General features: G+C 59.9%; 54 protein-coding genes and 1 other RNA gene (2 of these 55 only partly in view). 32 read left to right on the top strand and 23 right to left on the bottom strand.

Annotation, left to right across the window (positions count from 1 at the left end):
* The 3 genes from KVG88_RS16020 to rhtB all read left to right on the top strand — a co-directional run.
* Window positions 1-1,174, top strand: the 3' portion of a protein-coding gene (locus KVG88_RS16020) for an ATP-binding cassette domain-containing protein (RefSeq protein WP_217871998.1). The gene continues 737 nt to the left of window position 1, outside the view; the window shows 1,174 of its 1,911 coding nt (coding positions 738-1,911); its start codon lies beyond the left edge, outside the window; it ends in the stop codon at window positions 1,172-1,174.
* Entirely contained in the window at window positions 1,174-1,755 is a 582-nt protein-coding gene (locus KVG88_RS16015) for a mechanosensitive ion channel family protein (RefSeq protein ID WP_150701878.1), read from the top strand. Before KVG88_RS16020 ends, KVG88_RS16015 begins: the two co-directional genes overlap by 1 nt.
* A 197-nt stretch (window positions 1,756-1,952) precedes the next feature.
* Window positions 1,953-2,585: a homoserine/homoserine lactone efflux protein gene (gene rhtB, locus KVG88_RS16010; RefSeq protein ID WP_150701877.1), complete on the top strand. Its 633-nt coding sequence runs from the start codon at window positions 1,953-1,955 to the stop codon at window positions 2,583-2,585.
* Window positions 2,586-2,642: 57 nt separating this feature from the next.
* On the opposite strand, the gene KVG88_RS16005 is transcribed toward rhtB, so the two are convergent.
* Genes KVG88_RS16005 through KVG88_RS15990 form a run of 4 tightly spaced genes read right to left on the bottom strand, consistent with a single transcriptional unit; the run spans window position 2,643 to window position 5,799 of the window.
* Window positions 2,643-3,386, bottom strand: a complete 744-nt coding sequence (locus tag KVG88_RS16005; protein ID WP_217871997.1) for a penicillin-binding protein activator LpoB — start codon at window positions 3,384-3,386, stop codon at window positions 2,643-2,645.
* Between the two features lie 3 nt (window positions 3,387-3,389).
* Window positions 3,390-3,977, bottom strand: a complete 588-nt coding sequence (gene lpoB, locus KVG88_RS16000) for a penicillin-binding protein activator LpoB (protein ID WP_150701875.1) — start codon at window positions 3,975-3,977, stop codon at window positions 3,390-3,392.
* A 37-nt stretch (window positions 3,978-4,014) separates the two neighbouring features.
* Window positions 4,015-4,386: a YcfL family putative periplasmic lipoprotein gene (locus tag KVG88_RS15995; RefSeq protein WP_217871996.1), complete on the bottom strand. Its 372-nt coding sequence runs from the start codon at window positions 4,384-4,386 to the stop codon at window positions 4,015-4,017.
* A 15-nt stretch (window positions 4,387-4,401) separates the two neighbouring features.
* Complete coding sequence (locus tag KVG88_RS15990) at window positions 4,402-5,799, bottom strand: COG3014 family protein (protein ID WP_217871995.1); 1,398 nt, start codon at window positions 5,797-5,799, stop codon at window positions 4,402-4,404.
* 302 nt (window positions 5,800-6,101) lie between these two features.
* Between KVG88_RS15990 and KVG88_RS15985 the strand changes: the two genes are divergently transcribed.
* Together KVG88_RS15985 and KVG88_RS15980 are read left to right on the top strand one after the other, a co-directional pair.
* The gene (locus KVG88_RS15985) at window positions 6,102-8,000 is read left to right on the top strand and encodes an FTR1 family protein (protein ID WP_217871994.1); all 1,899 of its coding nucleotides are present in this window, start codon (window positions 6,102-6,104) and stop codon (window positions 7,998-8,000) included.
* Window positions 8,001-8,109: 109 nt separating this feature from the next.
* Window positions 8,110-8,565, top strand: coding sequence for a YaiI/YqxD family protein (locus KVG88_RS15980; RefSeq protein WP_217871993.1), 456 nt, complete (start codon window positions 8,110-8,112; stop codon window positions 8,563-8,565).
* An 88-nt stretch (window positions 8,566-8,653) separates the two neighbouring features.
* Here KVG88_RS15980 and elbB read toward each other — a convergent pair whose 3' ends face one another.
* Window positions 8,654-9,322 carry an isoprenoid biosynthesis glyoxalase ElbB gene (gene elbB / locus KVG88_RS15975; RefSeq protein WP_150701870.1) on the bottom strand — a complete coding sequence of 223 codons (669 nt, stop codon included), beginning with the start codon at window positions 9,320-9,322 and terminating at the stop codon, window positions 8,654-8,656.
* A 115-nt stretch (window positions 9,323-9,437) separates the two neighbouring features.
* Between elbB and KVG88_RS15970 the strand changes: the two genes are divergently transcribed.
* Window positions 9,438-10,670 (top strand): sterol desaturase family protein, encoded by a 1,233-nt coding sequence (locus tag KVG88_RS15970; RefSeq protein ID WP_150701869.1) that lies wholly within the window; start codon window positions 9,438-9,440, stop codon window positions 10,668-10,670.
* On the opposite strand, the gene KVG88_RS15965 is transcribed toward KVG88_RS15970, so the two are convergent.
* Entirely contained in the window at window positions 10,654-11,283 is a 630-nt protein-coding gene (locus KVG88_RS15965; protein WP_217871992.1) for a DedA family protein, read from the bottom strand. The genes KVG88_RS15970 and KVG88_RS15965 overlap by 17 nt on opposite strands.
* A gap of 205 nt (window positions 11,284-11,488) precedes the next feature.
* On the opposite strand from KVG88_RS15965, the gene hemB reads away from it, so the two are divergent.
* Complete coding sequence (gene hemB / locus KVG88_RS15960; RefSeq protein ID WP_217871991.1) at window positions 11,489-12,502, top strand: porphobilinogen synthase; 1,014 nt, start codon at window positions 11,489-11,491, stop codon at window positions 12,500-12,502.
* 18 nt (window positions 12,503-12,520) lie between these two features.
* Window positions 12,521-14,743 (top strand): polyphosphate kinase 1, encoded by a 2,223-nt coding sequence (gene ppk1, locus KVG88_RS15955; protein ID WP_150701866.1) that lies wholly within the window; start codon window positions 12,521-12,523, stop codon window positions 14,741-14,743.
* 160 nt (window positions 14,744-14,903) lie between these two features.
* Here ppk1 and ppx read toward each other — a convergent pair whose 3' ends face one another.
* From ppx to KVG88_RS15930, 5 genes are all read right to left on the bottom strand, one after another.
* A complete protein-coding gene (ppx, locus tag KVG88_RS15950) occupies window positions 14,904-16,406 on the bottom strand; it encodes an exopolyphosphatase (protein ID WP_150701865.1) in 1,503 nt (500 codons plus the stop codon).
* A gap of 208 nt (window positions 16,407-16,614) precedes the next feature.
* Entirely contained in the window at window positions 16,615-17,352 is a 738-nt protein-coding gene (locus KVG88_RS15945; RefSeq protein ID WP_150701864.1) for an amino acid ABC transporter ATP-binding protein, read from the bottom strand.
* Complete coding sequence (locus tag KVG88_RS15940) at window positions 17,339-17,989, bottom strand: amino acid ABC transporter permease (RefSeq protein WP_150701863.1); 651 nt, start codon at window positions 17,987-17,989, stop codon at window positions 17,339-17,341. Before KVG88_RS15940 ends, KVG88_RS15945 begins: the two co-directional genes overlap by 14 nt.
* Window positions 17,986-18,654 carry an amino acid ABC transporter permease gene (locus KVG88_RS15935; protein WP_130903829.1) on the bottom strand — a complete coding sequence of 223 codons (669 nt, stop codon included), beginning with the start codon at window positions 18,652-18,654 and terminating at the stop codon, window positions 17,986-17,988. The genes KVG88_RS15940 and KVG88_RS15935 overlap by 4 nt, the downstream gene beginning before the upstream one ends.
* A gap of 22 nt (window positions 18,655-18,676) precedes the next feature.
* Entirely contained in the window at window positions 18,677-19,462 is a 786-nt protein-coding gene (locus KVG88_RS15930; RefSeq protein WP_217871990.1) for a transporter substrate-binding domain-containing protein, read from the bottom strand.
* 256 nt (window positions 19,463-19,718) lie between these two features.
* On the opposite strand from KVG88_RS15930, the gene KVG88_RS15925 reads away from it, so the two are divergent.
* The 6 genes from KVG88_RS15925 (at window position 19,719) to KVG88_RS15900 (ending at window position 25,915) form a co-directional block, all read left to right on the top strand.
* Window positions 19,719-20,426: a FadR/GntR family transcriptional regulator gene (locus KVG88_RS15925; protein WP_150701859.1), complete on the top strand. Its 708-nt coding sequence runs from the start codon at window positions 19,719-19,721 to the stop codon at window positions 20,424-20,426.
* A gap of 121 nt (window positions 20,427-20,547) precedes the next feature.
* A complete protein-coding gene (gene trxA / locus KVG88_RS15920) occupies window positions 20,548-20,877 on the top strand; it encodes a thioredoxin TrxA (RefSeq protein WP_003206727.1) in 330 nt (109 codons plus the stop codon).
* Between the two features lie 248 nt (window positions 20,878-21,125).
* Window positions 21,126-22,385 (top strand): transcription termination factor Rho, encoded by a 1,260-nt coding sequence (rho, locus tag KVG88_RS15915; RefSeq protein WP_003206716.1) that lies wholly within the window; start codon window positions 21,126-21,128, stop codon window positions 22,383-22,385.
* Window positions 22,386-22,525: 140 nt separating this feature from the next.
* On the top strand, window positions 22,526-23,992 hold the full coding sequence (ubiD, locus tag KVG88_RS15910) for a 4-hydroxy-3-polyprenylbenzoate decarboxylase (protein WP_150701858.1): 1,467 nt from the start codon (window positions 22,526-22,528) through the stop codon (window positions 23,990-23,992).
* Window positions 23,992-24,960, top strand: coding sequence for a CDP-6-deoxy-delta-3,4-glucoseen reductase (locus KVG88_RS15905; RefSeq protein ID WP_217871989.1), 969 nt, complete (start codon window positions 23,992-23,994; stop codon window positions 24,958-24,960). Before ubiD ends, KVG88_RS15905 begins: the two co-directional genes overlap by 1 nt.
* A gap of 286 nt (window positions 24,961-25,246) precedes the next feature.
* Entirely contained in the window at window positions 25,247-25,915 is a 669-nt protein-coding gene (locus KVG88_RS15900; protein ID WP_150701856.1) for a gamma-glutamylcyclotransferase, read from the top strand.
* Here KVG88_RS15900 and glpT read toward each other — a convergent pair.
* Complete coding sequence (glpT, locus tag KVG88_RS15895; protein ID WP_150701855.1) at window positions 25,891-27,240, bottom strand: glycerol-3-phosphate transporter; 1,350 nt, start codon at window positions 27,238-27,240, stop codon at window positions 25,891-25,893. The genes KVG88_RS15900 and glpT overlap by 25 nt on opposite strands.
* Before the next feature lie 329 nt (window positions 27,241-27,569).
* Here glpT and KVG88_RS15890 point away from each other — a divergent pair, with 329 nt between their 5' ends.
* Window positions 27,570-28,184: an energy transducer TonB gene (locus KVG88_RS15890; protein ID WP_150701854.1), complete on the top strand. Its 615-nt coding sequence runs from the start codon at window positions 27,570-27,572 to the stop codon at window positions 28,182-28,184.
* A gap of 47 nt (window positions 28,185-28,231) precedes the next feature.
* Here KVG88_RS15890 and KVG88_RS15885 read toward each other — a convergent pair whose 3' ends face one another.
* Complete coding sequence (locus KVG88_RS15885; protein ID WP_046053779.1) at window positions 28,232-29,209, bottom strand: NADPH:quinone oxidoreductase family protein; 978 nt, start codon at window positions 29,207-29,209, stop codon at window positions 28,232-28,234.
* A gap of 150 nt (window positions 29,210-29,359) precedes the next feature.
* On the opposite strand from KVG88_RS15885, the gene KVG88_RS15880 reads away from it, so the two are divergent.
* Window positions 29,360-29,767 (top strand): flagellar basal body-associated protein FliL, encoded by a 408-nt coding sequence (locus KVG88_RS15880; protein ID WP_150701853.1) that lies wholly within the window; start codon window positions 29,360-29,362, stop codon window positions 29,765-29,767.
* A gap of 106 nt (window positions 29,768-29,873) precedes the next feature.
* Here KVG88_RS15880 and KVG88_RS15875 read toward each other — a convergent pair whose 3' ends face one another.
* Window positions 29,874-30,323: an EVE domain-containing protein gene (locus KVG88_RS15875; protein WP_150701852.1), complete on the bottom strand. Its 450-nt coding sequence runs from the start codon at window positions 30,321-30,323 to the stop codon at window positions 29,874-29,876.
* A 197-nt stretch (window positions 30,324-30,520) separates the two neighbouring features.
* Between KVG88_RS15875 and KVG88_RS15870 the strand changes: the two genes are divergently transcribed.
* Window positions 30,521-30,676, top strand: a complete 156-nt coding sequence (locus tag KVG88_RS15870) for a hypothetical protein (protein WP_008048702.1) — start codon at window positions 30,521-30,523, stop codon at window positions 30,674-30,676.
* Between the two features lie 35 nt (window positions 30,677-30,711).
* Here KVG88_RS15870 and KVG88_RS15865 read toward each other — a convergent pair whose 3' ends face one another.
* The 4 genes from KVG88_RS15865 to KVG88_RS15850 form a co-directional block, all read right to left on the bottom strand.
* Complete coding sequence (locus KVG88_RS15865) at window positions 30,712-31,317, bottom strand: 5-formyltetrahydrofolate cyclo-ligase (RefSeq protein ID WP_217871988.1); 606 nt, start codon at window positions 31,315-31,317, stop codon at window positions 30,712-30,714.
* An 87-nt stretch (window positions 31,318-31,404) separates the two neighbouring features.
* Window positions 31,405-31,583: non-coding RNA, 6S RNA (ssrS, locus tag KVG88_RS15860), on the bottom strand.
* Between the two features lie 30 nt (window positions 31,584-31,613).
* Entirely contained in the window at window positions 31,614-31,931 is a 318-nt protein-coding gene (locus tag KVG88_RS15855) for a cell division protein ZapA (protein WP_008055229.1), read from the bottom strand.
* Complete coding sequence (locus tag KVG88_RS15850; protein ID WP_007982902.1) at window positions 31,928-32,137, bottom strand: TIGR02449 family protein; 210 nt, start codon at window positions 32,135-32,137, stop codon at window positions 31,928-31,930. Before KVG88_RS15850 ends, KVG88_RS15855 begins: the two co-directional genes overlap by 4 nt.
* Window positions 32,138-32,257: 120 nt before the next feature.
* Here KVG88_RS15850 and KVG88_RS15845 point away from each other — a divergent pair, with 120 nt between their 5' ends.
* The 10 genes from KVG88_RS15845 (at window position 32,258) to gcvP (ending at window position 44,781) form a co-directional block, all read left to right on the top strand.
* Window positions 32,258-32,815, top strand: a complete 558-nt coding sequence (locus KVG88_RS15845; RefSeq protein ID WP_150701850.1) for a YecA/YgfB family protein — start codon at window positions 32,258-32,260, stop codon at window positions 32,813-32,815.
* A gap of 27 nt (window positions 32,816-32,842) precedes the next feature.
* The gene (gene pepP, locus KVG88_RS15840) at window positions 32,843-34,177 is read left to right on the top strand and encodes a Xaa-Pro aminopeptidase (RefSeq protein ID WP_217871987.1); all 1,335 of its coding nucleotides are present in this window, start codon (window positions 32,843-32,845) and stop codon (window positions 34,175-34,177) included.
* Entirely contained in the window at window positions 34,174-35,361 is a 1,188-nt protein-coding gene (ubiH, locus tag KVG88_RS15835; protein ID WP_217871986.1) for a 2-octaprenyl-6-methoxyphenyl hydroxylase, read from the top strand. Before pepP ends, ubiH begins: the two co-directional genes overlap by 4 nt.
* Complete coding sequence (locus KVG88_RS15830) at window positions 35,354-35,839, top strand: DUF4442 domain-containing protein (RefSeq protein WP_150701847.1); 486 nt, start codon at window positions 35,354-35,356, stop codon at window positions 35,837-35,839. Before ubiH ends, KVG88_RS15830 begins: the two co-directional genes overlap by 8 nt.
* A 9-nt stretch (window positions 35,840-35,848) precedes the next feature.
* A complete protein-coding gene (locus KVG88_RS15825) occupies window positions 35,849-37,066 on the top strand; it encodes a 2-octaprenyl-3-methyl-6-methoxy-1,4-benzoquinol hydroxylase (protein ID WP_217872135.1) in 1,218 nt (405 codons plus the stop codon).
* Between the two features lie 210 nt (window positions 37,067-37,276).
* Entirely contained in the window at window positions 37,277-38,281 is a 1,005-nt protein-coding gene (locus KVG88_RS15820; RefSeq protein WP_150701845.1) for an extracellular solute-binding protein, read from the top strand.
* Between the two features lie 127 nt (window positions 38,282-38,408).
* Window positions 38,409-40,025 (top strand): ABC transporter permease, encoded by a 1,617-nt coding sequence (locus KVG88_RS15815; protein WP_217871985.1) that lies wholly within the window; start codon window positions 38,409-38,411, stop codon window positions 40,023-40,025.
* Window positions 40,026-40,181: 156 nt separating this feature from the next.
* Window positions 40,182-41,264, top strand: coding sequence for a glycine cleavage system aminomethyltransferase GcvT (gene gcvT / locus KVG88_RS15810; RefSeq protein ID WP_150701843.1), 1,083 nt, complete (start codon window positions 40,182-40,184; stop codon window positions 41,262-41,264).
* Window positions 41,265-41,312: 48 nt separating this feature from the next.
* Window positions 41,313-41,696, top strand: coding sequence for a glycine cleavage system protein GcvH (gene gcvH / locus KVG88_RS15805; protein ID WP_217871984.1), 384 nt, complete (start codon window positions 41,313-41,315; stop codon window positions 41,694-41,696).
* A gap of 211 nt (window positions 41,697-41,907) precedes the next feature.
* Window positions 41,908-44,781: an aminomethyl-transferring glycine dehydrogenase gene (gene gcvP / locus KVG88_RS15800; RefSeq protein ID WP_217871983.1), complete on the top strand. Its 2,874-nt coding sequence runs from the start codon at window positions 41,908-41,910 to the stop codon at window positions 44,779-44,781.
* Window positions 44,782-44,920: 139 nt separating this feature from the next.
* Here gcvP and KVG88_RS15795 read toward each other — a convergent pair whose 3' ends face one another.
* From KVG88_RS15795 to KVG88_RS15785, 3 genes are all read right to left on the bottom strand, one after another.
* Entirely contained in the window at window positions 44,921-45,241 is a 321-nt protein-coding gene (locus tag KVG88_RS15795; protein WP_150701840.1) for a DUF2388 domain-containing protein, read from the bottom strand.
* Window positions 45,242-45,316: 75 nt separating this feature from the next.
* Window positions 45,317-47,101 (bottom strand): type IV pilus assembly ATPase TfpB, encoded by a 1,785-nt coding sequence (tfpB, locus tag KVG88_RS15790; protein WP_217871982.1) that lies wholly within the window; start codon window positions 47,099-47,101, stop codon window positions 45,317-45,319.
* A gap of 90 nt (window positions 47,102-47,191) precedes the next feature.
* Complete coding sequence (locus KVG88_RS15785; protein ID WP_217871981.1) at window positions 47,192-47,530, bottom strand: ACT-like domain-containing protein; 339 nt, start codon at window positions 47,528-47,530, stop codon at window positions 47,192-47,194.
* A gap of 126 nt (window positions 47,531-47,656) precedes the next feature.
* Here KVG88_RS15785 and KVG88_RS15780 point away from each other — a divergent pair, with 126 nt between their 5' ends.
* Window positions 47,657-48,121 (top strand): Lrp/AsnC family transcriptional regulator, encoded by a 465-nt coding sequence (locus KVG88_RS15780; protein ID WP_217871980.1) that lies wholly within the window; start codon window positions 47,657-47,659, stop codon window positions 48,119-48,121.
* A 123-nt stretch (window positions 48,122-48,244) separates the two neighbouring features.
* Here KVG88_RS15780 and KVG88_RS15775 read toward each other — a convergent pair whose 3' ends face one another.
* A complete protein-coding gene (locus KVG88_RS15775; protein ID WP_150701836.1) occupies window positions 48,245-49,615 on the bottom strand; it encodes a CYTH domain-containing protein in 1,371 nt (456 codons plus the stop codon).
* Window positions 49,616-49,771: 156 nt separating this feature from the next.
* Between KVG88_RS15775 and argE the strand changes: the two genes are divergently transcribed.
* Together argE and argA are read left to right on the top strand one after the other, a co-directional pair.
* Window positions 49,772-50,941: an acetylornithine deacetylase gene (gene argE / locus KVG88_RS15770; RefSeq protein ID WP_217871979.1), complete on the top strand. Its 1,170-nt coding sequence runs from the start codon at window positions 49,772-49,774 to the stop codon at window positions 50,939-50,941.
* 244 nt (window positions 50,942-51,185) lie between these two features.
* Window positions 51,186-52,484 (top strand): amino-acid N-acetyltransferase, encoded by a 1,299-nt coding sequence (gene argA, locus KVG88_RS15765; protein WP_217871978.1) that lies wholly within the window; start codon window positions 51,186-51,188, stop codon window positions 52,482-52,484.
* Between the two features lie 102 nt (window positions 52,485-52,586).
* Here argA and tauA read toward each other — a convergent pair whose 3' ends face one another.
* Complete coding sequence (gene tauA / locus KVG88_RS15760; protein ID WP_150701833.1) at window positions 52,587-53,576, bottom strand: taurine ABC transporter substrate-binding protein; 990 nt, start codon at window positions 53,574-53,576, stop codon at window positions 52,587-52,589.
* 362 nt (window positions 53,577-53,938) lie between these two features.
* Here tauA and KVG88_RS15755 point away from each other — a divergent pair, with 362 nt between their 5' ends.
* Both KVG88_RS15755 and KVG88_RS15750 read left to right on the top strand, forming a co-directional pair.
* Window positions 53,939-55,282: an OprD family outer membrane porin gene (locus tag KVG88_RS15755; RefSeq protein ID WP_217871977.1), complete on the top strand. Its 1,344-nt coding sequence runs from the start codon at window positions 53,939-53,941 to the stop codon at window positions 55,280-55,282.
* A gap of 422 nt (window positions 55,283-55,704) precedes the next feature.
* Window positions 55,705-56,245, top strand: the beginning of a protein-coding gene (locus KVG88_RS15750) for an OprD family porin (protein WP_217871976.1). 800 nt of this gene lie beyond the right edge of the window; 541 of the gene's 1,341 nt are visible here — the first part of the coding sequence; its start codon is at window positions 55,705-55,707; the stop codon falls past the right edge of the window.

Here is a 56,245-nt window from a genome sequence, read left to right as displayed (position 1 = left end):
GCAGGCCTACGAGAAGCAACAGGTGCAACGTGCGCACATGGAAAGCTACATCGCCCGCTTTAAGGCGCAGGCTACCAAGGCCCGTCAGGCCCAGAGCCGGATCAAGGCACTGGAGCGGATGGAAGAGCTGACCGCCGCCCACGTCGATTCTCCGTTCGATTTTGTTTTCCGTGAATCGCAGAAAATCTCCAGCCCGCTGATCGATCTGTCCGATGCCCGCCTGGGTTACGGCGACAAAGCCGTGCTCGAGAAGGTCAAGCTGCAACTGACCCCGGGCGCACGGATTGGCTTGCTCGGCCCGAACGGTGCCGGTAAATCGACCCTGATCAAGAACCTCGCCGGTGAGCTTTCGCCATTGGCCGGTCGCTTGACCCGTGGCGAGAACACCGTGGTTGGCTACTTCGCCCAGCATCAACTCGACTCGCTGGATTCCAAGGCCAGCCCGTTGCTGCACTTGCAGCGTCTGGCGCCGACCGAGCGCGAGCAGACCCTGCGCGACTTCCTCGGTGGTTTCGACTTCCGCGGCGCGCGGATCGACGAGCCGGTGCTGAATTTCTCCGGTGGCGAGAAAGCGCGTCTGGCCTTGGCGTTGATCGCCTGGGATCGTCCGAACCTGTTGCTGCTCGACGAACCGACCAACCACCTGGACCTGGAAATGCGCCTGGCGTTGACCATGGCCCTGCAGGAATTCAGTGGTGCGGTGTTGGTGGTCTCCCACGACCGTCATCTGCTCAAAAGCACCACCGACAATTTCTATCTGGTGGCGGACGGCAAGGTCGAGGAATTCGACGGCGATCTGGAGGACTACACCCGCTGGCTGGTGGAGTATCGCCAGCGCAACGCGCCGGTCAGCAACACCCCGGTCAACCCGGACAAGACCGACAAGAAAGCCCAGCGTCAGGCGGCTGCTGCGTTGCGTCAGCAACTGGCGCCGCACAAGCGCGAAGCGGAAAAGCTCGAAGCCGAACTGGGCAAGCTGCACGAGAAACTGGCGAAGATCGATACCAGCCTCGGTGACAGCGACATCTATGAGCCGGCACGCAAGAACGATTTGCGTGACCTGCTGGCCGAGCAGGCCAAGCTAAAGGTGCGAGAGTCGGAGCTGGAAGAAGCCTGGATGGAAGCGCTGGAATTGCTGGAAAGCATGCAGGCGGAGTTGGAGGCGCTGTCCTGATGGACGCCTTCAAGTTGCCGCTGCCTGCCATGTGGGTCGAGCCGATCCTGCTCGGCGTGCAAATCCTGCTGATCCTGCTGGCCGGTTACATCACCCAGCGTTTCGTCGCCAAGTGCCTGACCCGCCTCGGTGAGCGCTACCCGTTTCCGCCGCAGTTGCTGATGCCGCTGCGCGGAGGCCTGCGATGGCTGATCATGGGCAGTGCGCTGATTTTCGTGCTGGAACGTCTGGGTGTTTCGGCGACGGTGCTCTGGACCGCGTTGTCGGGGTTCGTTGCGGTCGCGGCGGTGGCGTTTTTCGCCATGTGGAGTGTGCTCTCCAATCTGCTGTGCGCGATCCTGATTTTCACCGTCGGCCCGTTCCGCCTCGGCGATGTGGTCGAACTGGTGGACACCACCGACAAGCCCGGCGTCAAAGGCCGGGTGATAGCGATCAATCTGCTTTACACCACGTTGATCGAGGCCGAAGAGCTCGGTACTGGCAGCGCCATGGTGCAGGTGCCCAACAGCCTGTTCTTTCAGCGTTCGGTACGGCGCTGGCGCGGGACGGATGTATTTCCTTCCAGCGGTTTTGAGAAGTAGCCCTAAAGATCGTCCGAACGCGGCCCGAGCCTTCGGCAGCTCCTACATTGGAATGCGTTCCCTGTAGGAGCTGCCGAAGGCTGCGATCTTTTGCTATGGGCTGCTAGCCGTCGCCATCTCCTACAAAAAATCGGTAGTCATCGGCCCAAAGCCGCATTAGCTTAGACATCTGTCACGAGTCTGAGTCGAGGTGTGCAATGGAGCTTCAAACATGGCTGGCGTTTTTTGCCGCCTGCTGGGTGATCAGTTTGTCCCCAGGCGCTGGCGCCATTGCGTCGATGTCCAGCGGTCTGCAATACGGCTTCTGGCGCGGCTACTGGAACGCCCTGGGCTTGCAACTGGGCCTCGCGGTGCAGATTGCAATTGTTGGCGCCGGTGTAGGCGCGATTCTCACGGCCTCCGCCACGGCGTTCTATGCGATCAAATGGTTCGGTGTGGCGTACCTGGTGTTTCTCGCGATCAAACAATGGCGCGCGCTGCCCAGCGACATGAGCGATGACGCGGCGGTGCGTCAGATCGGCAAGCCGATGGCGCTGGTGTTCCGCGGTTTTCTGGTGAACATCAGCAACCCCAAGGCGTTGGTGTTCATGCTGGCGGTGTTGCCGCAGTTTATCGACCCGCACGCGCCGCTGCTGATCCAGTACGTGATCATCGGTGTGACCATGATCTGCGTCGACCTGATCGTCATGGCCGGGTACACCGGGCTGGCTTCCAAGGTGCTGCGTTTGTTGCGCACACCCAAGCAGCAAAAACGCATGAACCGTACCTTTGCCGGCCTGTTCATTGGCGCGGCGGCGTTCATGGCAACCTTGCGTAAAGCCGCAGTTTAAAAAACTGTCGGGCATAAAAAAGGCGACCTTTTCAGGTCGCCTTTTTCGTTTCTCAGGTCAGCGCAAAATCACCGGCGCGGTATCCGCCGGCAGGTTGTTGCGCTGCTGGGTCTGGCCAGACGGCTCGTCACTTGCGTTGCCGAGTTGCTGGCTCAATTGTTGGGCCACGTCCTCACCCAAAGCCTTGGACACTTCGCGGACCACCCGTGGGCGGTTCAGTGACACCTTAATGTCGCGGCCATTCACCAGTTTGGTGTCCTGGCCTTCGCCCATCGCCGTGAAGGCCGAGGTGATTTCATAGGTGCGGGTGTTGATCAGGCTGAAGTCGGCCACCAGCGACAATCCCAGCACAGCGGAATGGCTGTCGGTGTTGGCCAGTTCGGTGACGTCGCGGGTGAAATCGATGTCCGACACGGTGCCGAACAGCACGTAGTCGGCGCCCTTGAAGTTGCCGGCCTTGATCCGCTTGATTACGTCATACACGTCACCCTTGGACGAGGCCGTGTAAGGCGTGCCCTGCACCAGCTGGAACATGCCGCTGCGAAGGATCTCGCCCTTGATGTCGCCGGTGAATTTGCGCAACTCACCCTGCTCGATGTAGCTGCTGGTGGCTTCGATTTCGTTGTAGCTCGACGATCCGCTGGCGCTGTAGCGATTCGCCTGGAAGTTGTTCTGAGCCGAGACGATGTGGATGTATTGTTCCACGCGCTCCTGGTACGCCAGGTCCGTCACCGCCACTTTCGGCGCCGCGTGCACGCTGAACGCGCATGCCAACGCCATGATGCCAATCCATGCGCGCATTGATTAACGCTCCGTGGTCTTGCGGATCTCTTTTTCGTCCATCCACTCGGCCAGACCGCTTTCGACATCGATCAATTGCAGGCTGAATTTATAGAAGACGTCCTTGTAATCGGCGCTGCGCTTGACGATCGAGCTGATCGAACCTTCGAGGCGGTACTGGGCGGCGATCATGTTGCCGGTCTTGGCCACGGTGCTTTTCTTGTACAGACCGCTCTGGTTTTGCAGCTTGAGCTGGTCAACCTGGCTCTGCATCTGGGTGTTGTCGCTGGCAAAACGCGCGGTGCCGGTTTTCATCAGCTGGGTCTTGATGCTGGTGGTGATCTCGCGGGTATCGATGTACTCGCTGGTCTTGTTCTTCACGTCATAGACCTGAACCACCGGGCGACCTTGCAGAATCCCGGACTGGGCCAGAGAGCGGGTCATGGACTCGGCGATCATTTGCAGGTCGGTGGAGCCGAATTCGTTGGTTACGGTTTCAACGGCTTTGGTATCGCCGTAGCTGATGTTCTTGCTGCCCAGGGTCGGCGAAGTGTTGGCGCAACCGCTGGCCAGCAGGGCGATGACAGCGATGAAAGAAAAGCGTGCAAACATGGGAGTGCTCTCTGCAACTGAAATAGGGAAGGCGGCGTTACGGCGTCTTGATTTCCAGGCGGAAATCCACGGCTTTGGCGGTCGGTGCGATGGCTTGAATGAAGCTGGTCTGCTCGCCGTACATCAATTGGCTTTTCCAGACTTCCTCTTCGGCAATCGGAAAGCCTTCAGGCCCAAGCCACGCGAAGCGGTAGTAGAAGGTCTTGTTGTTGAAGCTGGTGTTGCTCAGTTGAGCGTTGACCGTCATGAAGCCGTTTTCACGCGCTACGCGCATGGCGCCGACCACGATGTTCTTCAACTTGCCTAGGGCCACGACTTTGCTCGCGGCGCTGCCCGGCTCCGGTGGTGGCGGGGTGGCGCAACCGGCCAGCAGCGCCAGGCCGAGGACGGCGATGAATCTGAATCGCATGGGAAGACTCCGTTCTTAAGGTTGAGTGAGGCTGGCCACGGCGGTCGGGCTGACACGAGGGATCACTTGAGCGGCGACACCGCCAGCGAACACCTGATTGCCCACGGCACGCAGGCTGATGACCTGATAACGCTGGTCGATGGTGACCTTGACCACCGAGCCACCCACGGCGCTCGGCAGCGACACCTGATGCTCACCTTTCTTCAACCGCAGGCGCACCACCTGGGTGTTGTCCGGCAGCGTGCGCCAGGTGCGGGTGTCGGCACCCTCAAGCACCGCAGAGGTAAGGCCGACGGCCAGGCCTGCCAGCGGATTGGTTTCGTTGATCTGCTTTTGCGCCACGCCACGGGTGACCGCGCGAACCGTGGTGCGCACGATGATGCCGGGCATGTCGTCGCGCAGGGCACGTCGGGACATGGCGGTGGTGCTGTTGAGTTGGGTCAGGTTCAGCTGCTGGCCATCCACGCCGATCTGGGCGAACGCCGCGGTGGAGGTGTCAGGCTTGATGATCGGAAACGACAGCGGTGTGATCACCACGTTGCCGCTGATAGGCAACGGCAGCGGAACACGGATCGAGTCCCGGGCAGGGGCGAGGCCACTTTGCACGACGATCAGGATGTCGCTGTCATCGGTCTTGGTGCCTGGCTTGTCGAGGTTCACCAGCGCCTGTTCCAGGAGCGGGGTGTTCGGCCGCAGTTCGGCTGCTTTGCGATAACCCGGCGCCGCGAGGTCTTTTTCACCCAGGGCTTCGTAGACGAAACCGGCCAGGTAATGGCTGAACGCACTCTGGTAACTGTTCTTCAGACTGACCACTTCCGGCGCATCCAGGCTGGCGACCGGGTAACCCTGCAAATCCTTGTACTGGGTGGTGATGCCTTGCTTCTCGGCCTCTTCCTCGCTCTTGAGGTATTCCTTGTCACGCAGATCGGCGATCACGGCCTCACGCTCGTGCGTCCTTTTGATCGCCGTGCGAGCGCCGTCGAAGTCATTCGCGGCCAACAGGTTGAGGGCCATTTGCGTGGTCAGCATGACTTTTTCATAGTCATAGCCTTCGTAGCGACGGACCTTGTCGTTGACCAGGAAACTACCGAATTGAGCGAGGTATTTGGCCGAGTCGAGCTTGACCGAGTCTTCCCATTGGGTGACCACTTGATCAGCGCTGCCCCAGGCAAGCTGGCTGCCGGTAAAATCGCCTTTGGCGCGCAGCAGTTCGCCTTTCTCGAAGAAGTAGAGAAGGTCTTTATCGGTGCCGGTGTTGTTCTTTTCCAGCAAGGTCAGCGCGGCATCGACATTGCCCGAAGCCAGTTGCTGATTGGTTTGTGCAAGTTCGGAATCGTAATTGCGAAAAACCGAACAGCCGGACAACAGCGTGACGGCGCTGAGCGCGATCACTACAAGGGCGCGGGAGGCCATGAGTACTTCTTCCCTGAGTATTTGAACAGCCACTTGCGGGTCGGGCTGACGGGACCCACTGACGGGCGCCCGGGGCGTCCTGCCAATTCCTCATAAAGAGAGGAGCTTAAATGCCGTATCGCTATAACGAAGGCGCGGCATTATAGGTGCGGATACTGGCGATGTAATGGCTTTTTGAGATCTTTCTTTCAAAAAGTGCCATCAGCCGTGCGGCGCTTTGCGGCTAAAGCACAACAAAGCTTGAGTGAAAGTGATTGGGAGGGAACAATATGTTACTTCGTGTTTCCAATTGAGATTCATTCATGATTGCCCCGTCCCGTTTCCTGGCCTGGCTGATAGCGCCGGTATTTGCCCTGTGCAGTTTCAATCTGCTTGCCGACACGGTCGAAGGCGCCCCCCAAGCCCTGCATTTACTCGACTACATCGGTGCGGATTACCCGGAGGCGGTAAAGGCAGGCAAAGTCGTCAACGAGTCCGAATACCGCGAGCAGCTGGAATTCGTCCAGGCCTTGCAAGGATTGGTCGCGGCCATGCCCGCTAAACCGGAAAAGGCTGCGCTGGAGCAAGGCATCGGCTCGCTGCGCAGCGCGATCACGGCGCGGCAGGAAGGTGCTGACGTTGCCCGTCTGGCGCGCCAGCTTGGCGCAAAACTGGCGGTGGCCTATGAGGTCAGCCAAGCTCCGATCATCACTCCGGACCCGACCCGTGGCGCGCCGTTGTACGCCCAGCATTGCTCGGTGTGTCACGGCGATACCGGCGCAGGCGATGGCCCGGCGGGCGTGGGGCTAACGCCAGCTCCGGCCAATCTGCGTGATCACGCGCGCCTGGATCACCTGAGTCTCTATGCGATCTACAACACCCTGAGCCTGGGTGTGGAAGGCACCGACATGCCAGCCTTCGCCGATCAGCTCGATGACCGCCAGCGTTGGGACCTGGCCACTTACATCGCCAATTTCAGCGCCGAACCGGCGGCCGCCAGCGGTGACAAGGTCTACAACATTGCCGATCTGGCCCGCCAGACGCCGGCCGAAGTGCAGGCCGTCGACGGCCCGCAAGCCGCTGCGACCTTCCGTGCACAGCGCGCGCAACCGCCGCAGGTCAAACGCGGCCCGGCGCAATTGCTCGACTACACCGCGGCAACCCTGGACAAGAGCGTTGCGGCCTACCGCGCGGGCGACCACGATCAAGCCTATGACCTGTCGGTAGCGGCCTATCTGGAAGGCTTCGAACTGGTCGAAAGCTCCCTCGACAACGTCGACGCGAACGTGCGCAAAGACACCGAAAAATCACTGATGGCTTACCGTCAGTCGTTGCAAGATGGCTTGCCGATCGATCAGGTCGAGCAGCGTCTGGAAGCCGCCAAGGCAAAGTTGAAGACGTCTGCCGGTTTGCTCGGCAGCGATGGTTTGAGCTGGTCCCTGAGCTACGTTTCCGGCCTGCTGATCCTGCTGCGCGAAGGACTGGAAGCGATTCTGGTGCTGGCGGCGATTCTCGCGTTCTTGCGTAACACCGGCCAGCAATCGGCCGTGCGCAGTGTCAACGTCGGCTGGGGCCTGGCGTTGTTGGCCGGTCTGGGCACCTGGGCGCTGGCAGCGTATGTGATCGATGTCAGCGGATCGCAGCGTGAATTGCTCGAAGGCGCGACGGCGCTGTTCGCCAGCGTCATGGTGCTTTGGCTCGGCGTGTGGATGCACGACCGTCGTCACGCCGCTGCCTGGCAGGATTACATCAAGAGCAGCCTGGTGGGCGGGGGCGGGCGTTTTGGCTTTGCGATCCTGGCGTTCTTCTCGGTCTATCGCGAACTGTTCGAAGTGATTCTGTTCTACGAGACCCTGTGGTTGCAGGCCGGGCCTGCTGGTCACGATGCCGTGCTGGCCGGTGGTGCCACGGCGCTGGTGCTGCTGGTGGGCCTGGCGTGGGTGATTTTGCGCGGGTCGGCAAAACTGCCGCTGACGCTGTTCTTCAGCATCAACGCCGCTTTGCTGTGCGCGCTGTCGGTGGTGTTCGCCGGGCATGGCGTGAAGGCGTTGCAAGAGGCCGGGATCTTCGGCACACGGCCGGTGCCGTTCTTTGAATTCGACTGGTTGGGGATTCATGCCGATGCGTATTCGTTGAGTGCGCAGGCGGTGGCCATTGCTGCGATTGTTGTGCTGTATGGTCGTAGCTGGGTGGCCGAGAAGCGGCGGGTGGCTGTTTCCTGATCGAGTGATTGTTTAAAAGATCGCAGCCTTCGGCAGCTCCTACAGGTGTACGTTATTCCTGTAGGAGCTGCCGAGGGCTGCGATCTTTTGCTTTTGAGAGGTAAAAAACATGCGCGTATGGATCGATGCCGACGCCTGCCCCCGGGCGGCCAAGGATCTGGTGGTGAAGTTTGCCCTCAAGCGCCAGTTTGAGGTAGTACTGGTGGCCGGGCAGCCGCAGATCAAGCCGGGTCTGGCGCTGGTGAAGCTGATCGTGGTGCCGAGCGGTCCGGACGCAGCCGATGACTACCTGGTGGAGCACGCCGTCCCCGGTGAGCTGGTGATTTGCAGCGATGTGCCGCTGGCTGATCGGCTAGTGAAAAAGGGCGTCGCGGCGCTGGACCCACGGGGCAAGGAATTCGATGCGCAGAACATGGGTGACCGGTTGGCGGTGCGCAACCTGTTCACCGACCTGTGCGAGCAAGGGCAGATGAGCGGCGGGCCGGCGCCGTTCGGCGAGCGCGAGAAACAGGCGTTTGCCAATGCGCTGGACCGGATTTTGACTCGCTTGGCGCGTAAAGCCTGAAAAGATCGCAGCCTTCGGCAGCTCCTACAGGGGATCGACGCACACCCGTAGGAGCTGCCGAAGGCTGCGATCTTCTGATCCTGTTTTTTTACCCGTCGTTTTCGTGAGTCAGTTCGAGTACGCGGTCGACCAGTTTGTTGATCCCGCCCGCCGCTTCACTGATCGATTGCGCCAGCATGTACGCCGGGGTGCTCACCAGTTTGCGCGCCTTGTCTTCAACGATGTCGCTGACGGCGCACTCTTGGTGGGTGGCGCCCATCTTGTTCAGCGCTGCCGCCGTGTCGGTATCGTTGCCGATGGTGCAGGTTACGCCGGGGCCATAGATTTTCGCTGCCAACGCCGGCGAAATGCAGATCAGGCCGACCGGTTTGCCAGCTTCGGCGAAGGCTTCGGTCAAGGCCAGAACGTCGGGTTGCACAGTGCAACCGGTGCCTTCGATGGCGAAGTTGGACAGGTTTTTGGCCGAGCCGAAACCGCCGGGAATGATCAGTGCGTCGAACTCATCGGCGTCTGCTTCACGGATGTCCTTGATCTCGCCACGGGCAATGCGCGCCGACTCCACCAGCACATTGCGCGACTCGGGCATTTCTTCGCCGGTCAGGTGGTTGATCACGTGCAACTGCGCAATGTTTGGCGCGAAACACTGCACCTGTGCGCCACGCTGGTCCAGACGCAGCAGGGTAATAACGCTCTCGTAGATCTCGGCGCCGTCATACACGCCACAGCCGGAAAGGATCACTGCAACTTTTTTGCTCATGGGCTTTTCTCCAGATTCATGGCGTTAAATGTCCACTAATTTGTCACTCGTTGCCATAGGGTTAATTCGCGGCTACACCTAGCATCTGTCCTCAAGATTCCGATCAGGGCGCGTCATGGACTTCATTCTGTATGCGGTGCCGTTCTTCTTTGTGCTGATTGCCGTTGAACTGGCGGCCGACCGCTGGCGCGGGGTCAGCAACTATCGCCTGGCCGACGCGATCAACAGCATCAGCACCGGCGTGTTGTCGACCACCACGGGGTTGCTGACCAAAGGCGTGGGGTTGCTGACCTATGCGTTTGCCCTCAAGCATCTGGCGTTGTTCGAACTGTCGTCGGACAGCGTCTGGGTCTGGGTATTCGCCTTCGTGTTCTATGACTTCTGTTACTACTGGCTGCACCGCATGGGCCATGAGCGCAACATTCTCTGGGCGGCGCACTCGGTGCATCACCAGAGCGAGGACTACAACCTCTCCACCGCCCTGCGCCAGACCAGTACCGGGTTTCTGCTGAGCTGGATCTTCTACCTGCCCATGGCCGTCGCGGGCGTGCCGTTGCTGGTGTTTGTCAGCGTCGCGGCGCTGAACCTGCTGTACCAGTTTTGGGTGCACACACGGCACATTCCCAAGCTCGGCTGGTTCGAGTGGTTCTTCGTCACGCCATCCAATCATCGGGCTCACCATGCACAGAACGCTCTCTACATGGATCGCAACTACGGCGGGGTGTTCATTATTTGGGACCGTCTATTCGGCTCGTTCCAGGAAGAGGACGACAACGAACCGGTGATCTTCGGCGTAACCACCCCGCTGGAAAGCTGGAATCCGCTGTGGGCGAACTTGCAGTTCTACGCGCAGTTGTGGGCGGATGCGCGACGTGCCGAAAGCACCTGGGACAAACTGCGGATCTGGTTCATGCGTACGGGATGGCGGCCGGCGGACGTGGCGGCGAAATACCCGATGCATAAACAGGACTTGAGCCAGTTCCGTAAATTCGAGGTACCACTGGACGGGCGTCAGCAGCTGTATGTGCTGCTGCAGTTCTGCGTCTACATCGCGCTGGGCAGCTATCTGATGAACCTGGAGCCGAGCCTGTCGACCGCCGCGCTGGTGCTGGGTTGGGGAGCGGTGGCGCTGGGATTGTTCGTGCTGGGCGTGGCCCTGGAGAATCGCCCGTGGGCGTTGAAGCTGGAACTGTTGCGGCTGGCGTTGAACGTGCCGCTGGTGTGGCTGGCGCCGCTGGTAGGGCTGTGGCCGGCCAGCGCGGCGGGCTGGATCGGCCTGCTCAGTTACAGCCTGCTCAGCGGGATCGGTCTCTACTGCTGCAGAAACCGCTTCACTCGACTGGCTTAGTATCGCCGGCCTTGGCCTGTTCGGCTTTCAGGGCCTGCTCGTCGGCATAGATCTGTCTGGCCAGGCGGGCATTCTTGAAGCGCCGGCGCAGCCACAGGCCCAGGCCCAGGATGAGCAGGGCGCCGAGTACCCACAGCTCGTACTTCTTGATGCTACCGAGCATGCCTTCCAGGACCGCGCCAAAGTGATAAGCGGCGGCCGCCAGTGCGGTAGCCCAGATCGCGGCGCCGATGCCGTTGAGCAGCAGGTAGCGTCCCGGTGGATAGCCCGACAGGCCGATCGCCACAGGCATTACCGTGCGCAGGCCGTAAACGAAGCGGAAGCTCAGGACCCAGATGTCCGGGTGCTTACGGATGTGCTCCAGCGCCCGGTCACCCATCATTTGCCAGCGGGGCTTGCGCGCGAGCAACTTGCGCCCATGCTTGCGTCCCAGGAAGTACCACAGCTGATCACCGGCATAGCTGCCGCAAAACGCCACGACCACCACCAGGTTGATGTCCATGTATCCACGGAACGCGAGGAAGCCTGCGAGCACCAGAATGGTTTCGCCTTCGAAAAACGTGCCGAGGAACAAGGCAAAGTAGCCGAAGTCATGCAGAAATTGTTGGAGCATTGTCTGGGTGCTGGCGAAATGAACGCGCAGCCTAACCCTTCGGACACATTCAGGAAAGTGTCCAAATGTGTCTCGACGTGAACATTTCCTACAACGACAATGGAATGCGGCTACGTGTCACAGGCTGCGCACAACTGTAATACGTTCGTCATAATGGCCGCTTATAACTGTCACGCTCGCACGCCTGCGGGCTCAGGAGTCTGCCGTGAGCTTCACCCCCGCCAACCGTTTGTTTCCTGCAACCCGCCTGCGCCGCAACCGTCGTGACGATTTCTCGCGTCGACTGGTCCGTGAAAACGTGCTGACCGTCGATGACCTGATTCTGCCGGTGTTCGTGCTGGACGGTGAAAACCGTCGTGAAGCGGTCGCCTCGATGCCGGGTGTTGAACGCCTCACCATCGACCTGTTGCTTGAAGAAGCGGCCAAATGGGTCGAGCTGGGCATTCCGGCACTGGCACTGTTCCCGGTCACGCCGTCGGAACTGAAGTCGCTGGACGCCGCCGAAGCGTGGAATCCTGAAGGTATCGCCCAGCGCGCCACCCGCGCTCTGCGTGCGCAGTTCCCCGAGCTGGGGGTGATCACCGACGTCGCCCTGGACCCGTTCACCACCCACGGCCAGGACGGCATCCTCGACGAAGACGGCTACGTGCAGAACGACGTCACCGTCGATGCACTGGTCAAGCAGGCCTTGTCCCACGCTGAAGCCGGGGCCCAGGTCGTCGCGCCGTCGGACATGATGGACGGCCGCATCCAGGCAATCCGTGAAGCCCTCGAAGTGGCCGGCCACGTCAATGTGCGCATCATGGCTTACTCGGCGAAGTACGCCAGCGCCTATTACGGTCCGTTCCGTGACGCGGTCGGTTCGGCGCTGAACCTGGGCAAGGCCAACAAGGCCTCCTATCAGATGGACCCGGCCAACAGCAACGAAGCCCTGCACGAAGTGGCGGCGGACTTGTCAGAAGGCGCAGACATGGTCATGGTCAAGCCAGGCATGCCTTATCTGGACATCCTTTGCCGGGTCAAAGAAGAATTCAAAGTGCCGACGTTTGTTTATCAAGTCAGCGGCGAATACGCCATGCACATGGCGGCGATCCAGAATGGCTGGTTGAGCGAAGGGGTTATCCTCGAATCCCTGACCGCCTTTAAACGTGCAGGCGCTGATGGCATCCTGACGTACTTTGCCGTTCGTGCCGCTCAATTGTTACGAGAGCAAAAATAGCCCTCCCAGGAACATGTGATGAATACCGAAGGACTCACTGAAGTTGCCGTACAAGACGCTCAGCCCGTGGTCGAGCAAATCGCCGAAACCCCGCCGGAGATGGAGCCTGCTCCACCCGCGGTGGTAGCCGAAGCCGCTGCGGCGGCGCCGGCGATTGCCATTCCCGGCCTGGATGACAGCAGCCTGTACATCCACCGCGAGCTGTCGCAACTGCAGTTCAACATCCGCGTGCTGGAACAGGCGCTGGATGAGTCCTACCCGTTGCTGGAGCGGCTGAAGTTTCTGCTGATCTTCTCCAGTAACCTGGACGAGTTCTTCGAGATTCGCGTTGCCGGCCTGAAGAAGCAGATCACCTTCGCCCGTGAACAGGCGGGCGCCGATGGCCTGCAACCGCATCAGGCGCTGGCGCGCATCAGCGAACTGGTGCACGGTCACGTTGACCGCCAGTACGCGATCCTTAACGACATTCTGTTGCCGGAGCTGGAAAAACATCAGGTCCGCTTCATCCGTCGCCGCAACTGGACGACCAAGCTCAAGACCTGGGTGCGTCGTTATTTCCGCGACGAGATCGCGCCGATCATCACCCCGATCGGTCTCGACCCGACGCACCCGTTCCCGTTGCTGGTGAACAAGAGTCTGAACTTCATCGTCGAGCTCGAAGGCATCGACGCCTTCGGTCGTGACTCCGGTCTGGCGATCATCCCGGCGCCGCGTTTGCTGCCGCGGATCATCAAGGTGCCGGAAGAAGTCGGCGGCGCCGGCGACAATTACGTGTTCCTGTCGTCGATGATCCACGCCCACGCCGATGACCTGTTCCAGGGCATGAAAGTGAAGGGTTGCTATCAGTTCCGCCTGACCCGTAACGCCGACCTGGCGCTGGACTCCGAAGACGTCGAAGACTTGGCCCGTGCCCTGCGCGGCGAGCTGTTCTCGCGTCGCTACGGTGATGCGGTGCGGCTTGAAGTGGCCGACACCTGTCCGAAGCATCTGTCCGACTACCTGCTCAAGCAGTTCAACCTGAGCGAGACCGAGCTGTATCAGGTCAACGGTCCGGTGAACCTGACGCGGTTGTTCAGCATCACCGGTCTGGACAGCCAGCGTGAGCTGCAATACCTGCCGTTCACCCCGCAGATTCCGAAACTGCTGCAAAACAGCGAGAACATCTTCAGCGTGATCAGCAAGCAGGACATTCTGCTGCTGCACCCGTTCGAGTCGTTCACTCCGGTGGTCGACCTGCTGCGCCAGGCTGCCAAGGACCCGCACGTGTTGGCGGTGCGCCAGACGCTGTACCGGTCCGGCGCCAACTCGGAAATCGTCGATGCGCTGGTGGACGCGGCGCGTAACGGCAAGGAGGTCACCGCGGTGATCGAATTGCGCGCGCGCTTCGACGAGGAATCCAACCTGCAACTGGCCAGCCGTCTGCAAGCGGCCGGTGCGGTGGTGATCTACGGTGTGGTCGGCTTCAAGACCCACGCCAAGATGATGCTGATTTTGCGTCGCGAGGCCGGCGAAATCGTGCGTTACGCGCACCTCGGCACCGGCAACTACCACGCCGGCAACGCCCGCCTGTATACCGACTACAGCCTGCTGACCTCTGACGACGCCTTGTGTGAAGACGTCGGCAAACTGTTCAGCCAGTTGATCGGCATGGGCAAGACGCTGCGCATGAAGAAGTTGCTGCACGCGCCGTTCACCCTGAAAAAGGGCATGCTCGACATGATTGCCCGCGAAACCCAGTTTGCCCTCGACGGCAAACCGGCGCACATCATTGCCAAGTTCAACTCGCTGACCGATCCGAAGATCATCCGCGCGCTGTACAAGGCCAGCCAGTCGGGCGTGCGCATCGACCTCGTCGTGCGTGGCATGTGCTGCCTGCGACCGGGCATCGCCGGGGTCTCGCACAACATCCACGTGCGTTCGATCATCGGGCGTTTCCTGGAGCACACCCGGGTTTTCTACTTCCTCAACGGCGGCGACGAGCAGATGTTCCTGTCCAGTGCCGACTGGATGGAGCGCAACCTCGACAAGCGCGTCGAGACTTGCTTCCCGGTGGAAGGCAAGAAGCTGATCATGCGGGTCAAGAAAGAGCTGGAGTTGTATCTCACCGACAACACCCACAGCTGGAGCCTGCAGTCGGACGGCCGTTACATCCGCAACACGCCAACCGGCAACCAGAACCCACGCAGCGCCCAGGCTACGTTGCTAGAGCGGTTGGGTAGCCCGATCCTGGCTGTGCGATAACGTAAATCGGCGGGCAAAAAAAGGGCGATCCATGCGGATCGCCCTTTTTGTATGTACTGTCCCGTCCTATGTAGGAGCTGCCCAAGGCTGCGATCTTTTGATCCTCTGAAGGATGCCAGGATCAAAAGATCGCAGCCTTCGGCAGCTCCTACGGTATGGTTCAGCGAACGCTGAGGACGACATCCACCCGCGTCAGCCATTGCGCTTCAATTTCGAAGTCGGCCTGGGTCAGTTGGTTCTCATCCAGCCAGTTTTCCGGGAACACCACTTCCAGGTGATTGCCGTTGGCGTTGAGTTCTACCTGAGGCATTTGCTGGGTGCCGCGGATGTGGTGGAACAGGATCGCAAAGCGCAGCAGCACGCACAGGCGAATCAGCTTGGTGCCGTCATCGTCGAAGTCGGCGAACTTGTCCTTGGGGATGTTGCGGCGGTGGCCACGCACCAGCAGCGCGAGCATCAATTGGTCTTCGCGGGAGAAGCCGGCGAGGTCCGAGTGCTCGATCAGGTAGGCGCCGTGCTTGTGGTACTGATAGTGAGCGATGTCCAGGCCCACTTCATGGACCTTGGCTGCCCAGCCAAGCAATTCGCGCCAGACGCCGTCTTCCAGATCCCAGTCCTTGGCCACCTGATCGAAGGCATGCAGGGCTTTGCGCTCGACCCGCACCGCCTGCTCAAGGTCGACGTGATAACGCTCCATCAGCGACGTCAGGGTGCGTTCGCGCACGTCTTCGTGGTGATGACGGCCCAGCAGGTCATACAGCACGCCTTCACGCAGAGCGCCTTCGCAGTGATCCATGCGTTGCAGTTCGAGGGCGTCGAAGATGGCTTCGAGGATTGCCAGACCGGCCGGGAAAATCGCCCGACGGTCAGGTTTGATGCCCTCGAAGTCGATTTTTTCGACGTCGCCGAGTTTGATCAGCTTGCGCTTGAGCCAGGCCAGTCCTTCAGCGTTAACCTCGCCGCTGCCGTGACCGCCGGCCTTCAGCGCCAGGCCGATGGCGCGGATGGTGCCCGAGGAGCCAATGGCTTCATCCCAGGTCAAGCGATGCAGGGCGTGTTCGATGCTCATGATCTCCAGCCGCGCCGCGGTGTACGCCTGGGCGTAACGGGCCGGGGTGATCTTGCCGTCCTTGAAATAGCGCTGGGTGTAGCTGACGCAACCCATTTGCAGGCTTTCGCGCAGCAGCGGTTCGAAACGCTGGCCAATGATGAATTCGGTACTGCCGCCGCCGATGTCCGCGACCAGGCGCTTGCCCGGGGTGTCGGCGAGGGTGTGGGACACGCCGAGGTAGATCAGGCGCGCTTCTTCACGGCCGGAGATGACTTCCACCGGATGGCCGAGGATTTTTTCGGCGCGGTGAATGAATTCGGCGCGGTTGCGGGCTTCACGCAGGGCGTTGGTGCCAACGATCCGTACGGCGCCGAGCGGCATACCGTTGATCAGTTGCGCAAAACGCTTGAGGCAATCGAGCCCGCGCTGCATGGATTCTTCGCTGAGCTTGCGCTCATCGTCGATGCCGGCCGCCAGCTGAACCTTTTCCCCGAGACGCTCGAGAATACGGATTTCGCCGTTCTGGGCCTTGGCCACGACCATGTGAAAGCTGTTGGAGCCCAAGTCGATTGCGGCGATCAGGGACAGATTCTTGGCTTGAGATTGCGGCATGGTCAGGGGGTCTCGGTCGATAACCTCGACATCGTGCCACGATCAAAGGCTGCCGCCAACGCGCAGTGTTCAAAGCCTTGATCCTGTGCAGGAAAGTCGGTAACCGCTGCGCGGTCAATCGCTAGCAGGCTAGCTCCCACATTGGAATGCGTACCCCTGTGGGAGCTAGCCTGCTAGCGATGAGGGCATTAAAGGCACTGAGGTTCTTTCAGGCCACCGCTTCAACAGTGCCAATGAAGTTCGCCAGCTCCGCCGTCTGCGGATTGGCAAACAGCACTTTCGGGTCGCCCACCTCATGCACCTTGCCCTGGTGCATGAACACCAACTTATCCCCAACCTCTCGGGCAAAACGCATTTCGTGGGTGACCATGATCAGCGTCATGCCTTCTTTGGCCAGTTGCCGGACCACGCTCAGCACCTCGTTGACCAGCTCCGGGTCCAGCGCCGAGGTGATTTCGTCGCACAGCAACACTTTGGGCGACATCGCCAGCGCCCGGGCAATGGCCACGCGCTGTTGCTGCCCACCGGACAGCCGATCCGGGAAAGCGTCGAACTTTTCCCCCAAACCGACCCGCTCGAGCATCTCCCGCGCCAGCTCGGCGGCTTTGGCTTTCGGGACTTTCTGCACCACCTGTGGTGCAAGCATCACGTTTTCGCCCACGGTCAGGTGCGGGAACAGGTTGAACTGCTGGAACACCATGCCGACTTTCTGCCGCAGGCTGCGCAGATCGGCGCGGGCGGCGTCGAGGTATTCGCCATCGACTTCGATCACGCCGTCGTTGATCGACTCCAGGCCATTGAGCGTGCGCAACAAAGTGGATTTGCCCGAGCCACTGCGGCCGATGATCGCCACCACCTGGCCTTCCTCGACGCTCAGGTCGATGCCTTTGAGCACATGGTGATCGCCGTAGTATTTATGCAGGGCGGAAATTCTAAGCAGAGGCATGCAGTCTCCTTTCCAGGTAGCGCGCACTGAGCGACAAGGGGTAGCAAAGCAGGAAATAGCCGAGGGCGACGAGGCCGTAGACCATGAACGGTTCGAAGGTGGCGTTGGCGAGCATGCCGCCGGTCTTGGTCAGTTCGGTAAAGCCAATGATCGAGGTCACGGCTGTGCCTTTGACCACTTGCACCGAAAAGCCCACGGTCGGCGCCACGGCGATGCGCAGGGCTTGCGGCAGGATCACGTAGCGCAGCTGCTCCAGCGGGTTCAGCGCCAGGCTCGACGAGGCTTCCCATTGGCCGTTGGGGATCGAGTCGACGCAACCGCGCCAGATCTCCGCCAGATAAGCGCTGGTGAACAACGTCAGGGCAATCGCCGCAGCCATCCAGGGCGAAATCTCGATACCCGCCAGCGCCACGCCGAAGAACACCAGGAACAGCTGCATCAACAGCGGTGTGCCTTGGAACAGTTCGATGTAGGTGCGGGCAAAACTGCGCGGCAATGATTTTTTCGAAATGCGCATGACCATGATCAGCAAGCCGATCAGCCCACCACCAATGAATGCCACCAGCGACAGCGCCAGCGTCCATTGCAGGCCGGTGAGCAGGTTGCGCACGATGTCCCAGAATGTGAAATCGCTCATCGGCTGCTCCTGGAGATGTAGCGCGTTCCGATCCAGTTCAACAGTTGGCGGATCAGCAGGGCCATGCACAAGTACAGCAGCGTGGTCAGGGCATAGGTTTCAAAGGCGCGGAAGTTGCGCGATTGAATGAAGTTAGCGGCGAAGCTCAGCTCTTCGGTGGCGATCTGCGAGCAGACTGCCGAGCCGAGCATGACGATGATGATCTGGCTGCTCAGGGCTGGCCAGACCTTGCCCAGCGCCGGCAGCAGCACCACGTGGCGAAACGCCTCGAAGCGCGTCATCGCCAATGCCGCGGCGGCTTCCAGTTGACCCCGAGGGATCGCCTGGATACCGGCGCGGATAATCTCGGTCGAATACGCCCCGAGATTGATCACCATTGCCAGCACGGCGGCTTGCCACTCGGAAATCTGCACCCCGAGGGACGGCAAGCCGAAGAAGATGAAAAACAACTGCACCAGGAATGGCGTGTTGCGGATCAACTCGACGTAGACCGCGAAAATCCCGGCGAACGGGCGGATATTCCACGCCCGCACCAACGCCCCGACAATGCCCAGCCCCACGCCGAGCACCGCGCCGATGGCCGTCAGCTCAAGGGTGAACAACGCACCGCGCAGCAACAGATCGGTGTTGTGTACCACCGGCAAGAAATCGAACTGATAAGCCATAGCGTGTCTCCTGCGCGCCGGGTCAGAGGTCGGCCGGCAGCGGCTCTTTCAGCCAGGTCAGGGCGTTCTTCTCCAGCGCGCCGTCGCTCTTGGCGGTCACGAGGATCTGATTGACCTTGTCCAGCAGCGCCGGCTCGTTCTTGTTCACGCCGACGTAGACCGGTGAATCCTTGAGCTTCACTTTCAGCGCCGGTACGCGTTTCGGGTTCTTCTCGCTGATGGCGACCATCACCACGTTGCCGCTGGCGATCAGGTCGACCTGCCCGGCCAGGTACGCGGCGATGGTCGAGTTGTTGTCTTCAAAGCGCTTGATGGTCACACCTTCGGGGGCAACCTTGGTCAGCTCGATGTCTTCGATGGCGCCACGGGTGACGCTGATGGTCTTGCCCTTGAGGTCGTCCAGGCCCTTGATGTCGGCGTCTGGCCGACCGAATACAGCGAGATAGAACGGTGCGTAGGCGCGGGAGAAGTCGATGACTTTTTCGCGCTCCGGGTTCTTGCCGAGGCTGGAAATCACCAGGTCGACCTTGCCGGTGGTGAGAAACGGGATGCGGTTGGTGCTGTTGACCGGGGTCAGTTCGAGTTTGACCTTGAGCTGGTCGGCCAGCAGTTTGGCGGTGTCGATGTCCAGGCCGCGAGGCTTCATGTCCGGGCCGACCGAGCCGAACGGCGGGAAGTCCTGGGGCACGGCCACCTTGAGGACGCCGCGCTTGACCACATCCTCCAGACCGTCGGCGTGGGCGGGTGCCTGGCTCAGCATCAGGCTGGCGAACAAGGCGGCGAGGAGGGCGCTGTAACGCTGGGTCATGGCAAATCTCCGGATCGGCAAGAAGTGATTTCTGCCGATCGACAGAGCACGGGCCATGCCAACACAGGGCTTTCGCGGCGCCAGAGTACGGTTTTACTGGTGTCGGACGGTCTTACTGGTCTGAACAGTCAGCGTGCGTTTCGCACCCCGATGGCGCAACCGTGTCGATCACCGAACCCCCATGGGGCACGACTTGCCGGGCGTCGCGAATAGCTTTACAACTGAGCGAACATTGGCCTGGTTCGTCTGGAAAACCATGAACTCGATCTCCCGCGCCGTACCTGAAGTGGCGCTGCAAGCCATCCGCAAATTGATCACCGAACAAGGCTTCGGGGCTGGGGACGCCTTACCCTCGCAACGGGACCTGGCGGTGCAATTGGGCGTCAGCCGGGCGTCGTTGCGCGAGGCCTTGTCGTCGCTGAGTGCGCTGGGTGTCATCAGCATCCAGCCGGGCAAGGGGGTATTCGTGCAATCGCCGGTGGAGCTGCCGCGAGGCGACGCAGCGCCGGGTTGGCCCTTCGCGGCGCAGGCTTCGCCGCTGGACATTTTCCAGTTGCGCTATGCGCTGGAGGGGTTCGCCGCCGGGTTGGCGGCGGTGACGTTGAGCACCGATGAGCTCGATGCGCTGGAAGACAATGTCGCCGCCATGCGCAACGAGCTGAAGGCCAGCGACTTCGAAGCCGCGGCGCGTCTGGACTTCGAATTCCATCGCCGCATCCTGCTGGCCAGCGGTAATCAGGCGATGCTGAGTATTCTGACCGCCAGCGCCGACATCTTCCTGGAGAGCCAGAAGCTACCGTTCATCCGGGCCGAGCGGGCCATGGAAACCTGGCAGGAGCACCGCAAAATCCTTCGTGCACTGGCGCGCCGTGCATCCGGGGCGGCGCAGAAAGCCATGCATGAACATGTGCGCAATGCCGCGTTGCGCACGGGAATCGCCTTCGTCGCTCCCGCCACAGCGTGACCTGAGCTATACCCAAACTCATGGACCACCATAGCGAGACTCAATCATCTGCACCTTCCTGAACGAGGGAAGGGCAGCTATGATGGGCCACGTTTTTTTGCTTACAACCCTGGAGAATTCCATGAGCAGCGATCTTATCAAACACGTTAGCGACGCTAGCTTCGAGGCCGACGTACTCAAGGCTGAAGGCGCTGTACTGGTCGACTACTGGGCTGAGTGGTGCGGCCCTTGCAAAATGATCGCTCCTGTTCTGGACGAGATTGCCGAGACCTACAAAGGCAAGCTGACCGTTGCCAAACTGAACATCGACGAAAACCAGGAAACCCCGGCCAAGCATGGCGTGCGCGGTATCCCGACCCTGATGCTGTTCAAGAACGGCAACGTTGAAGCGACCAAGGTCGGCGCACTGTCGAAGTCGCAACTGGCGGCTTTCCTCGACGCCAACATCTAAGCGTCGTTGTAGCGTGTCAAAAAAAGGCCCCGCAAATAGCGGGGCCTTTTTCGTTACTGAGGGCTAGACGCTCCGAAACTCAGGTGTTACATTCGGCCCCGCGCTGGTTTCTCCAGTGCCCCCTGCTAGCCGTCGCCGACGCTCTCCTTTTCGAATAAGTACGCGATCCTGTCGCCTTCTCCGCGGCGCGGCCTCATTAAGCCAAAAGCTTAATTTCCCCCCTCCATAAATGATTACGTCATTCCTATATGAATCTGACTGAACTCAAGCAAAAGCCGATTACCGAACTGCTCGAATTGGCCGAACAGATGGGCATAGAAAATATGGCCCGTTCGCGCAAGCAGGACGTGATTTTCTCCCTGCTGAAAAAGCACGCGAAAAGCGGCGAGGAAATCTCCGGTGATGGCGTGCTGGAGATTCTCCAGGACGGCTTCGGCTTCCTCCGCTCTGCAGACGCCTCCTATCTCGCCGGCCCAGACGATATCTACGTCTCGCCGAGCCAGATCCGTCGCTTCAACTTGCGCACCGGTGACACCATCGTTGGCAAAATCCGCCCTCCGAAGGAAGGCGAGCGTTATTTCGCGCTGCTCAAGGTCGACACGATCAACTTCGACCGTCCGGAAAACGCGAAAAACAAGATTCTCTTCGAGAACCTGACCCCGCTGTTCCCGACTGTGCGCATGAAGATGGAAGCCGGTAACGGTTCCACCGAAGACTTGACCGGTCGAGTCATCGACCTGTGCGCCCCGATCGGTAAAGGCCAGCGTGGTCTGATCGTTGCACCGCCGAAAGCCGGTAAAACGATCATGCTGCAGAACATCGCCGCGAACATCGCACGTAACAATCCTGAAGTTCATCTGATCGTGCTGCTGATCGACGAACGTCCGGAAGAAGTAACCGAAATGCAGCGCACCGTGCGCGGCGAAGTGGTTGCCTCGACGTTCGACGAACCGCCAACCCGCCACGTGCAGGTTGCCGAAATGGTGATCGAGAAGGCCAAGCGCCTGGTCGAGCACAAGAAAGACGTGGTGATCCTGCTTGACTCCATCACCCGTCTGGCCCGTGCCTACAACACCGTGATCCCGAGCTCCGGCAAGGTACTGACCGGTGGTGTCGATGCCCACGCCCTGGAGAAACCAAAACGTTTCTTCGGCGCCGCGCGGAACATCGAAGAAGGCGGCTCGCTGACCATCATCGCCACCGCGCTGGTTGAAACCGGCTCGAAGATGGACGAAGTGATCTACGAGGAATTCAAAGGCACCGGCAACATGGAACTGCCTCTGGATCGCCGTATCGCTGAAAAACGCGTCTTCCCGGCCATCAACATCAACCGTTCCGGTACTCGCCGCGAAGAGTTGCTGACCGCCGACGACGAGTTGCAGCGCATGTGGATCCTGCGCAAGCTGCTGCACCCGATGGACGAAGTCGCTGCCATCGAGTTCCTGGTCGACAAGCTGAAAACGACCAAGACCAACGATGAGTTCTTCCTGTCGATGAAACGCAAGTAAGTCGAACAGGCATAAAAAGCCGGGGAAACCCGGCTTTTTGCTATCCGATTTTTGATCAAGCGGCAGTTCGTGGTTCTGAACCGCAAGGTTCGGCGCTAAACTGCCTGCCCCGAACGCCACGGCCAACACGAGGCTCACGCATGCAGTATCGCGACTTGCGCGACTTTATCAGCGGTCTGGAACAGCGCGGCGAACTCAAGCGCATCCAGGTTCCGGTGTCCCCAGTGCTCGAAATGACCGAGGTCTGCGACCGCACCTTGCGCGCCAAGGGCCCGGCCCTGCTATTCGAAAAGCCTACTGGCTACGACATTCCCGTGCTCGGCAACCTGTTCGGCACCCCCGAGCGCGTGGCGCTGGGCATGGGCGCTGAAGCCGTCAGCGAATTGCGCGAAATCGGCAAGCTGCTGGCGTTCCTCAAGGAGCCCGAGCCGCCGAAAGGATTGAAGGACGCCTGGTCCAAGCTGCCGATCTTCCGCAAGATCATCTCGATGGCGCCCAAAGTCGTCAAAGATGCGATCTGCCAGGAAGTGGTGGTCGAAGGCGAAGACGTCGATCTCTCGACGCTGCCGGTTCAGACCTGCTGGCCGGGCGACGTTGCGCCTCTGATCACCTGGGGTCTGACCGTCACCAAAGGCCCGAACAAGGACCGGCAGAACCTCGGTATCTACCGTCAGCAAGTGATCGGCCGCAACAAGGTCATCATGCGCTGGCTGAGCCACCGTGGCGGCGCGCTGGATTACCGCGAATGGTGCGAGAAGCATCCGGGCCAGCCGTTCCCGGTAGCCGTGGCGCTGGGCGCAGACCCCGCGACCATTCTCGGTGCCGTGACGCCAGTGCCCGACAGTCTCTCCGAATACGCCTTCGCCGGCCTGCTGCGCGGCAACCGCACCGAATTGGTGAAGTGCCGTGGCAACGACCTGCAAGTGCCGGCCACCGCCGAGATCATCCTTGAAGGCGTGATTCATCCGGGCGAAATGGCTGACGAAGGCCCGTACGGCGACCACACCGGTTACTACAACGAAGTCGACAGTTTTCCGGTGTTCACCGTCGAGCGCATTACCCATCGGATCAAACCGATCTACCACAGCACCTACACCGGCCGCCCGCCGGATGAGCCGGCGATTCTCGGCGTGGCGCTGAACGAAGTGTTCGTACCGATCCTGCAGAAGCAGTTCCCGGAGATTACCGACTTCTACCTGCCGCCCGAAGGCTGCTCTTATCGCATGGCCGTCGTGACCATGAAGAAGTCGTATCCGGGGCATGCCAAGCGGGTAATGCTCGGTGTCTGGTCGTTTTTGCGACAGTTCATGTACACCAAGTTCGTTATCGTCACTGACGACGATATCAACGCCCGGGACTGGAACGACGTGATCTGGGCCATCACCACGCGCATGGACCCCAAGCGCGACACGGTAATGATCGAGAACACGCCGATCGACTACCTCGACTTCGCCTCGCCGGTCTCCGGCCTGGGGTCGAAGATGGGGCTCGATGCCACGCATAAGTGGCCGGGCGAAACCACGCGTGAGTGGGGCCGGGTGATCGTCAAGGACGATGCCGTGACCCAGCGGATCGATGCCATCTGGAATCAGTTAGGAATAGATTGATGCGTGTAACCTTGCAGCCCTCCGGAGCAGTGCTTGAGATTCTGCCCGGCGAGCGGATTCTCGATGGCGCACGCCGCCTGGGCTATGACTGCCCGCAAAGCTGCCGCAACGGCAACTGCCATGTGTGCGCTGCGCTGTTGGTAGAAGGTCGGGTCGAGCAGGCCGGCGGTGTGCGCGACCATGGCGAGTTCTACACTTGCATAGCAGAGCCGCTGGAAGACTGCATCGTGCTGTGGGATGGCGTGCTCGCGCTGGGAGAATTGCCGGTGCGCAGTCTGTCGTGTCAGGTCACCAGTTGCACCGAGGTCGGTGGTGATACCTGGCGGGTGCGCCTGCGGGCGCCAGCGGGCAAGCCTCCGCGTTATCACGCGGGCCAGTACTTGATGATCCATCGGGACAATGGCGAGAAGTCGTCCTTTTCCCTGGCATCGGCACCTTCGGGTGGACGTGATCTGGAAATCCACGTGCTGGCGCGCGAAGCCAGTGCGATAAACCTGATCGAGCAACTGCAACGCAACACGATGGTGCGCATCGACCTGCCATTCGGTGATGCGCACCTGGCCGAGTTGCCGGACGGTCCATTGGTGCTGATTGCCGCGGGCACCGGCATGGGCCAGGTCCACGGCTTGATCGAGCACTGTCGCGCCGAAGGCTTCAAGCACCCCGTGCATTTGTATTGGGGCGTGCGACGTCCGGAAGACTTCTATGAAGTCGAACATTGGGACGAATGGTTGAAGTTACCCAATCTTTTCCTGCACAAAGTCGTCAGTGATCAATGCGGCTGGCAGGGGCGTTGCGGCATGTTGCATGAAGCGGTCTGCGAAGATTTCCCCGATCTCAAGGCGCTGCACGTGTACGCCAGTGGCTCGCCGGCCATGGTCTACGGCACGCTGGATGCGCTGGTCGAGGCGGGGATGGACGCCCATCAAATGCGCGCCGACGTGTTTGCGTACGCGCCGCGCTCTTGATTCAGCCCTCGTAGGAGCTGCCGCAGGGTGCGATCTTTTAAATGCTTGAAATTCAAAAGATCACAGTCTGCGGCAGCTCCTACGGGTTGTAGCCTTATACCTCTCTATATAGCCTATCGGTATTTATAAAATCGTATAAATGTCGGTAGGTTATATGTCATTCAGGCAATTAATTAACAACTGTGCCATGGCACTTAAATTGCCTTAAAACTTATGTGCCTTATTGTTACAACGGTGCGTTCTATTAAGTAATACTTCACCCGCGGGGAGCTGAACGCTAATCGCCATGAGCGCCATTGAATCGTCCATTTTGAATCTGGCTTACCCTCCGCGGCTCGATCTGGGGCCGCAGCTCACGCACGAACAATTACTGAGCTCGATGCAATCGACCATGGCGCGCCACAAGGGTGGGCCGGTGTGGTTGTTCGCTTACGGTTCACTGATCTGGCGTCCCGAGTGCACGGCGGTTGAACGGGTTCGCGGGCGAGTGCATGGGTACCATCGCGGTTTGTACCTGTGGTCCCACGAACATCGCGGCACACCGGAAATGCCCGGCCTGGTATTTGGGCTGGATCGCGGTGGATCTTGCAGCGGGTTTGCCTATCGTCTGCCGGAAGAGCAACTTGAAGCGTCGCTGTATGCACTTTGGCAGCGCGAGATGCCGTTCCCTTCTTATCGCCCACACTGGCTCAACTGCCGTCTCGAAGATGGCAGCCAGGTTCAGGCATTAGGCTTTGTTCTGGAGCGACATTTGCCCAGCTACGCCGGCAATTTGCCGGATCATGTGCTGAGCCATGTATTTGAAAACGCTTGCGGGCGCTACGGCACCACTCGCGATTATGTCGAGCAGACCGCACACGCCCTGCGTAGCCACGCCATGCCAGACCGGAATCTGGAGGCGCGGCTCAAGCGCTGTAAATCAAAGGCTGATCAGGCGATGGCTTCGCGGCTCTGACTGGCGACTTGCTTGTGCCACAACGTTGGCGCAAGGAAAGCCATTGCCAGCAGGCAGGCGCCGATCAGCAGGACGAAACCGCCGTCCCAGCCGAAATGGTCCACGGTGTAGCCCATCGCTGCACTGGCCGCGACCGAACCACCCAGATAACCGAACAGACCGGTGAACCCCGCTGCCGTACCGGCGGCTTTCTTCGGCGCCAGCTCTAGTGCCTGCAAGCCGATCAGCATTACCGGGCCGTAGATCAGGAAGCCAATGGACACCAGCGCGATCATGTCGACGGTAGGGTTACCGGCTGGGTTGAGCCAGTACACCAGCGTCGCCACGGTCACCAGCGCCATGAATACCATGCCGGTCAGGCCGCGGTTGCCACGGAAAATCTTGTCCGACATCCAGCCACACAGCAGCGTGCCCGGAATACCTGCCCACTCATAGAAGAAGTACGCCCAGGACGTTTTATCCACGGTGAAGCCCTTGGCTTCCTTGAGGTACGTCGGTGCCCAGTCCAGTACGCCATAACGCAGCAGGTAGACAAAGACGTTGGCCAAGGCGATGTACCAAAGCATTTTGTTGCGCAGCACGTATTTGACGAAGATTTCCTTGGCGCTGAATTCTTCTTCGTGGCTGGCGTCGTAGCCTTCCGGATAATCGTTCTTGTACTTCTCGATGGGTGGCAGGCCCACCGATTGCGGGGTGTCGCGCATGGTGATGAAGGCAAACACCGCCACGGCCATGGCCACGGCTGCCGGCACGTAGAACGCGGCGTGCCAGTCATTGAACAGACCCATGCCGATCAGGAACAGCGGGCCGATCAAGCCGCCGCCGACGTTATGCGCCACGTTCCACAGCGACACCACGCCACCGCGTTCCTTCTGCGACCACCAGTGCACCATGGTCCGGCCACTTGGCGGCCATCCCATGCCCTGCGCCCAGCCATTGATGAACAGCAGGACGAACATGATGGTCACGCTGGACGTTGCCCAATGCGCGAAACCGAAAATGAACATCACCGCAGCCGAGACCATCAGGCCGAACGGCAGGAAGAAGCGCGGGTTGGAGCGGTCGGAAACGATGCCCATCAGGAACTTGGACAAGCCGTAGGCAATGGCAATCGCCGACAGCGCCACGCCCAGCTCACCGCGGGTATAGCCCTCTTCGATCAGGTAAGGCATGGCCAGGGAGAAGTTTTTGCGCAGCAGGTAGTAACCGGCATAGCCAATAAAGATACCAGCGAAGATTTGCCAGCGCAGGCGGCGGTAGGTGCTGTCTATTTTCTCTTCAGGCAATGGAGCCTGATGTGCGGCAGGACGAAAGAAAGCAAACATTCAGGAGCTCCAGTTTTCTTGTTTTGACTGCGGATGCGAATGTTACAGTTTCGTTACCGAAAATAGCACCGGTTCTCATCGGCAAAACAGTGAAAATGTTGGAATTCGAGCATTCCTTTATGAACATGTCGCTCAGATATAAATGAAGGGCGTTGTAGGAGTTGTTACTGCTTTCGCTTTTCAAGCTTCCGGCTGGCAGGAATAACGCAGGTCTTTAGGAAAAGTCCTGCACTGTTACCGGAAGTCATGATCTTCAGCTCAAGAGCCTCGCTCTTTAACCTTTGTCCTGCTGCCAACACTGGCATTTTGAGGCGCAAAGGGGAGGGGTTATGCGGTGGTTTGTGTTGTTGGTGATGTGGGCGCTATCTGGCGAGGCAATGGCGGCGGAGTTTTTTCTGATACCCGAAAGCAACCCCAGGCCGGTTTACCCGATCGCCCTGCAAAGGGCCGGGATCATCGGTGATGTCCGGGTCAGGTTCACGGTCAATTTCGATGGCTCGGTCGGCAAGGTGAGCATTCTGCAAAGCGATCACCACGATTTGGCCGAGGCAACCCGGGTTGCCATCGAGCAGTGGCGATTCAAACCGTGGACAGTTGAAGACGGCAGGCCGGCAGAGCAGGAAGTGATCGCTCCCATGCAATTCCGGTTCAACACGACATTGCCGCTCCACACCAACCAATGGCTCAAGGAATTGAGGTGTCGCGATCTCAACGAAGTCATTGTTCATACCGCAGAGCAATCGTGGGTTGATTCCGCTGCGTTTCATTACACCCGGGCCTATTTGTCGAACGCGTTCTCTACAACAACGTTATCGCCCGAGCGGCGTCTGGCGCTGATAGCCAGGCTGAACAGGAAGGTACCGATCATCGTCCGGCAATGCCTGAACAACCCGACTTCCCGGTATGTAAGGTATTTGCCGGAGGAGATTCGCAAGATGCTTTAGTGGATTGGTCTGGACAACGCTTGGCGAAGTCCAGACTCCTTTGGGTCTCAGCGAACTTGTACCACCACTTTCCCAACCGCCTTGCGCTGGCCGAGATCATTGATGGCTTGAGCAGCATTGCTCAGCGGGTACACCTGGGATACCAACGGTTTCAGCTTACCTTCGGCAAACCAGCCAAACAGTTGCTGGAAGTTTGCGGCGTTATCCTGCGGCTGGCGCTGGGCAAATGAGCCCCAGAACACGCCAAGGACGGCCGCACCTTTGAGCAGAGCGAGGTTGACCGGCAGTTCGGGGATGCGACCGCTGGCGAAGCCGACCACCAGCAGGCGGCCGTTCCAGGCAATGGCGCGGATGGCTTGGTCGAACAGGTCGCCGCCCACCGGGTCGTAGATCACGTCGGCGCCTTGGCCGTCGGTCAGGCGTTTGATTTCGTCCTTGAGGCTGGTTTCGCTGTAGTTGATCAGTTCATCGGCGCCCGCGGCCTTGGCCACGGCGAGCTTTTCGGCGCTGCTGGCAGCGGCGATTACCCGGGCGCCCATGGCTTTGCCGATTTCTACAGCGGCCAGGCCGACACCGCCGGAGGCGCCGAGGACCAGCAGGGTTTCACCCGGTTGCAGGTTGCCGCGTTGCTTGAGCGCGTGCATCGAGGTGCCGTAAGTCATGCTGAAGGCAGCGGCGGTGTTGAAGTCCATCGATGGCGGAATCGGCAGCACGTTGTAGCCCGGCACCGCGACCTGTTCGGCGAAGCTGCCCCAGCCTGTGAGGGCCATGACCCGGTCGCCGACTTTCAGGTGGCTGACCTTTTCACCCACTTCGCTGACCACGCCGGCCGCTTCGCCGCCTGGAGAAAACGGGAAGGGCGGCTTGAACTGATACTTGCCCTCGATGATCAGCGTGTCGGGGAAGTTGACCCCGGCGGCGTGCACGTCCAGCAGGATTTCGTTCTTCTTCGCGACAGGACTGGCGACGTCTTCCAGCACCAGCGATTCGGCAGGGCCGAAGGCTTTGCACAGCACGGCTTTCATCAGGGCTATTCCTTTGGGAGTGATGGCCGATAAGTGTAGGTGTGTGAGTCGACGGGTCAACGAGCATGCCCGGCCCTGATAGTCAGCCATAAGCTTGTGCTTGCGCGGCGGGTCGTTATGCTAGGCCGCAAACCGGATAAGGAGCGAATTGTGAAAGCGTGGATCATGTTGATGCTGGCCCTGTCTCTGCCTGTGGCAGCGATGGCCGAAGAAGCCAAAGAAGGTGAAGCTCCGAAGGTCAATTACATCACCCTGAGCCCGCCGTTCGTGGGTAACTACGGGTTGGACGGTACCCAGAAGCTCAAAGTCTACAAGGCCGATGTGGCGTTGCGGGTCACCGGTGACGAAGCGACCAAAGCGGTCAAGGCCAATGAGCCGCTGATTCGTAATCAGCTGGTGGCGCTGTTCGCGCAGCAGACCACCGAGACGATGAACAACGTCGAGGCCAAAGAGAAACTGCGTCAGGAAGCGTTGAAGCAAACCCAGCAGATCATGAATGATGAAACCGGCAAGCCGGTGGTTGAGGATCTGTTGTTCAACAACCTCATTATTCAGTAAGACTTGGTTTGTCTGAGTGATTGCCAAGATCGCAGCCTTCGGCAGCTCCTACAGGGAACCGTGCTCGGCGTAGGCGCTGCCAAAGGCTGCGATCTTTTTGCGCCCGTCAGCGCAGCGCAGTAACTGCCGCCCATTGCTCGGCCGTCACTGGCATCACCGACAGTCGCGAGCCCTTCTGCACCAACGGCATTTCCGCCAGTGCCGTCTGCTGCTTCAGATAATCCAGCTTCAATACCCTGGAAAACGTCTCGACATGCGCGACATCAATTGCGCTCCAGGCGTTTTTGTCTGGTGTTGCCTTCGGGTCGTAGTAATGGCTCTCAGGTTCGAGCGCCGTCGGGTCCGGATAGGCGGCTACGACGATCTTGCCGATCCCGGCAATCCCCGGCTCCGGGCAGCTGGAGTGATAGAAGAAGAACTCGTCTCCGACGGCCATTGCGCGCAGGAAATTGCGCGCCTGATAGTTGCGAACCCCGTCCCAACGCGCTTTGCCAAGCTTTTCCAGGCCTTTGATCGAGAGTTCGTCTGGCTCGGATTTCATCAGCCAATAGGCCATGTTTTTTGCTCCTTGCGAGGTCAGTGGGCAGGTTGTCGGGCAATTTTATGACAAACCGACAGTCGGTTGACGCCAGCATTTGCGCAGCGGTTCACGTTGCCGCAAAATGCCGGCCTTTAGAGCTTGACGCTGCTGCACGGCCTACAAAATGGAAACCGCTGCTGTCATCGTGTTGATGTGCCTTTGGGGGGCAATCGATGAAACGCAAACCGGATTTACTATGGATTTTGGTTATTTTGTTCGGCCTCGGCGTCGTGACCACTGGCTATGCCCAAAGCCTGTGGGCCAACAAGACCGATGCGCCGGTTGAAGTGGCCCAGTTGCAGCAACAGTCGACGGCGTTCAAGCGCTAACACTGCCCTTTCGACGCCGCTGACACCAGTGGCGTCTAGCCCGCGTAGTACCAGGCCTTGTCCGTGACCGTTCCTTGCAACGGTACATCCCAGCTCGCTTGAGCCAATCGCTCGACCTTCTGACATTCATGGGCCAGCCCCAGCAGCGTCGGCTTGCGCCAGTCCTTACGCCGCGCCAGGTACGCCAGGCTCCGATCATAGAAGCCGCCGCCCATGCCCAAGCGTCCGCCGACATCGTCAAAACCGACCAATGGCAACAGCACCAGATCCAGCGCCCAGACTTTGCGTTGGCGGGCGAGGTTGTGCCTGGGTTCGAGAATCCGGAAACGGTTGGGTTTGAGCTTTTCACCGGGGCGGATGCGCTGGAACACCATCTTGGTTCGTGGCCAGGCGCTGAGCACCGGCAGATAGGTGGCCTTGCCTCGACGTTGAGCGGCACGCAGCAACAAGCGCGGATCGATTTCACCGTCGGTCGGCAGATAGAGAGAAATGTGTTTTGCGCGGCGAAACAGCGGTTGCTGAGCCAATTGCTTGTACAGCCCGCGAGCGGCCTGGCGCTGCTGACTGGGTGTCAGTGCGCGGCGGGCCTTGCGCAGCATGCGTCGAAGTTGCGGGCGGGGTAGCAGCGCAGGTTCGGTCATGGATTCGGGCTTCAGCAGTGCGGATACGTAAAAGCGTACCCGTAAAAAAGCCGATGCCGGTATTTAAACCGGCATCGGACTGGAATCAGGCTCCCCGGATGTACCGCTGTCGACTTAGCCCTTGAACCCGAAAGTTCAAGGTGGAAGATGCAGTAGGCTTTAAGGCTTTCCGTCTAGCGGACATGCACACCAGCCCAACGTGCAACCTCCAGGGTATAGCAAATCGGCTCAGGGACATCGCCAACTGGCAAGCACCCCAGGGAGTGATGCGAGTATACCGCAAGCGGTGACGTGAATCAGCCTTTGGTGACGTCCGGATCGGTCGCGAGCACCAGATCGACGCGATCAAGCAGGTCACGCACCTGTTCGCGGGTCGAACCGCTGGCCTGAATATCCGGGCGTTCTTCTTTGTGAAGCAGGTCGTGAGTAATGTTCAGCGCGGCCATCACGGCGATACGGTCGGCACCGATGACTTTGCCGCTGCTGCGAATTTCGCGCATCTTGCCGTCCAGATAGCGGGCGGCGCTCACCAGGTTGCTGCGTTCTTCCTGGGGGCAGATGATCGAATACTCTTTGTCGAGGATCTGCACGGTGACGCTATTGCTTGAACTCATGAGTCTTGCTCCAGGGCCTTGAGGCGCGAAATCATCGATTCGACCTTACGCCGGGCGATTTCGTTTTTTTCAATGAGGTGCGCGCGTTCCTCGCGCCAGGTCTTTTCCTGAGCTAGTAAGAGTCCGTTTTGGCTCTTAAGTTGCTCGACTCGGGTAATGAGCAGTTCGAGTCTGGCCATCAGCGCTTGCAGGTCGGTGTCTTCCATATTGTCCACTGTGTCTGACGGGGTAGCTGGCGGACAGCCTTTAATAGTCTTGGCGAGTCTGTCGATGTAGGATACAAGGCCTTCATTCTAGACATAGCGCCGTCTGGCGCCTAGCTGCCCATGACCATTCAGAATTCCCCGTACAACGCCTTCGCCACCCTGCTGACCTCCAGCGGCCACAATGTCTCGCCTGCCGAACTGCATGGACTGTTGCTCGGCCGCAGCTGCGCCGGCGCCGGTTTCAATGCCGAAGAGTGGTTGATCGATGCTGCCGAACTGCTCGAAAGCGAGCCGCAGGACAACGTTCGCAACGCCCTGATCGGCCTGCAAGAAATGGTTAAAGGCGAGCTCACCGGCGACGACGTGACCGTCGTTCTGCTGCTGCCAACCGACGACGCGCCCCTGGCTGATCGTGCCATCGCGCTGGGTCAGTGGTGCCAGGGCTTCCTCAGCGGTTTCGGCCTGAACTGCCGCGACAGCAGCGCCCTGAGCACCGAGGCTACTGAAGTGTTGCAGGACCTGGCGGCGATTTCCCAAGTGCAAGACGCGCTGGAAGAGTCCGAAGACGGCGAAACCGACTATATGGAAGTCATGGAGTACTTGCGCGTCGCGCCGCTGCTGCTGTTCTCCGAGACCAAGAAGTCGGATGCACCGGCTGCCAAACCGTCTCTGCATTAATCGTAGGAAAGGGAAAACCATCTGCCCATGATCCATATCCCGAAATCGGAATACAGCCGTCGCCGCAAGGCCCTGATGGCGCAGATGGAACCCAACAGCATCGCCATCCTGCCCGCCGCCGCGGTGGCCATTCGCAACCGCGACGTCGAGCACGTCTACCGTCAGGACAGCGACTTCCAGTACCTCAGCGGTTTTCCCGAGCCTCAGGCCGTTCTGGTGTTGATGCCCGGGCGCGTGCACGGTGAATACATTTTGTTCTGCCGCGAGCGCAACGCCGAGCGAGAGTTGTGGGATGGCCTGCGGGCCGGGCAGGAAGGCGCGATTCGCGACTTCGGTGCCGACGACGCTTTCCCGATCACCGATATCGACGACATCCTGCCGGGGCTGATCGAAGGCCGCGACCGGGTGTATTCAGCCATGGGTAGCAACCCGGAATTCGATCGGCACCTGATGGAGTGGATCAACGTGATCCGTTCCAAAGCGAACCTCGGCGCTCAGCCACCGAACGAATTCGTTGCCCTGGATCATCTGCTTCATGACATGCGCCTGTATAAATCGGCAGCAGAAGTGAAAGTGATGCGCGAGGCCGCACGGATTTCCGCCCAGGCGCACGTGCGGGCCATGCAGGCCAGCCGGGCCGGTTTGCACGAATTCAGCCTCGAAGCCGAACTCGATTACGAATTCCGCAAGGGTGGCGCGAAGATGCCAGCCTACGGATCGATCGTCGCCACGGGGCGCAACAGTTGCATCCTGCATTACCAGCAGAATGACGCCGTGCTCAAGGACGGCGATCTGGTGCTGATCGACGCCGGTTGCGAAATCGATTGCTACGCCAGCGACATCACTCGTACCTGGCCGGTCAACGGCAAGTATTCGGCGGAGCAGAAAGCGATCTATGAGTTGGTGCTGGCGGCGCAGGAAGCAGCCTTTGCCGAGATCGCCCCGAATAAACACTGGAATCAGGCCCACGAGGCCACGGTTCGGGTGATTACATCCGGCCTGGTCGAATTGGGTTTGTTGCAGGGCAATGTCGACGAGCTGATCGCCAGCGAAGCCTATAGGGCGTTTTACATGCACCGCGCCGGCCACTGGCTGGGCATGGATGTGCATGACGTCGGCGAATATAAGGTCGGCGGCGAATGGCGCGTGCTGGAAGTCGGCATGGCGCTGACCGTGGAGCCGGGGATCTACATTGCCCCGGACAACCAGAATGTGGCGAAGAAATGGCGCGGCATTGGCGTGCGCATCGAGGACGACGTAGTGGTTACCAAAACCGGCTGTGAAATCCTCACCAAAGGCGTACCGAAAACGGTCGCCGAAATCGAGGCCTTGATGGCGCAAGCGCGGACACAAGCGGCATGAGTCGAGTCAATCTGGCAATCATCGGAGGTGGTCTGGTCGGTGCCAGCCTGGCGTTGGCGTTGCAGGCCGGGGCCAAGGCTCGGGGCTGGAAGATCGTACTGATCGAGCCTTTCGCACCTGGCGATACTTATCAACCAAGCTACGACGCGCGTTCCACCGCATTGTCCTATGGCGCACGGCAGATTTATCAGCGCTTGGGCGTCTGGCAGGAAATCTCCCGCCGCGCCGAGCCGATCAAGCAGATCCATGTTTCTGACCGTGGACGTTTTTCCACGGCGCGGCTGTCGGCGATGGAAGAGGGTGTTCCGGCATTAGGCTACGTAGTCGAAAACGCCTGGCTCGGCCAATGCCTGTGGCAAGGCCTGGACAAAGACGTGATCAGTTGGCGTTGCCCGGCGGAAGTCACCCGCATGGAGCCGCTCACCGATGGCTATCGCCTGACCCTCAATGACGAAACCACCCTGGAATGCGACCTCGCTGTGCTGGCCGATGGTGGTCGTTCCGGGCTTCGTGAACAATTGGGTATCGGCATCAAGAAACGCCCGTACAACCAGAGCGCACTGATCGCCAACATCACCCCGAGCGAAGCCCACAACGGCATGGCGTTCGAGCGTTTCACCGACGATGGGCCGATGGCGTTGCTGCCGTTGCCGGACAACCGTTGCGCCTTGGTCTGGACCCGTTTGGGCATGGACGCGCAACGTTTGGCGGCACTGGATGAACGCATTTTTCTCAGCGAGTTGCAGGGCGTGTTCGGTTATCGCCTCGGCACGTTGAAACAGGTTGGCGCTCGGCATTTGTACCCGCTGTCACTGGTCGAGGCCGAGGAACAGGTGCGCTCGCATCTCGCGGTGCTGGGCAATGCCGCCCACAGCTTGCACCCGATTGCCGGGCAAGGCTTCAACCTGTCATTGCGTGACGCCCAGGCGCTGGCCGACGCGCTGCTCGCCAGTGAACAGCCGTTGGGCGATTTCGCCACGTTGCAGGCTTATCGTGAGCGCCAGCGTCTGGATCAGAGCCTCACCGTCGGGTTTTCCGATCAGGTGACGCGTTTGTTCGGCAGCACGCAGCCACTGGTTTCGCTGGGGCGCAACCTTGGATTGCTGGGGCTTGATCTGTTGCCACCGGCCAAACGCTGGTTCGCCCGGCAGGCCATGGGTTTGGGTACTCGCCCGGATGCTTAAGTGGCTGATTCGCAAATTCGGTAAAGCGCGGTTGATGCGCACGTTCATGAGCCTTTACCCGCCGTACCTCGGCGCCGGGGTTCGGGTGCGGCACATCAGTGACGATTTCCGGGACATTCAGGTCTCCATGGGCCTGAGCTGGTACAACCGCAATTACGTTGGCACCCAGTTTGGTGGCAGCCTGTATTCGATGGTCGACCCGTTCTTCATGCTGATGCTGATGGAGAACCTGGGGCGCAACTACATTGTCTGGGACAAGGCCGCGGACATCGATTTCATCGCGCCGGGCAAAGGCCCGGTGTTCGCCCGTTTCAACATTGACGACACCTTGCTCGACGAAATCCGTCGGCAGACCGCGGATGGCAAAAAATACCTGCCACAACTGCAGGTCGATATTCATGACGGCGCTGGCAACCTGGTGGCGCGTGTCGGAAAAACCCTTTACGTGCGGCTCAAGCCGCAAGCGAGACAGGCTTAAAGCATGGAAATGCGCGCAGATCTGCTGATTGTCGGAGCCGGAATGGTCGGCAGTGCCCTGGCGCTGGCGTTGCAGGACAGCGGGCTGGAAGTCCTGCTGCTCGATGGCAGCCCCTTGAGCGTCAAACCGTTTGATGCCCAAGCCCCGTTCGAACCACGGGTGAGCGCGCTGTCCATCGCCAGCCAGCGGATTCTCCAACGCCTGGGCGTCTGGGACGGCATCGCCAGCCGACGCAGCAGCCCGTATGGCGAAATGCAGGTCTGGGATGGCAGCGGTACTGGACAAATCCACTTTTCGGCCGCCAGCGTGCATGCCGAAGTGCTGGGGCATATCGTCGAGAACCGCGTGGTGCAAGACGCCTTGCTCGACCGCTTGCACGATTGTGATTTGGGCATGCTGGCTAACGCGCGCCTGGAGCAGATGCGCCGCTCCGGCGACGATTGGTTGCTGACCCTGGCCGATGGTCGCACCTTGCGCGCGCCGCTGGTGATCGCCGCGGATGGCGCCAACTCGGCGGTTCGGCGCCTGACCGGCATGGCGACCCGCGAGTGGGATTATCTGCACCACGCGATCGTCACCAGCGTGCGCAGCTCCAAACCACATCAAGCGACGGCGTGGCAACGCTTTACCGACAACGGCCCATTGGCGTTTCTGCCGTTGGAGCGTGAGGGGCAGCACGACTGGTGTTCGATTGTCTGGTCGACCACCCCGAGCGAAGCCGAGCGCCTGATGGCACTGGACGATGAAGCCTTTTGCCGTGAGCTGGAGCGCGCCTTCGAAGGCCGGCTCGGTACGGTGCTCAACGCCGACCCGCGCCTGTGCGTGCCGCTGCGCCAGCGCCATGCCAAGCGCTACGTGGCTGAAGGCCTTGCGCTGATCGGCGATGCGGCCCATACCATTCACCCGTTGGCCGGGCAGGGCGTGAACCTTGGCTTCCTCGATGCCGCCGTGCTGGCCGAGGTGTTGTTGCAAGCGGCGGGCCGTGGCGAGCGTCTGGCGGATGTGAAGGTGCTCAGCCGCTACGAACGTCGCCGAATGCCGCATAACCTGGCGCTGATGGCGGCGATGGAAGGCTTCGAACGGTTGTTCCAGGCCGATCCGTTGCCGGTGCGCTGGTTGCGCAATGCCGGGTTGAAAATGGTCGACCAGATGCCTGAAGCCAAAGCGCTGTTTGTGCGCGAGGCGTTGGGGTTGATCGGGGATTTACCGGCACTGGCCAAGGCCTGAGATTCCCCTGTAGGAGCTGCCGCAGGCTGCGATCCTTTGAGTTTGCTTTTCAAAATCAAAAGATCGCAGCCTGCGGCAGCTCCTACAGGGAATGCGCTAAATTCCATGACGGTGCAACATCTGGTAACGCCTCCGCCAACTGTTCGATTGAGAAGGCAAATGTGAGTCCTTATCATTTGGCCTCACTTTTTCAATCGAGAGACCGCTCCCATGTTGGCACCGAAGCGTCTACTGACCGCACTGGCCCTGACCCTGATTGGCAGCACCGTCGCCCAGGCCGCCGATGAGGTGGTTGTCTACTCCTCGCGTATCGACGAGCTGATCAAGCCAGTCTTCGATGCCTACACTGCAAAAACCGGCGTGAAGGTGAAGTTCATCACCGACAAGGAGGCGCCGCTGATGCAGCGCATCAAGGCCGAGGGCGAGAACGCCACGGCCGACCTGCTGCTGACCGTCGATGCGGGTAACCTCTGGCAAGCCGAGCAGATGGGCATTCTCCAGCCGTTCACCTCGAAAACCATCGATGCCAACATCCCGCTGCAATATCGCGCCGCGTCCCATGCCTGGACCGGCCTGAGCTTGCGCGCACGAACCATCGCCTATTCCACCGAACGGGTGAAACCGGGCGAACTGACCACCTACGAAGCACTGGCCGACAAGAACTGGGAAGGTCGTCTGTGCCTGCGTACGGCGAAGAAGGTTTATAACCAGTCGCTGACCGCCACTATGATCGAAGTCCACGGCGCCGAAAAAACCGAGAAAATCCTCAAGGGCTGGGTCAATAACCTGTCCACGGATGTGTTCTCCGACGACGTCGCGGTACTGGAAGCCATCAACGCCGGCCAATGCGACGTGGGCATCGTCAACACCTACTACTACGGTCGCCTGCACAAGCAAAAACCGGAACTGCCGGTGAAGCTGTTCTGGCCGAACCAGGCGGATCGCGGTGTGCACGTCAACCTGTCGGGTATCGGCCTGACCAAGCATGCGCCGCACCCGGAAGCGGCCAAGGCCCTGGTGGAGTGGATGACCACGCCCGAAGCGCAGAAAATCTTTGCTGATGTGAATCAGGAATTCCCGGCCAACCCGGCTGTTCAGCCATCCGCTGAAGTCGCCGCCTGGGGCAAGTTCATTGCCGATACCTTGCCGGTGGAAGTTGCCGGCAAGCGTCAGGCAGAGGCAATTCGCATGATGGACCGAGCTGGCTGGAACTGAGTCGGCAGCGTTAAAGAGTAAAAGATCGCAGCCTTCGGCAGCTCCTACACAAGCCCTGTAGGAGCTGCCGGAGGCTGCGATCTTTTTGCGTTTTCCCTACAATTCAGGATTTTGCGAGAACCATCTCTTGGCCCACCCCGCCCAACGTCGCTGGTATCCCCTGGTCTTCGCCATTGCTGCGCTGGTCCTGCTGCCCTTGAGCGTGCTGTTGCTGTCGTGGCAAACCATCGATCAACAGATCTGGTCCCATCTCTGGGAAACACAGATGCCGCGTCTGCTGGGCAATACGCTGACCCTGGTGCTCGGCGTGGGTGTCGGCGTAACGGTGCTTGGTGTGAGCCTGGCCTGGCTCACCAGCCTCTGCGAATTCCCTGGCCGGCGGTGGCTGGACTGGGCGTTGATGCTGCCCTTTGCGATTCCGGCCTATGTGCTGGCATTCGTGTTTGTCGGGCTGCTGGATTTCGCCGGCCCCGTGCAAACCCTGTTGCGTGAATGGTTCGGCACCGGGCTGCGGCTGCCACGGGTGCGTTCCACGGGCGGGGTGATTGCGGTGTTGGTGCTGGTGTTCTACCCCTACGTTTACCTGTTGGCGCGCACGGCGTTCCTGGCTCAGGGCAAAGGCCTGATGGAGGCCGCGCGAGTGCTGGGTCAATCGCCATGGCAGGCGTTCTGGCGGGTGGCCATGCCCATGGCGCGTCCCGCCATTGGCGCCGGTGTGGCATTGGCGTTGATGGAAACCCTGGCGGATTTCGGCGCGGTGTCGGTGTTCAACTTCGACACCTTCACCACGGCCATCTACAAGACCTGGTACGGCTTTTTCAGCCTGTCCTCCGCCGCGCAACTGGCCAGCCTGCTACTGCTGGTGGTGATGGTGGTGCTGTACGGCGAGCGTCGCGCCCGCGGCGCCAATCGGGCGAGCAACGAACGGCCACGAGTCAAGGCGCTGTATCACCTGCGTGGCGTCAAGGCGCTGCTGGCCACCGGGTGGTGCGGGCTGGTATTTGCTTGCGCCTTCGTCATACCGATGCTGCAGCTGGTGGTGTGGTTCTGGCAGCGGGGGCGTTTCGATCTCGATGAGCGTTACACCGGCCTGATCCTCCACACCTTGTATCTGGGGGCGATGGCGGCGTTGATCACCGTCAGTGTGGCCCTGGTGCTGGCGTTTGCCCGACGGTTGGCGCCCACCCAAGGTATCCGCGCAGGTGTCAGCCTGGCCAACCTTGGCTACGCATTGCCCGGCTCGGTCCTGGCGGTGTCGATCATGCTGGCGTTCAGTTATCTGGACCGCGAACTGGTGATTCCTCTCTCCGGCTGGCTCGGTGGTGCCGGCAAGCCGCTGCTGCTGGGCAGTCTGGCGGCGCTGTTGCTGGCCTATCTGGTGCGCTTCATCGCCGTGGCTTACGGGCCGCTGGAAAGCAGCCTGGCACGTATACGGCCATCTTTGCCCGAAGCGGCACGTAGCCTGGGTGTCAGTGGGCCGCGACTGTTTTTCAAAGTGTATCTGCCGTTGTTGCTACCCGGCTCTTTGAGCGCGGCGTTGCTGGTATTCGTCGACGTGCTCAAGGAAATGCCCGCGACCCTGCTGATGCGCCCGTTTGGTTGGGACACGCTGGCGGTGCGGATCTTCGAAATGACCAGTGAGGGCGAGTGGGCGAGGGCCTCTTTGCCGGCCTTGACCCTGGTTTTGGTCGGGCTGCTACCGGTGATCGGATTGATACGACGTTCGGCACATCGAAACAGCTAGGTGTCAGTCCTACATCATGCGGCTACAATGCGCGGCATTCGGTGCGGTACGTCTGACAGACAAGGTAGTAAAAATCGGCTGGAAGCCTTTGATTGCAAGGTTTGCACACGGTTTATCACTCGCCCGCACCTTCGCCACGCCCGGAAGGAGAAACCCATGGGACAGCGTACGCCTCTGTATGACCTTCACCTCGCCCTTGGCGCGAAGATGGTCGATTTTGGCGGTTGGGATATGCCTCTGCATTACGGATCGCAGGTCGAGGAACACCATCAGGTGCGCCGCGATTGCGGTGTCTTCGATGTATCCCACATGACCGTGATCGATGTCGGCGGCCCCCAGGCCAAGGCCTGGCTCCAGCATTTGCTGGCCAACGACGTCGAACGCCTGCACAGTTCTGGCCGTGCGTTGTACAGCACCATGCTCAATGAGCACGGTGGCATCGTCGACGACATGATCGTCTACCGCCTCGATGAGGGTTATCGCCTGGTGGTCAACGCGTCCACTCGCGATCAGGACATGGCGTGGATGCAGGCGCATCTCGACGGCTTCGACGTGCAGCTTAACGAACGCACCGAACTGGCGATGCTGGCCATTCAGGGGCCTCACGCCCGGCACAAGATTGCCGAACTGGTGAGCCAGTCTCGCGGCAACCTGATCCAGCTGCTCAAACCCTTCGAAGGTCAGCCTGACGGCGACTGGTTCATTGCGCGCACCGGTTACACCGGTGAAGACGGCCTGGAAATCATTCTGCCAGCTGATCAGGCGCCAGGGTTCTTCAACGATCTGGTCGGCGCGGGCATTTCCCCGATCGGACTGGGCGCGCGCGATACCCTGCGGGTCGAAGCCGGCATGAACCTCTACGGTCAAGACATCAATCTGGACGTTTCACCGTTGGCCTCCAACATGGCCTGGAGCATTGCCTGGGAACCGGCCTCGCGCCAGTTCATTGGCCGCAAGGCGCTGGAAGCCGAAAAGGCCGGGGGCGTGCAGCACAAACTGGTGGGGCTGGTCCTTGAAGAGCGCGGTGTTTTGCGCGCTCATCAAGTGGTTCGCATCGCCGATGTTGGCGAAGGGGAGATCACCAGTGGTAGTTTCTCTCCTACGCTTAGCAAGTCGATTGCACTGGCGCGCGTGCCGATGGCAACTGCCGACCGCGCAGAAGTGGAAATCCGTGGCAAGTGGTACCCGGTCCGAGTGGTCAAACCGACCTTCGTACGTCACGGCAAAACCTTGATCTAATCTTTTCCGGCGGGCTGACCGCTGACAATATTCCTGAGGACACAGAACATGAGCGATATCCCTGCCGACCTGCGTTTTGCCGAAAGTCACGAATGGGCACGTCTGGAAGCCGATGGCACCGTCACCGTGGGCATCAGCGATCACGCGCAGGAAGCGCTGGGTGATGTGGTGTTTGTCGAGCTGACTGAAGTTGGCAACGTGTTTGCTGCTGAAGACCAGGCTGGCGTCGTTGAGTCGGTAAAAGCGGCTTCCGACATTTACTCCCCGATTGCCGGCGAAGTGATTGCGGTCAACGAAGAGCTGAGCGCTACGCCTGAGTTGTTGAACTCCGACCCGTACGGTGCGTGGATCTTCAAGATCAAGCCAAGCAATGCTGCTGATCTGGAAAAGCTGCTCGACGCCGCCGCCTACAAAGCCGTCATCGGCGAGTAAGCCGTCAGCGTCATCCAAAGCCCCGACTCGTCGGGGCTTTTTTGTGCCTGGCTGGAAGATCAACAGATCGCAGCCTGCGGCAGCTCCTACATTCAAATGCGATCCACTGTAGGAGCTGCCGCAGGCTGCGATCTTTTGATCTGCTATCGGCTGCTATGCTGGTTTGACCGTGTTGCATCGACGTTGAGCGCCAGTCAAGAGAGAGCCCGTCATGTCCCAGTTGCCGTCCCTGAGCCAGTTACGCGACCCCAATGCCTTTCTTCGCCGCCACCTCGGGCCGGATGCCGCCGAGCAGCAGGCGATGCTCGACAGCCTCGGTCTTGGCAGCCGGGTCGAGCTGATCGAACAGACCGTGCCGCCGGGCATTCGCCTGAACCGGCCGCTGGACCTGCCTCCGGCACTGGACGAAGAAGCGGCGCTGGCCAAACTGCGTGGCTATGCCGAACTGAATCAGGTCTGGACCAGCCTGATCGGCATGGGCTATCACGGCACCCTCACGCCGGCCGTCATCTTGCGCAACGTGCTGGAAAATCCCGGCTGGTACACGGCCTACACACCTTACCAACCGGAAATCGCCCAAGGGCGACTCGAAGCGCTGCTCAATTTCCAGCAATTGACCATCGACCTCACGGGGCTGGAACTGGCCAACGCTTCGCTGCTGGACGAAGCCACCGCTGCGGCGGAAGCCATGGCACTGGCCAAGCGGGTCGCCAAGTCGAAAAGCAATCTGTTCTTCGTCGATGAAAACTGCCATCCGCAAACCATTTCCGTGGTGCAGACCCGCGCCGAAGGCTTCGGCTTCGAGCTGATCATCGACGCTGTGGATAACTTGAAACAGCATCAGGTGTTCGGTGCGCTGCTGCAGTATCCCGACACCCACGGTGAGATCCGCGACCTGCGCCCGTTGATTGATCATCTGCACGCTCAACAGGCGCTGGCCTGTGTGGCTGCCGATCTGCTGAGCCTGTTGTTGCTGACCCCGCCCGGCGAGCTGGGCGCTGATGTGGTGTTCGGCTCATCCCAGCGGTTCGGCGTGCCGATGGGCTACGGCGGGCCGCACGCGGCGTTTTTTGCCAGCCGCGACGAATACAAACGGGCAATTCCCGGGCGGATCATCGGCGTGTCGAAAGATGCCCGAGGTAACGTGGCCCTGCGCATGGCCCTGCAAACCCGCGAGCAACACATCCGCCGCGAGAAAGCCAATTCCAACATCTGTACGGCGCAGGTGCTGCTGGCCAACATTGCCAGTTTTTACGCGGTCTATCACGGGCCGGAAGGGCTCAAGCGCATCGCCCAGCGCGTGCATCGGCTGACCTGCATTCTTGCCGAGGGCCTTGAGCGTAAAGGCATCAAGCGCCTGAACCAGCATTTCTTCGACACCCTGACGCTGGACGTCGGTGGCACACAGACTGCGATCATCGAAAGTGCCGTGGCCGCGCAGATCAATCTGCGCATCCTGGGTCGTGGACGCTTGGGCTTGAGTCTTGACGAGAGCTGTGACGAATCTACGGTGGCAAAGCTGTTCGATGTATTCCTGGGCGCCGATCATGGTCTCAACGTCGGCGAACTTGATGCGCAAACGCTGATTTCCGGCATTCCGGCCGGGCTGGTGCGCACCACAGCGTATTTGCTGCACCCGGTATTCAGCGCCCATCACAGCGAAACCGAGATGTTGCGCTACCTCAAGCAGCTGGAAAACAAGGATCTGGCGCTCAACCAATCCATGATCCCGCTGGGCTCGTGCACCATGAAGCTCAACGCCACTAGCGAGATGATCCCGATCACCTGGCCGCAGTTTGCCAATTTGCATCCGTTTGTGCCGAAAGAGCAGGCTGTCGGTTATTCATTGATGATTGAAGAGCTGGAGCGCTGGCTCTGCGCGATCACCGGTTTCGATGCGATCTGCATGCAACCCAATTCCGGTGCCCAAGGCGAATACGCGGGGCTGCTGGCGATCCGTAAATATCACGAGAGCCGCCAGCAGGGTGGGCGTGATATCTGCCTGATTCCTTCATCGGCCCATGGCACCAACCCGGCGTCGGCGCAGATGGCCGGGATGCGCGTGGTGATCGTTGAGTGTGACGAAGCCGGTAACGTCGATCTGGAGGATTTGAAGGAAAAAGCTTCGCAGGCCGGGGAAAAACTGGCCTGTCTGATGGCGACTTATCCTTCGACCCACGGCGTTTACGAGGAAGGCATCAGCGAAATCTGCGAGGTGGTGCACCAGCACGGCGGTCAGGTGTACATGGACGGCGCCAACCTCAATGCCCAGGTCGGGCTGGCGCGCCCGGCGGACATCGGCGCCGACGTGTCCCACATGAACCTGCACAAAACTTTCTGCATTCCCCATGGCGGCGGAGGGCCGGGCATGGGGCCGATTGGCGTTCGCGCGCACCTGGCGCCGTTCGTGGCCAATCATCCGGTGGTGCCGATCGACGGGCCACTGGCGCAGAACGGCGCGGTCAGCGCAGCGCCGTGGGGCAGCGCCAGTATTCTGCCGATCAGCTGGATGTACATCGCCATGATGGGGCCGCAACTGGCGGACGCCAGCGAAGTGGCGATCCTCGCGGCGAATTACCTGGCGCAACATTTGGCCGGCGCGTTCCCGGTGCTCTATACCGGGCGTAACGAGCGGGTGGCCCACGAATGCATTCTCGACCTGCGGCCGTTGAAGGCGCTGACCGGCATCAGCGAGGAAGACGTCGCCAAGCGCCTGATGGACTATGGGTTCCATGCGCCGACCATGTCGTTTCCGGTACCGGGCACGCTGATGGTCGAGCCAACGGAAAGTGAATCGAAAGCCGAGCTCGACCGGTTCATCGGCGCGATGCTGAGCATCCGCGCAGAAATTACCGAAGTGCAAAACGGCAATTGGCCGGCCGAAGATAATCCGCTGAAGCGCGCCCCGCATACGCTGGCCGACATCACCGGGATCTGGGAGCGTCCTTACAGCATCGAGCAAGCGGTGACGCCGGATGCGCACACCAAGGCCCACAAATATTGGCCAGTGGTGAACCGGGTGGACAACGTTTATGGGGATCGGAATCTGTTTTGTGCGTGTGTGCCGGTCGATGATTACCGCTAGGCAAGATCAAAAGATCGCAGCCTTCGGCAGCTCCTACAATTGAATCGCGTTCCCCGTAGGAGCTGCCGAAGGCTGCGATGTTTGCTTTAGGCAGGCAAAAAAAATGCCGCTCATTGAGCGGCATTTGGTTTCGGCAATCTTATTGCGAAGCCGCCACGGCATTCTTCGCCAGGATCGCATTCGCCAGTTCCATGTCCGTAGCCTGCAGGCCCGGATTGTCGGCGCGGACTTTCTGCATGGCCGCTTCCAGATACGGGCCGCGGATGCCGCCGTCACTGGCAACGAAGCTGCCGGCGTCGTCCTGGGCCGCAACGATCAGCTTGTGATCCTTGAAGGTCAGGTAGGTCGAGCCGGTGGTCGCACCGGACGAAATGACATTACGCCAAAAGGTGTCAGCCATCGCCGAACCGACTGGCAGGGACAACAAGGCCATGGTGGCGACAGCAAGTTTGAAACGCATAGGGGTGACTCCACAGGGGTTTTTAACTACGGCGTTGGATTGCCATTTCCCCATTCGAGTTCCGTCACCACCCAGCTACTTCTGCTCGCTCTGCGGCGTCACGCGCAGGACTTCTTCGACGGTGGTCAAACCGGCAGCCACTTTTTGCGCCCCGGACAATCGCAAGCTGCGCATCCCTTCCTTGAACGCCTGGCGCCGCACCGCCAGCAAGTCGGTGTCCGGGTTGATCAGGGTTTTTATGCCGTCGGTGAGCTGCATGATTTCGTAGACGCCCGCCCGTCCGTGATAACCGGTGTCGCGGCATTCCAGGCATCCGATGGCGCGTTGGGCGTTGGCCGGTAGCGGCGCTTGCCACGGCCGGGTCAGGGTTTGCCAGTCCTCTTCGTTCAAGGCCTGTGGCGCTTTGCAGTGCGGGCATAAGGTACGCACCAGCCGTTGGGCCATGACGCCGAGCACGGTGGCCTTGATCAGATAATGCGGCACGCCGAGTTCCAGCAAACGGCTGATGGCGCTGGGCGCATCGTTGGTGTGCAGGGTCGATAGCACCAAGTGCCCGGTCAGCGCGGCCTGGATCGCCATCTCGGCGGTTTCCAGGTCGCGGATCTCGCCGATCATGATGATGTCCGGATCTTGCCGCATCAGCGCACGCACGCCAGCGGCGAAGGTCAGGTCGATGTTGTGCTGGACCTGCATCTGGTTGAACGCCGGCTCGACCATTTCAATCGGGTCTTCGATGGTGCAGAGGTTGACCTCCGGCGTCGCCAGTTTTTTCAGGGTGGTGTAGAGCGTGGTGGTCTTGCCGGAACCGGTCGGGCCGGTGACCAGAATGATGCCGTTGGGCTGACGGGTCATGTCCTGCCAGCGTCGCAGGTCGTCGGTGGAAAAGCCCAGCTGATCGAAATCCTTGAGCAGCACCTCGGGGTCGAAGATCCGCATGACCATTTTTTCGCCGAAAGCGGTCGGCAGGGTCGAGAGCCGCAACTCGACTTCGCCGCCGTCCGGGGTCTTGGTTTTCACCCGGCCGTCCTGGGGTTTGCGCTTCTCCGCGACGTTCATCCGGCCCAGGCTTTTCAGGCGGCTGACGATGGCCATGGTCACTTGCGGTGGGAATTGATAGACGTTGTGCAGCACGCCGTCGATGCGAAAACGCACCGTACCTTGCTCGCGCCGGGGTTCGATGTGGATATCGCTGGCGCGCTGCTGGAAGGCGTACTGGAACAGCCAGTCGACGATGTTGACGATGTGCGCGTCGTTGGCGTCCGGCTCCTGATCGCTGGCGCCGAGGTTGAGCAACTGCTCGAAGTTGCCCAGGGTGTTGACCTGCTGGTCGGCGTTGTTCGCTCCCGTGACCGACTTGGCCAGGCGAAAGAACTCCACGCTGAAGCGCTGGATATCCACGGGGTTGGCGACCACACGCTTGATCGGCAGCTTCAGTACGTGGGTCAGGTCGGCTTCCCAGCCGTTGACGTAAGGCTGGGCGCTGGCGACGGTCACGGCGTCGCGGTCGATCGACACCGCGAGGATCTTGTGGCGTTGGGCGAAGGCGTAGGACATCAACGGCGTCACGGCCGCGACGTTGATCTTCAACGGGTCGATACGCAGGTAAGGCTGGCCCGCCTGTTGGGACAGCCACAGGGTCAGGTTTTCCAGGTCGAGGTGTTTGCCCGGCCGGCTGAGGTCGTCCAGCTGCTGGCTGGCGATGAACTCCAACGGGTGCATCTGACCATGGGCCGCATGCCGGCGTCGGGCATTGAGCGCCTGCTCGGCCGCGTCCTGATTGATAAACCCTTGGGCAACCAGCTCTCGCAGCACATCATTGAGATCCAGCCAGCGGTCCTGAATGGCAAATTGAACGGACATGCGGGCTCCTTTTGAACAACAGTTCGCAAAGGATAGCCGCGGTCCCGCAGACCGTTGGGCCACTACCCGACGAAGGCGTATCCGGTCTTTTCAGCCCGCCGCCTGCGCCGCTTCAACCCACGCTGAATCGGCGTGTTGCAGCTCAACCGAGCAGACGCTGATCAGGTTACGAAGTTTTTCTGCAATGACCTGGGCGCGGTGCCAGCTCAAACCATCGATGACGATGTCGACCATCAGCAGATCTTCCTCGCGCTGCACGTGCACCTCTTGCGGTGTCAGAAACTGCAAGGCAAACAGATTGAGTGCGCGGCAGAGCAAGTCCGGTTCGGCTTCGGCCAGCAATTGGTAGCGCACACGGCTGTGAGCATTGCCGGCATTCCACACGTCGGCGCGAGTGGGGGCGGTGTTTACGGCTTCGAGGTGCGGCATGGGCAGGCTCCAAAATCAATGGAGAAATTTTTACATCCGCTGCCGGGTATTTCTTCTCTATGATTGAGCGAATAGCGACTGAGTCGACTCAACCAATTCGATGTTATAGCAATAAAGGGTTTTTTTATGCACGCTGAGCTGGACGGCTACGATCGTAAGATTCTCGCGTTGCTGCAAGAAGACGCTTCGCTCTCCAGCGCGCAGATCGCCGAGCAGGTGGGGCTGTCGCAATCGCCGTGCTGGCGGCGGATTCAGCGAATGAAGGACGAGGGGATCATTCGTGGGCAAGTGACGTTGCTGGACCGCAAGAAAATCGGCCTGAACACGCAGATCTTTGCGCAGGTAAAGCTCAACGCCCACGGACGTTCGAATTTCACCGAATTCACCGAAGCGATTCGCGGTTTTCCCGAAGTGCTGGAGTGTTACGTGCTGATGGGGGCTGTGGACTTCATGCTGCGGATCGTCGCGGCGGACATCGAGGCCTATGAGCGCTTCTTTTTCGAGAAGCTGTCGATGGTGCCGGGGATTCAGGAAGTGAATTCGATTGTGGCGCTGTCGGAGATCAAGTCGACCACCAGTTTGCCGGTCTGAAACTTTGTGGTGAATTGGCTGGCCTCATCGCTGGCAAGCCAGCTCCCACAGTTTTTGTGTTGAAACACAATGTGCATTCCAACATCGAACCCTGTGGGAGCTGGCTTGCCAGCGATGGCGGTATTACATGCGCAGCAGCATCTTCCAGGCGCGATTCTGATAAACCGCAATCGCCTGCTGCTTGCGCGCATCGAGCAGTTCATCCGTGATCGTCGGCTCGTTGGCCAGTTGCGCCAACTTGTTCAGCTCGCCGTACAGGCGATCCATTTCCGGGATTTCCAGCACGTTGCGCGCATGGTGCAGCCAGACCTGGATGCGCTCGATGCGCGGCAGTTGCTCGGCCAAATCTTCCGGCTGCTGTTGGTAACGCTGCAGTTGCAACGAAGTGGCTTCTTCACCCAGCAAGCGTGGCAACCAGCTGCCCAATTGCGCAGCGCCCTGGCGGTTGCCGCGGGTGTTGCGCTCGGCGGTCCAGGTGCGGGCCAGTAACCAGCGCGAAGTGGTCAGGGAGAACAGGCCCCAACGCGGATCTTCCAGTTCTTCAAGGAACTGCTCCGGCGCGGCTTTGCGCACGTCTTCATCGTCCACGCCGGCTTGCACTAGCGGGCGCCAGTCTTCCAGCAAGGCATCGAGCGCAACGCGCAGGTCGTGGGTCGACTGACGCGGCGCGGCTTGGCCGAGGCTGCTGATCAGTGCGCGCATTTCAGCCAGGCTCTCGACCCAGTCTTGCAGCAGGCGCCAGTGACCGTTGAAGCGATACTGTTCGGCCAATCGCTGGCTGCTGGCCAACAAATGCCAGCTCAGCGCGGCGAATGCGTCGTCGAGCGGCGTTTCGGCAGTGATCTGCGGCGCTGGCAGGCTCAGCGAATAGCTGTGGGCGTCGTACAAGCGATAACCGCGCTCGGCCTTGCTGATATCGCACGGCATCAGGGCGAGTTTCTCGGCCAGTTCGGCGGCCAGTTCCAGCAGGGCTGCCGGCTCGCCTTCGCGCAGTTCCAGTTCCAGCTCGCAGATTTCTTCTTTCTGCTTGCCGACCACGACGTGGCCCAGGTCCAGCGCAGCTTCGATGACCACTTTGCTCTTGCCACGGCCCCAAGCGATTTCAGCGTATTCGCGGACGAAATCGGTGGTGAAGATTGGCTTGAGGGTCTTTTTATCCAGTTCGGCAAGTTCCTCGGGCCAGCATTCGCCGTCGAGTTTCTTCAGGTCGAGCTTGGCTTTTGGCAGGGGCCAGTTGAATTCGTTGCGCTCGGACAAACCCGCGACGCTCTGACCACGGGTCTTGAGGGTCTGAATTACGTCTTCGCCATCCTTGCGCAGGCGCAGGGCGACTTTGGCTTGGGCCAGATCGCGCTCAGGGGTGTCGAAGTACTGGTTCATCAACTCACGGCGTTCCCAACCACTTTTGTTGCGTTTCTTCAGTAACGGGTGCTCGCGCAGGGCGGCGAGGGTTTCGCGGCTGACGCGGAGTTTGATTTCGGTTTCTTTCTGCATGGCCGGACAATCCAGGATCGGGAGCGCAGCCGGGGGAATAGGTGGCTGCCAAGGTCGTGCAGTGTACAGGACTCAACCTTGCTCCGCCGCGCGACGGTTTATTCCTGTCGCCGGATGGTTCTATGATGGTCTTCAATTCGGGAGTTGGAGTCAGCGATGCCTTTGCCGTCCATGAAAGATCAATTCGCTGCGCTGATTGCCGCACCGTCCGTCAGCTGCACCCAGGCCAGCCTCGATCAGTCCAATCGTCCGGTGATCGATCTGCTGGCAGCGTGGCTCGGTGACCTGGGTTTCGCCTGCGATATCCAGCAGGTCAGCCCGGGCAAGTTCAATCTGCTGGCCAGTTTTGGTTCCGGTCCCGGCGGGTTGGTGCTGGCCGGCCACAGCGACACGGTGCCGTTCGACGGCGCGTTGTGGCAGACCGATCCACTGAAACTGACGGAAGTCGATGGGCGCTGGGTCGGGCTGGGCAGTTGCGACATGAAGGGCTTTTTCGCGTTGGCCATCGAGGCGGTCAAACCATTGCTCGATCAACCGTTCAAGCAACCGTTGCTGATCCTGGCCACGTGCGATGAGGAAAGCTCGATGTCCGGTGCCCGCGCGCTGGCGGCAGCGGGGCGGCCACTGGGGCGTGCCGCGGTGATCGGCGAGCCGACGGGGCTCAAGCCGATCCGCATGCACAAAGGCATCATGATGGAGCGCATCGATATTCTCGGGCAAAGCGGCCATTCCTCGGACCCGCGCCTGGGGCACAGCGCGCTGGAAGCCATGCACGATGCCATCGGCGAACTGCGCGGCCTGCGGTTGCTGTGGCAACGTGAGTTCCGTAACCCGCAGTTCAGCGTCCCGACGCCGACGATGAACTTCGGCTGCATCCACGGCGGCGACAACCCCAATCGCATTTGTGGGCAGTGTTCGCTGGAGTTCGATTTGCGGCCGCTGCCAGGCATGGACCCCAAGGCCCTGCGTGCCGAGATCTTGCGCAAGCTCAATCCGATTGCCGAGCGGCATCAGGTCAAGATCGATTATGCGCCGCTGTTCCCCGCAGTCCCCCCGTTCGAGCAGGCGGAAGATGCCGAGTTGGTGCGTATTGCCGAAAAGCTCACCGGTCACAGCGCCGAAGCAGTGGCGTTCGGCACCGAAGCGCCTTATCTTCAGCAACTTGGCTGCGAGACACTGGTGCTCGGCCCGGGTGATATCGCCTGCGCCCATCAGCCGGGGGAATACCTTGAAATGTCACGTTTGCAGCCTACGGTGCATCTACTAAGGCAACTGATCGAACACTATTGCCTGACACCGACCCAAACTGCAGTGCCAACCAATTGAACGCAACCCTTGTAGGAGCTGCCGAAGGCTGCGATCTTTTGATCTTGATTTTGAAAACAAAGATCAAAAGATCGCAGCCTTCGGCAGCTCCTACAGGGGGCGCAATTAAATTGCCGGTGTCCAAACCCGTATTCATGAGGAGAGCGCGCGTGTCGCCAAGCCTGTTCCGACGATAACCATCAGCCCGCTGTGCGTTTTCAGTTTCGCCCTTTTTTCGGCTGCTATTTATTACAGGCCCAGGTTCATGCCCGAATACGTCAATTGGCTTCGTCACGCTTCGCCTTACATCAACGCCCACCGCGATTGCACCTTTGTCGTCATGCTGCCCGGCGACGGCGTTGAACACCCGAACTTCGGCAATATCGTCCACGACCTGGTGCTGTTGCACAGCCTGGGTGTGCGACTGGTACTGGTTCACGGGTCACGTCCGCAAATTGAAACGCGCCTCGCTGCTCGCGGTCTGACCCCGCATTACCACCATGGCATGCGCATCACCGATGCCGCGACGCTGGAGTGCGTGATCGATGCGGTGGGCCAACTGCGCATTGCCATCGAGGCGCGGCTGTCCATGGACATGGCGTCCTCGCCCATGCAGGGCTCGCGCCTGCGCGTTGCCAGCGGCAACCTGGTGACCGCGCGGCCAATCGGCGTGCTTGAAGGCGTCGATTATCACCACACCGGCGAAGTGCGTCGAGTCGACCGCAAAGGCATCAATCGTCTGCTGGACGAGCGCTCCATCGTGTTGTTGTCGCCGCTGGGTTACTCGCCGACCGGTGAAATCTTCAACCTCGCCTGTGAAGATGTTGCCACGCGTGCGGCCATCGATCTGGGGGCAGACAAGCTGCTGCTGTTCGGTGCCGACCCTGGCTTGATCGATGAGAACGGGCGTCTGGTGCGCGAGTTGCGGCCGCAGCAAGTGCCGGCGCATTTGCAGCGTCTGGGCAGCAATTATCAGGCGGAACTGCTCGATGCTGCCGCTGAAGCCTGCCGTGGTGGTGTGGCGCGCAGCCATATCGTCAGTTATGCCGAAGACGGCGCGTTGCTGACCGAACTTTTCACCCGTGACGGCGGCGGTACGCTGGTCGCACAAGAGCAGTTCGAAGTGGTGCGCGAAGCGGCCATTGAGGACGTCGGCGGCTTGCTGGATTTGATCAGCCCGCTTGAAGAGCAAGGCATCTTGGTGCGGCGTTCGCGCGAAGTGCTGGAGCGCGAGATCGAGCAGTTCAGTGTGGTCGAGCGCGAGGGCATGATCATCGCGTGTGCGGCGCTGTATCAGATTGCCGATTCGGATGCCGGAGAACTGGCCTGCCTGGCGGTGAACCCGGAGTACCGTCACGGCGGGCGCGGCGATGAGTTGCTGGAGCGCATTGAAACCCGCGCACGCGCCCAAGGCTTGAAGACATTGTTCGTGCTCACCACCCGCACCGCGCACTGGTTCCGCGAGCGTGGCTTCGTACCGAGCAGCGTTGATCGCCTGCCGTCGGCACGGGCGTCGCTGTACAACTATCAGCGTAATTCGAAGATCTTCGAAAAAACCCTCTGACCAGATTGGGTCTGTAGGAGCTGCCGCAGGCTGCGATCTTTTGATTTTGCCTTCAAGATCAAAAGATCGCAGCCTGCGGCAGCTCCTACAGAAGTTATTGCATTACTCCTGCACGAACTTCGCGCTGACATACGGCGAGTAATCCGCCAGCACCGTCTCAACCTTCCCTTGTTCCTTCAAGAACTTCGCCGTCTCGCCAATCGCCTTGGCCGTGCCGCCTTCCAGCAGCGCGCTGGTTTGCTGTGCCTTGGCATCGGGGAAGGCAGAGCCGGCGAGTAACTCCGGCACGTCGGCCGCGTTGGCACCGGTCAATTTGGCGATTTTCTGCACCGGGGCCGAATCGACCGTCCAGTTGGCTTTATGCGCGGCGTAATCAGCAAAAGAGTCGAGCGTGACCTTGGCGAACTTGGCTATTACCTCCGGGTGCTTCTCGGCGTAATCCTTGCGTGCGACCCAGACTTCGAAGGTTGGAGCACCCCATTGGCCGACCTGCGCTGCATCGGTCAAGGTCTTGCCGGTCTTGCGAATTTCCCCCAGCGCCGGCGACCAGACAAACGCGCCATCAATGTCCCCACGCTTCCAGGCCGCAGCGATTTCCGCCGGTTGCAGGTTCACCACTTTGACTTTCGAAGCGTCCAGGCCCCAGTGCTTGAGAGCGCCGAGCAGGCTGTAGTGAGAGGTCGAAACGAACGGCGTGGCGATGGTCTTGCCGATCAGATCTTGCGGTTTTTCGACGCCACTGCCATTGCGCACCACCAGGGCTTCCGCTGCGTTGATCTGCGCAGACACGAGGAACGCAACAATCGGCAGATTACGCGAAGCCGCCGCCGCCAAAGGGCTGGAGCCGAGGTTGCCGATCTGCACGTCACCGGACGCTATCGCAGTGACCACTTCCGGCCCGCTGTTGAACCGGCGCCAGTCGATGGGTTGGCCGATGGTCTTTTCGTACAGGCCATCCGCCTGCGGAACCTTGCTTGGATCGATACCAGTTTGGTAGCCGACGGTGAGGTTCGCCGCGTGGGCGGAGAAAGAAATTATTAGCGATACACAAACTGTAACAAAGGGCTTGGATAGTGCGCGCTTGGTCGTCATGGCGAGGGCCTGTTCGATTGGTTTTGTTTCGGAATTGTTTCCAAACCTAATCGATCTAAAAAACCACTAATAAATACCTTTTAGGAATTAGCTTATGTGCCACCCGCTCTAGTCCGGGGGGACGATGGCAGTGACCTAAATTCCTAAACGGTATGAGAAAAGAATCCACCTATTCTTTTCAGGTTTGTGACGAACTCATGACCCTGCATGGACCAAAAAACTGGGGATTAGACTATGGTCGTAGACACACATGGTTACGATTGACTTGTGAGTCACGGTACGGCGCTAATCGCGCATCTTAGGATTTTGGGCAACGACCCGAGACCAGGAACACAAGAATTAGAATCGAGAGGAGCTTCACAATGAACAAGTCCACCTTGGCTTTGGCCGTGGCCGTAGGGGTTTTGGCGCAGCAGGCAGGCGCCGCAGGTTTCATCGAAGACAGCAAGGCTTCCGTTAGTTCGCGTACCTATTATTTCGACTCCGATAGACGTGAAGGCGCCAGCACTCCTGCCAACCGTCAACGAGAGGCCGCTGAAGGTCTCAAGTTCGATTACCAGTCGGGCTTCACCCAAGGTGTCGTAGGTTTCGGTATTGACGCCCAAGCCCTGGTGGGTATCCATCTGGACGGCGGCAAGGGCCACCACCCGGACAACAACTCCTTCAACCCTAGCGACACTGATCAGTCGGCAGAGAGCTCGTGGAGCCGTGCGGCGGCGAACGTCAAGGCACGCTTCTCGAAAACCGAGGCTCATCTGGGTGGCGCTCTGCAGCCAAACATGCCAATCCTGATTGCGAACGACAGCCGCGTGCTGCCGCAAACCTTTGAGGGTGGCACCATCTCCTCGAAGGAAATCGACAACGTAACCTTCAACCTAGGTCAGTTGGAGCACGCGACCGGTCGCGCGTCGTCCAACTCTACTGGTCTGGCGGTCGCTACCATTGGCAATGCCAAAGAAAGCAACCAATTCCGTTACGCCGGTGCTGACTGGAAGGTCACCAAAGACCTGATGCTGCAGTACTACTACGCGAACCTGGAAGACTACTACAAGCAGAATTTCCTCGGCCTGGTGCACGTTTACCCAATCGCGCCAAACCAGTCGTTCAAGACCGATCTGCGTTATTTCGACAGCAGCTCCGATGGCAAGAACGGCACTGCTGGCTACATGTTCAACAACAACAACGGTTACGCCAAGAATGTGGGTGAGGTCGACAACAAAACCTGGAGCGCCACGTTCACCTACACTCTGGGCGGCAGCGCGTTCCTGCTCGGTCACCAGCGTGTCAGCGATGACGGCGGCTTTGTCTTCCTGAACCAGGGCAACGTAGTTGACGGTCGAGGCCGTAACGAAGGCGCCGGGGGCGCTAGCTTCTACTCCTTCACCGATGCCACCGTTGGCAGCTTCATCCGTGCCGGTGAAAACACCACCTACGGTCAGTACTCGTACGACTTCGCTTCGTTGGGCGTGCCAGGCTTGAAAGCTTCGGCTGCTTACCTGTATGGCCAGGACATCAAGGCCACCAATGGCGTGGGTGACGACCTGAACGAGCGTGAGACGGACCTGCGTGTGGACTACGTGATTCAAACCGGCCCACTTAAAGGTTTCGGCACCACGCTGCGTCACGGTATGTACCGTGGTAACACCAGCACCCTAGATGAAGACCAAACTCGTCTGATCTTCAACTACACCTACAGCTTCATGTAATAGCGTTTCCCCTCCAAAAAGAACCTCACCCACCGGTGAGGTTTTTTTTGGGGATAATTTCAATATTCCATAATGTTTGCTGATGCTTATTTTTTATTCTTTTTAGCTTTTTTCTCCAGCGCTTACAGTACGGCCATCCGACACGCACCGTAAGCCTCGGATCGAGCTTCAAATCCCCCTCGAGATAAAACGATTCAGGAATCGGTTTTTTCTGCCGATACCCCGGGTCTGTGTTGTCGGGGCTTATTTCCCAATGCGATTAAAACCAACTCAACGATTCTTTTAAGGATTATGAAGAGGTATCCTGCGCGCCCAAAAAATGACCGGTCAAAACGGTCAGGCGCGAACGACGCGTCTGCGGATCCAGGGCATTCGACCCAGGACCAGCAACACAAGAATTAGAAAACGATAGGAGCGAAACAATGAACAAGTCCACCTTGGCCCTGGCAGTGGCCGTAGGGGTTTTGGCGCAGCAGGCAAGCGCCGCCGGTTTCATCGAAGACAGCAAGGCAACATTGGGGCTGCGCAACTTCTACATCAACCAGGACTTCCGTGACGGCACAGGCGACGTCCCGAACAAGTACGAGGAATGGGGCCAAGGCTTCGATCTGCGCTTCATCTCCGGCTACACCCAAGGCACCGTCGGTTTCGGTGTTGATGCGATCGGCCTATTGGGCGTGCGTCTGGATTCGGGCGGCGGTACCAGCGGTGCAGTGAATAACTCTTACGGCGGTACTGTTTTCCCAAGCAAATCCAACGGTGAAGCGGTCGATAACTTCTCCAGCCTGGGCCTGACCGCCAAAGCCAAGATCTCTCAGACTGAGCTGAAGCTGGGCACCCTGCAGCCAAAACTGCCTGTGATCGTGACCAACGACGGTCGTCTTTTGCCGCAAACCTGGCAGGGTGGCCAAATCACTTCCGGCGAGATCAAGGATCTGACGCTGACAGGCGGCCAGATCGAAC

Source organism: Pseudomonas azerbaijanoccidentalis, assembly GCF_019145495.1.
GTDB classification, from domain to species: Bacteria; Pseudomonadota; Gammaproteobacteria; order Pseudomonadales; family Pseudomonadaceae; genus Aquipseudomonas; species Aquipseudomonas azerbaijanoccidentalis.
Note: the sequence above shows the minus strand (reverse complement) of the source record. Positions and strands in the feature narration are given on the sequence as shown.

Coding starts and splice junctions, on each gene's coding strand:
- KVG88_RS15905 (WP_217871989.1), top strand. CDS start 23,992: ATGCGTGTAACCTTGCAGCCCTCCGGAGCAGTGCTTGAGATTCTGCCC.
- trxA (WP_003206727.1), top strand. CDS start 20,548: ATGAGCAGCGATCTTATCAAACACGTTAGCGACGCTAGCTTCGAGGCC.
- KVG88_RS15875 (WP_150701852.1), bottom strand. CDS start 30,323: ATGGCCTATTGGCTGATGAAATCCGAGCCAGACGAACTCTCGATCAAA.
- KVG88_RS15820 (WP_150701845.1), top strand. CDS start 37,277: ATGTTGGCACCGAAGCGTCTACTGACCGCACTGGCCCTGACCCTGATT.
- ubiD (WP_150701858.1), top strand. CDS start 22,526: ATGCAGTATCGCGACTTGCGCGACTTTATCAGCGGTCTGGAACAGCGC.
- KVG88_RS15940 (WP_150701863.1), bottom strand. CDS start 17,989: ATGAGCGATTTCACATTCTGGGACATCGTGCGCAACCTGCTCACCGGC.
- KVG88_RS15870 (WP_008048702.1), top strand. CDS start 30,521: ATGAAACGCAAACCGGATTTACTATGGATTTTGGTTATTTTGTTCGGC.
- KVG88_RS15865 (WP_217871988.1), bottom strand. CDS start 31,317: ATGACCGAACCTGCGCTGCTACCCCGCCCGCAACTTCGACGCATGCTG.
- KVG88_RS15890 (WP_150701854.1), top strand. CDS start 27,570: ATGCGGTGGTTTGTGTTGTTGGTGATGTGGGCGCTATCTGGCGAGGCA.
- KVG88_RS15830 (WP_150701847.1), top strand. CDS start 35,354: ATGCTTAAGTGGCTGATTCGCAAATTCGGTAAAGCGCGGTTGATGCGC.
- KVG88_RS15885 (WP_046053779.1), bottom strand. CDS start 29,209: ATGAAAGCCGTGCTGTGCAAAGCCTTCGGCCCTGCCGAATCGCTGGTG.
- KVG88_RS15935 (WP_130903829.1), bottom strand. CDS start 18,654: ATGGCTTATCAGTTCGATTTCTTGCCGGTGGTACACAACACCGATCTG.
- argA (WP_217871978.1), top strand. CDS start 51,186: ATGCCCGAATACGTCAATTGGCTTCGTCACGCTTCGCCTTACATCAAC.
- KVG88_RS15825 (WP_217872135.1), top strand. CDS start 35,849: ATGCGCGCAGATCTGCTGATTGTCGGAGCCGGAATGGTCGGCAGTGCC.
- gcvH (WP_217871984.1), top strand. CDS start 41,313: ATGAGCGATATCCCTGCCGACCTGCGTTTTGCCGAAAGTCACGAATGG.
- KVG88_RS15985 (WP_217871994.1), top strand. CDS start 6,102: ATGATTGCCCCGTCCCGTTTCCTGGCCTGGCTGATAGCGCCGGTATTT.
- gcvP (WP_217871983.1), top strand. CDS start 41,908: ATGTCCCAGTTGCCGTCCCTGAGCCAGTTACGCGACCCCAATGCCTTT.
- KVG88_RS15775 (WP_150701836.1), bottom strand. CDS start 49,615: ATGCAGAAAGAAACCGAAATCAAACTCCGCGTCAGCCGCGAAACCCTC.
- KVG88_RS15855 (WP_008055229.1), bottom strand. CDS start 31,931: ATGAGTTCAAGCAATAGCGTCACCGTGCAGATCCTCGACAAAGAGTAT.
- tfpB (WP_217871982.1), bottom strand. CDS start 47,101: ATGTCCGTTCAATTTGCCATTCAGGACCGCTGGCTGGATCTCAATGAT.
- ppk1 (WP_150701866.1), top strand. CDS start 12,521: ATGAATACCGAAGGACTCACTGAAGTTGCCGTACAAGACGCTCAGCCC.
- KVG88_RS15970 (WP_150701869.1), top strand. CDS start 9,438: ATGGACTTCATTCTGTATGCGGTGCCGTTCTTCTTTGTGCTGATTGCC.
- KVG88_RS15850 (WP_007982902.1), bottom strand. CDS start 32,137: ATGGAAGACACCGACCTGCAAGCGCTGATGGCCAGACTCGAACTGCTC.
- KVG88_RS15925 (WP_150701859.1), top strand. CDS start 19,719: ATGAACTCGATCTCCCGCGCCGTACCTGAAGTGGCGCTGCAAGCCATC.
- KVG88_RS15785 (WP_217871981.1), bottom strand. CDS start 47,530: ATGCCGCACCTCGAAGCCGTAAACACCGCCCCCACTCGCGCCGACGTG.
- ppx (WP_150701865.1), bottom strand. CDS start 16,406: ATGCCGCAATCTCAAGCCAAGAATCTGTCCCTGATCGCCGCAATCGAC.
- KVG88_RS15980 (WP_217871993.1), top strand. CDS start 8,110: ATGCGCGTATGGATCGATGCCGACGCCTGCCCCCGGGCGGCCAAGGAT.
- rho (WP_003206716.1), top strand. CDS start 21,126: ATGAATCTGACTGAACTCAAGCAAAAGCCGATTACCGAACTGCTCGAA.
- KVG88_RS16015 (WP_150701878.1), top strand. CDS start 1,174: ATGGACGCCTTCAAGTTGCCGCTGCCTGCCATGTGGGTCGAGCCGATC.
- KVG88_RS15900 (WP_150701856.1), top strand. CDS start 25,247: ATGAGCGCCATTGAATCGTCCATTTTGAATCTGGCTTACCCTCCGCGG.
- KVG88_RS15965 (WP_217871992.1), bottom strand. CDS start 11,283: ATGCTCCAACAATTTCTGCATGACTTCGGCTACTTTGCCTTGTTCCTC.
- ubiH (WP_217871986.1), top strand. CDS start 34,174: ATGAGTCGAGTCAATCTGGCAATCATCGGAGGTGGTCTGGTCGGTGCC.
- KVG88_RS15995 (WP_217871996.1), bottom strand. CDS start 4,386: ATGCGATTCAGATTCATCGCCGTCCTCGGCCTGGCGCTGCTGGCCGGT.
- tauA (WP_150701833.1), bottom strand. CDS start 53,576: ATGACGACCAAGCGCGCACTATCCAAGCCCTTTGTTACAGTTTGTGTA.
- KVG88_RS15780 (WP_217871980.1), top strand. CDS start 47,657: ATGCACGCTGAGCTGGACGGCTACGATCGTAAGATTCTCGCGTTGCTG.
- KVG88_RS15845 (WP_150701850.1), top strand. CDS start 32,258: ATGACCATTCAGAATTCCCCGTACAACGCCTTCGCCACCCTGCTGACC.
- lpoB (WP_150701875.1), bottom strand. CDS start 3,977: ATGTTTGCACGCTTTTCTTTCATCGCTGTCATCGCCCTGCTGGCCAGC.
- glpT (WP_150701855.1), bottom strand. CDS start 27,240: ATGTTTGCTTTCTTTCGTCCTGCCGCACATCAGGCTCCATTGCCTGAA.
- pepP (WP_217871987.1), top strand. CDS start 32,843: ATGATCCATATCCCGAAATCGGAATACAGCCGTCGCCGCAAGGCCCTG.
- KVG88_RS15795 (WP_150701840.1), bottom strand. CDS start 45,241: ATGCGTTTCAAACTTGCTGTCGCCACCATGGCCTTGTTGTCCCTGCCA.
- KVG88_RS15990 (WP_217871995.1), bottom strand. CDS start 5,799: ATGGCCTCCCGCGCCCTTGTAGTGATCGCGCTCAGCGCCGTCACGCTG.
- argE (WP_217871979.1), top strand. CDS start 49,772: ATGCCTTTGCCGTCCATGAAAGATCAATTCGCTGCGCTGATTGCCGCA.
- elbB (WP_150701870.1), bottom strand. CDS start 9,322: ATGAGCAAAAAAGTTGCAGTGATCCTTTCCGGCTGTGGCGTGTATGAC.
- KVG88_RS16005 (WP_217871997.1), bottom strand. CDS start 3,386: ATGCGCGCATGGATTGGCATCATGGCGTTGGCATGCGCGTTCAGCGTG.
- gcvT (WP_150701843.1), top strand. CDS start 40,182: ATGGGACAGCGTACGCCTCTGTATGACCTTCACCTCGCCCTTGGCGCG.
- KVG88_RS15930 (WP_217871990.1), bottom strand. CDS start 19,462: ATGACCCAGCGTTACAGCGCCCTCCTCGCCGCCTTGTTCGCCAGCCTG.
- rhtB (WP_150701877.1), top strand. CDS start 1,953: ATGGAGCTTCAAACATGGCTGGCGTTTTTTGCCGCCTGCTGGGTGATC.
- KVG88_RS15945 (WP_150701864.1), bottom strand. CDS start 17,352: ATGCCTCTGCTTAGAATTTCCGCCCTGCATAAATACTACGGCGATCAC.
- KVG88_RS15755 (WP_217871977.1), top strand. CDS start 53,939: ATGAACAAGTCCACCTTGGCTTTGGCCGTGGCCGTAGGGGTTTTGGCG.